The organism is Aeromonas jandaei (genome assembly GCF_037890695.1).
In the GTDB taxonomy this organism is placed as follows: domain Bacteria; phylum Pseudomonadota; class Gammaproteobacteria; order Enterobacterales; family Aeromonadaceae; genus Aeromonas; species Aeromonas jandaei.
In genome coordinates this window covers 65,172-121,187 of sequence record NZ_CP149571.1, presented here as the reverse complement: position 1 = coordinate 121,187, position 56,016 = coordinate 65,172, and the positions used below count along the sequence as shown (strand labels likewise).

Genomic DNA, 56,016 nt, shown 5'->3' with positions numbered 1-56,016 from the left:
GGGCCTTGCCCTGCCGACCGGCCAGCCGGTCAGCAGTGACAGTGACTTTATCCTCGAGCAGCCGATCCGGGTCGATGTCGCCAATGCCCAGTGGTGGCTGATGATCAAGGTGCCCAAGGCGCTGGCGCTGAGCAAGGCGCGCAGCATCAGTAACGATCTGGGCGCCCTGCTGCAGGATGCCCAGCAGCAGCAGGTGATGGCCATGGGAGTCATCACGCTGCTGGTGCTTGGCCTGCTGATCTGGTTCATCCAGACCATTACTGCGCCGCTGGCTCTGATCAGCCGTCACGTTTCTCACCTCTCCAGCAATGAAGGGGACCTGACCCAGAAGATCGAGATTGATACCCACGCAGAACTGATAGAGCTGGGAAGGCATCTCAACGCCTTCCTTGGCAAGCTGCGCGGCATGGTACAGAGCAGCAAGGAGATAGGCCAGCAGGTCAACGATCAGGCCAGAGGCATGAAGCAGACTGCCAACACCATGCGCCAGAGTCTGGATGAACAGCATCTGGAGCTGGAGAGTGTGGTCAGTGCCATGCACGAGATGAGCACTACCGCGGTCAGCGTCGCAGGCTATGCCGAGCAGGCTGCCGAGGAGTCGGAGGCTGCGACCCATCACATCAACAGTGCCCAGCAGACCTTGAGCAATGCGCGGCAGGAGATCCATACCCTGGTTGAGGATATGCACGAGGCTGACAAGGCGGTGGCACTGGTGGCCCAGCGCAGCGCCAATATCAGCCGGATCCTCGATGTGATCCGTGCCATCGCCGAGCAGACCAACCTGCTGGCTCTGAACGCCGCCATCGAGGCTGCCCGGGCTGGCGATATGGGGCGCGGTTTTGCCGTGGTGGCGGACGAGGTGCGGGCACTGGCGACCAAGACAAGGGCGTCAACCGACGAGATAGGTCAGTTGATTGGTAGCTTGCAGGCCGAGGTGAACAGTAGCCAGCGCCTGATGAATACGGGCATCGAGCGCTCCAGCTCTACCGTGCAGGGTACCGAGCAGGCATTCGAGGCGCTCAATCTGGTCGTCTCCCAGATCCAGCAGATCCACGACCATATCAGTCAGGTGGCTACGGCTGCCGAACAGCAGAGTGCCGTCAGCGACGACATCAACCAGAATCTGATGCGTATTGGCGACACCGCCAACGTGATTGGTCAGGAGGCCAATGCCAGCCATCGGCTCAGCGAAACGCTGGAGCAAGCGGCAACGGCGCTCGCCAGCCAGCTGGATCGGCTGCGCACTTGATGGAAATAGAAGGCAAACAAAAGCCCGCGATATCGCGGGCTTTTTTATGGCTTGCAGGCGGTCAGGAGAGCGGTTCAACCAGCAGGATATGGGAGTCGGCTCCCACCACCCTGACTTGGGTGCCTGCCGGCAGTGGCTGGCTGCAGCGCACCGTCCAGACCGTATCGTCCAGATGTACCCGGCTGGTGCCCTGCACGACATCATCGATCAGGGTCAGCTCGCGGCCCAGATAGCTCTGCATCCGCTCGTTGATGGGGGCGGCAGCATCGTTGCCGGAGCGATCCCGGTTGTGTTGCCAGCGCCACCAGACCCAGGTGGTGAGCAGGGATTGCAGGGCGAACAGCAGCAGTTGTGCCTGCCAGCCGAAGGGCCAGACCAGCAGTAGCAGGCCCACCTCCAGCGCGGCGATGCCGGTCCAGAGCAGAAAACCCACCGACCCCAGCACCTCGATGGCCAGCAGCACGAAGCCGAGCCCCAGCCAGTGCCAGTGGGTCAGCCCCTCGAACAGGGCTGTCATGACTTGCCGCCCTTGCCATCCTTGAACAGCTCGGCCATGCCGGCCACGGCGCCAATCAGGCTGCCCGCTTCCAGCGGCATCATCACCACCTTGCTGTTGGCACCTTCACCGATGCGGGCCAGCGCTTCGGTATATTTCTGGGCCACGAAGTAGTTGATGGCCTGCAGATCCCCTTCGGCGATGGCCTTGGAGACCATGTGGGTCGCTTTGGCTTCTGCCTCGGCGGCCCGCTCGCGCGCTTCGGCGGCGAGGAAGGCGGCCTGACGCTCACCCTCGGCCTTGAGGATCTGGGACTGTTTCTCACCTTCCGCTTTCAGGATCTTGGACTGGCGCACCCCTTCGGCTTCCAGTACCTCGGCCCGTTTCTGGCGCTCGGCCTTCATCTGGGCGTTCATCGCTTCGACCAGCGCCAGCGGCGGGCGCACATCTTTAATCTCGATGCGGGTCACTTTGATGCCCCAGGGGGCGGTGGCGGCATCCATGGTGCGCAGCAGCTTCTCGTTGATGGTATCGCGCTGGGAGAGCATCTCGTCCAGCTCCATGGCGCCGAGCACGGTGCGCATATTGGTCATGGTGAGGTTGCGGATGGCGCTGGTGAGATCGTTGACCTCGTAGCCCGCTTTGCGGGCATCCACCACCTGCACAAAGCTGATGGCGTCGATGGTAACGTTGGCGTTATCGCGGGAGATCACCTCTTGTGCCGGGATGTCCAGCACCTGCTCCATCATGATGATCTTGTGGCCGACCCGATCCACATAGGGGATCAGCAGGTTGAGGCCCGGGGTCAGGGTGCGGGTGTAGCGGCCGAAGCGCTCGACAGTCCAGTTGAAGCCCTGTGGCACTATCTTGATGCCGGCACTCAGGGTTGCGATGACCAGAAATACAAAAATCCCTAGCACAATCAATGATTCGTTCATCATTAAGCTCCTTATGAAACACAGTCCATAGCCTAGGGTTTGCCCTTTGGCACTACAAGCGACTTTCGCTCTCTTTAGTCAGTAAATGGCTTTGCTAATTACCAAAGTGTCTTAAAAAGCATTTTTTATTATTTTGAGGGATAAGTGGCCCTGCCTATAGTCGCCCCATATTAGTCGTATTCCGAGGGATGGGTCGAAATGGATTATTTGCCGATGTTTGCCAAGTTGGACGGGCGCCCGGTGCTGCTGGTGGGCGGGGGCGAAGTGGCCCTGCGCAAAGCGCGCCTGCTGCTGGCGGCCGGTGCCAGACTGACCATCGTCTCCCCGGAGCTTGAACCCGAATTCACGGAATTTTCCGGTCGTTTTACCCATCTGGCCGAGCGCTTCACTCCGGCCCATCTGGCAGGCCAGATTTTGGTGGTGGCGGCGACCGACAACCTCGAAGTCAATGCCCTCGTTTATCAGAGTGCCAACCAGCTGGGTCTGTTCGTCAACGTGGTGGATGACCCCAAGCGCTCCAGCTTTATCTTCCCCTCGATCATCGATCGCTCGCCGCTGATGGTGGCGGTCTCCAGTGGCGGCAAGGCGCCGGTGCTGGTGCGCCTGCTGCGCGAACGGCTGGAGAGCCTGCTGCCGCGCCATCTTGGTGGGCTGACCGAGCTCTCCGGCCGGGTCCGTGACAAGGCCAAGCGGGTGCTCTCCTCGATTTCCGATCGTCGCCGCTTCTGGGAGCGCGCCTTTGCCTCCAACACCCTCGCCAGCCTGATTGAAAAAGAGGATTGGCAAGGTGCCGAGCAGTGGCTGAGCGATGGCCTCGACCAGGCGAAAAGCGAAGTGGGCGAGGTGGTGTTGGTCGGCGCGGGGCCCGGTGATCCGGGCCTGTTGACCCTCAAGGCGCTGCAACAGATTCAACAGGCTGAAGTGGTGCTCTACGACCAGCTGGTCTCCGCCGAGATCCTCGATCTGGTGCGCCGCGACGCCACCCTGGTGTCGGTCGGCAAGAAGGCGGGTGCCCACAGCGTGCCGCAGGAGGAGACCAATCGCCTGCTGGTGGACTACGCCAAGGCGGGCAACCGGGTGGTGCGGCTGAAAGGGGGCGATCCCTTCATGTTTGGCCGTGGTGGCGAGGAGCTGGAAGTGCTGGCCGATGAAGGTATCCCCTTCTCGGTGGTGCCCGGTATCACGGCTGCTGCCGGTGCCACCGCCTATGCCGGTATTCCGCTGACTCACCGTGATTACGCCCAGAGCGCCGTCTTTATCACAGGTCACTGCCAAAAAGAGGGTAAGGAGCCCGACTGGCAGCAGCTCGCTGCCACCAGTCAGACCCTTGTCATCTACATGGGGCTGATGCGCTCCGAGCATATCCAGCAGCAGTTGGTGGATCACGGTCGAAGCCAAGCCACTCCCATCGCCATCATCGAGCGAGGAACCACATCCCGCCAGCGGGTGTTGACCGGCACTCTGGCCGATTTGGCCGAGTTGGCCAAACAGGCGGTGAGCCCGTCGCTTATCGTCATCGGCGAAGTTGTCGCCCTGCGCGAGCGGCTCGCCTGGTTTGGGGAGCAGAGTGGCGAGCGGCTTCGCGCTAACCCGGATCTCGATGGCTGCGACCTCAAGCTGGTGCAGCTGGCCTGACCCAGAAAGAGCTATTTGATGCGGCTGCCGGTGCGGCCGCGCACTGAACCACCAAGCGCCCCGATCAGGCGCATAAGCAATGACCCGAGGGACCAACATGGATCGTGAAAGATTGACCCACTTGCAGCAGCTGGAAGCCGAGAGCATCCACATCATCCGCGAGGTGGCTGCCGAATTTGAAAACCCGGTGATGATGTACTCCATCGGCAAGGACTCCTCCGTCATGCTGCATCTGGCCCGCAAGGCCTTCTATCCGGGCAAGATCCCGTTCCCCTTGCTCCATGTCGACACCGACTGGAAGTTCAAGGAGATGATCACCTTCCGCGACGAGACCGCCAAGAAGTACGGGCTGGATCTGATCGTCCACAAGAACCCGGAAGGGCTCGCCATGGGCATCAACCCCTTCGTCCACGGCAGCGGCAAGCACACCGACATCATGAAGACCGAGGGGCTCAAGCAGGCGCTCAACAAATATGGCTTCGACGCCGCCTTCGGAGGAGCCCGTCGCGACGAAGAGAAGTCCCGCGCCAAGGAGCGGGTCTACTCCTTCCGTGACAAGTCTCACCGCTGGGATCCGAAGAACCAGCGCCCCGAGCTGTGGCGCGTCTACAACAGCCAGGTCAACAAGGGGGAGAGCATCCGAGTGTTCCCGCTCTCCAACTGGACCGAACTGGATATCTGGCAATACATCTATCTCGAGAACATCGACATAGTGCCGCTCTACTTCGCGGCCCATCGCCCGGTGGTGGAGCGCAACGGCATCAAGATCATGGTGGATGACGATCGCATGCCGCTCACCGCCGAGGATGAGGTGAAGCAAGAGCTGGTGCGCTTCCGCACCCTCGGTTGCTACCCGCTGACCGGAGCCATCGAATCCGCTGCCACCACCTTGCCGGAAATTATTGAAGAGATGCTGCTCACCACCTCGAGCGAGCGGCAAGGGCGGCTGATTGACCACGATCAGGCCGGCTCCATGGAGCAGAAGAAGCGTCAGGGATATTTCTAAGGAGTCGTCAGCATGAACAGCCATATTCAGACCGCCATCACCGAACAGGGTATCGAAGCCTATCTGCACGCCCAGCAGCACAAGAGTCTGCTGCGTTTTCTCACCTGCGGCAGCGTGGATGACGGCAAGAGCACCCTTATCGGTCGCCTGCTGCACGACTCCCAGCAGATTTATGAAGATCAGCTCAAAGCGCTGGAGTCCGACAGCCAGAAGCTCGGCACCACCGGCGAGAAGCTGGACTTGGCGCTGCTGGTGGATGGCCTGCAAGCGGAGCGCGAGCAGGGCATCACCATCGATGTGGCCTACCGCTATTTCTCCACCGCCAAGCGCAAATTTATCATCTCGGATACCCCGGGCCACGAGCAGTACACCCGCAACATGGCCACCGGCGCCTCCACCTGCGATCTCGCCATCATATTGATCGATGCCCGCAAAGGCGTGCTGGATCAGACCCGCCGCCACAGCTTTATCGCCAGCCTGCTCGGCATCAAGCAGTTCGTGGTGGCGGTCAACAAGATGGACCTGGTGGAGTTCAGTCAGGAGGTGTTCGAGCGCATCAGTGCCGACTACCGCGAGTTCGCCAAGAAGCTCAGCGTCGACACCATCCATATCGTGCCGGTCTCGGCGCTGGACGGCGACAACGTGGTCAACCCAAGCGACAAGCTGGCCTGGTATCAGGGGGAAACCCTGCTTGCGCTGCTGGAGTCTGCGGAAGTGGAGCGCGAGCTGGAGCGCCATCCGGTGCGCCTGCCGGTGCAGTATGTGAACCGCCCCAACCTAGATTTTCGCGGCTTCGCGGGGACGCTCGCCTCCGGCATCCTGCGGGTCGGCGACCGCCTCGCTGTGCTGCCGTCCGGCAAAGAGAGCACGGTAACCCGCATCGTCACCTTCGACGGCGATCTGGAGTACGCCCTGCCGGGTCAGGCCATCACGGTCACCTTCGCCGACGAGATCGACATCAGCCGCGGCGACCTGCTGGTGGATGCAGCCAACCGTCCGCAAGTGACCCAGAACCTGCTGGCCCACATCGTCTGGATGGGGGAGGAGTCCCTGCAACCGGGCCGGGTCTACGACGTCAAGCTCGCCACCAAGAAGAGTCGCGGTCAGGTGGAGGCTATCCGCCACCGCATCGAGATCAACAAGCTCGACGAGCTGCCCGCCAGCGAGCTCAAGCTCAACGAGATCGGCCTGTGCGAGCTGAGCCTGACCGACCCGGTGGCGTTCGACTCGTATCAGGAGATCCGCGACACCGGCAGCTTTATCCTGATCGACCGGCTGAGCAACGTCACCGTCGGCGCCGGCATGATAGTGGAAGGCCTAGCCGCGAAAGCGGTAAAAGGGCACTACAGCGAGTTTGAAATCGAGCTCAATGCGCTGGTGCGCAAGCACTTCCCCCACTGGCAGGCGCTGACCATCGGCAACGACAGCGGCAAGTCATAGCGCCAGGTGCCTCTCCCTTGGGAGAGGCAAATATTCCCTCTCCCTCTGGGAGAGGGTTAGGGTGAGGGGCCTGATCCCGCCGAGGAAAAGAGGGGGCAGGGAGTGTTCCCTCTCCCTTGGGAGAGGATCAGGTGAGGGGCAGGATTGCGCCGAAAAGAAGGAGTCTGGATGAATAACGTTGTGTGGCACCAGCATGCGGTGAACAAGGCCAGCCGGGCCGAGGCCAAGGGGCAGCGACCACTGGTGATCTGGTTTACCGGGCTGTCGGGGGCAGGCAAATCGACTCTGGCGGGGGCGCTGGAGCAGGCGCTGGCCGCCGAGGGCAAGCACACCTATCTGCTGGATGGTGACAATGTGCGCCATGGCCTGTGCGGCGATCTCGGTTTCGATGATGCCGCGCGGCAGGAGAATATCCGCCGGGTCGGCGAGGTGGCAAAACTGATGGTGGATGCGGGCCTGATCGTGCTCACCGCCTTTATCTCGCCATTTCGTGCCGAGCGGGCGCTGGTGCGCAGTCTCCTGGGCGAAGGGGAGTTTGTCGAGGTGTTTGTCGATGCGCCGCTCGCCGTCTGCGAAGAGCGCGACCCCAAGGGGCTCTACAAAAAGGCGCGGGCAGGGGAAATTCGCAACTTTACCGGTATCGACTCCGCCTACGAGGCCCCCGAGCAGCCGGAGATCCATCTGCTGAATGCCGGTAAACCGGTCGCTGCGCTGGTGGATGAGTTGCTGACCGCCCTGCGGCAGGGGAACTACCTGTAGTTGGATCGGAAGAACCTATAACAAGCGCCCGTCAGCCGTTAAGTTGGCCATCACAGGCGCTGCTGGACTGGTGGCTGCCACTATAAGTAAAAGTTGGGTCATTATCGGAAAACCCATAAATCCAGCTTATAGTGGCACCGACGAGTCTTGAGCCACCCCAAGGCGGTTGATAGCAACCCCGCAAAGGGATCTTCCGATCCTTGCTTATATCGCTGCGGGGTTATTCGCGATTGTCCGAATACGCTGCGCTATTCGAACCTATGGTTTGAAACCAATCCCGCTCCAATTTGGGGACTCGTTATTAATATGCAGATTGAATATCTTTTTCTAGCTCTGCGATAATATGTTTAATTCTTAATTTGAACAGCCTATTAATCTCATCATTACTTCTGGCTCCAATTCTTTCTTCGCCCAGATATGTCTCGAGGATTTTCCTTTTTTCTGTCACCGTTAACTTATCAAAGTTTATTATATATTTGTGATCGTCTTTGTTTTTTATTTTTGCTTCAAGGTATGCTTTCGATATTTTTTTAAAGTGGACGTCGGGTATTTTGAATCGTTTACAAAATGAGTGTACGAGTCTGTCTATTTTATATAATATCTCTTGGTCATTTATTTGTGAGAAATAAAATACCCAGCCTCGTCTTGAATCTTCGAATATACACCCGGTTAGACGTAAGTTAACTCTCCATTGGAGAATTTTCTTCAGCCTTTCTCTGTATTCAAGATGTTCACCTTCGATTTTTTCTACCTGATATTTGTAAGTTGTAAATAATTTGACGATCGATGACTCTAATTTTTGACGACTTTCTGATTTCACTGTCACTTTCGAGGGATGAAATTCATAACCTAAAAATGAGAATCTATTGTTTAGATTGTCTAGTTTTGATTTTGAACCTAGAGCTTCTATAGGGTGAGGTTCCAATCCCTCAGTAGTTAGTAATTCAAAGGTTGCTCTTAAAATCTCATGAGCATACTCCTCTTTGCATAGTATGAATATGTCATCTACGTATCTTTCGTAATGGATTCCTTCTATCTTTGATATTCTCTCGTCAATATCAATGAAGTATATGTCAGCCAAGATATTTGATATGGCAATACCCTGTGGTATTCCACATGTATTTTGTTTATTTCTATCTGGTGTAGGTAATGTTGCAGTTTTTAATGCGGATTCAATAAGGTTAAGGATTTGCTTGGAACGTATTCTTTTTGATAATTTAGCTAATAATTTTTCATGATGAATAGATGGATAAAAATTAGCTAGGTCGATTTTAATATAATGTGAATATGTACCTGTTTGTAAAGAACCTTTTATTCGTTCTATTTTTGTTTGAGGTATTTCTTGTTTTATTTTTTCTTTATACAATGCCTGTAAAAGTTCACATAGAACTTTTAGAGTTATTCGATCTCGTATTGTTGGGATTGAAATGCATCTAGGGTATTTGTTCGCTCCCTTAGAAATTAGCTTTTGTTTATAGGTGGTAAAATGATAGGTTTTATTTCTAATTTTTCTATGTATTACATCAATTTCATCATCAAGTCGTTTTGAAAAAGTGTGGTTATTTATTTTATCTAAACCAACAGCTGGTTTGTTTTTTATGTGGTTTTCATAAACTTGCGTAAGGTTTTTTTTGGATGTAAAACTTTTAAATAATTTGTAAGGTGTCATCACCATGCCCACCACAAACTAACTACAGGAATAATATACAGTGCAAGTATTGTTGTTTTTCTTTTGATTATGTAGATATAAATGTTAATAACCTCATGGCAGGATGCCTTTCTAGATGTGTCGTTCTTGCAATAAATAACACGGGCATAGAGGTCATCTAAATCAAGGTGGTTCTCACAATTCTTCAATAATTCAAAATATTCATCGGTTTGGATTGAACTTAACTGTTGTGTATTTGACGCATTAACTTTCTCATATAGGGCATGTAATGAAATGTAGTTATCTTTAAATGCCAAACCTCTACCTTTAAAATTAATACTGGTAATGAATGATGATAAAACTAATACTGCAACTGATAAAGCACATAAAATCACACCAGCCTTGCCATTAAATATGTCATCAACACCCAAATCTAAAATTGAAACGCAAACAACTAAAGATGAATAATAGATTAAAATGCATTGTGCATGAAAATCATTTTCCAGAAGACGCTCAGATGCTCTAATCCTTGCTTTTCGAGTAAACCAAATATTATTTATGTCCATATTTTTCTCTAATTAGATGTGGGGCTGTAAATAATTACAAGTTTAACACACTCAATTGAGTGTCTGAGTTAACAAATAGAGCGAATCTATTGTTTATTAGTAACACGTTTAAAAAACGTTTATTCCGAAGAATAACAGCCCCACGAATTTTGAATGTCTCATTTTCACAAATTCACGTCAAGCGTCTATCTCGTATGTTGGGCTTCGCAGCGCTCTGCGCCAACCTGCAAAAACCACGCTACCGCCCCTGAATTTCAGCCTCCAGTCTGCTGCATTTTACCTGTGTTTTGGCACTGGCTTGGTTCATGGCTGACTCCGACAAGGGGTTGCCAAGCGGCTATGTTACCGAACGGGGCTGGGGTGAAAAGCGCAAGCGAGCCATTTCCTGAGCAAGATCAATAAATTAATCAATAACGGATGGCGATGTGTTCGCACCAGAGCAGCCGCCCATCAGCGCAGGGGGAAATCGGGAGTATCGCCCTTTTGTTGGCAGACATTAAAAAACCACATGGGCCCAAGGGCCCATGTGGTTTTTCTGCGGTGATTGCTTGTTTTTATCTGGCTTAGCGAACCGGCACCACGCGGGCGGCTGGCATCTCGTAGCGGCTCTGGGTTGCCGGAGCGCCTTTCTGGAACTGGCGTACCAGACGGTTGAGGTCGCTCAGCTGGGTCACCAGCTGGGTGATGCCGTGGACGGCGTGTTGGCTGCCGACGCTGGAGTCATCGGCCAGGGTTTTGATGCTGAGCACGTTGCGGTTGATCTCGGCAGTGACGTGGGATTGCTCTTGTACTGCGTGGGCAATCTGGCTGCTGCCGGAGGCGACCTGCTGCAGCATGCTGTTGATTTGCTGCAGGATGGCGCCGGTGGCCGATGCCTTCTGCTGGCAGCTGTCCGCCAGCAGGCAGCCCTTCTCCATCGCCTGCTCTGCTTCGCCGGAGCTGTTCTGCAGCTCGGTGATCATCTTCTGGATTTCGCTGGTAGAGGATTGGGTCTTGATGGCGAGCGAGCGGATCTCGTCGGCGACCACCGAGAAACCACGGCCCGCCTCGCCAGCACGGGCGGCTTCGATGGCGGCATTGAGGGCCAGCAGGTTGGTCTGGTTGGCGATGTTGTTGATGACATCGAGGATGCCGTCGATATCGCGGCAGTGGCCGACCAGCGCGCTGATGACAGTTCTGGAGGTGGTCAGTTCGCTGTTCATGCCAGCGACGGCGGCGACGGTTTCGGTGACGCTGCTGTTGCCGCTCTTGAACAGGTCGGCGGTCTCGTCCAGCAGGCTGGAGGAGTCGGTCGAACTCTGTGAGACCTCGCGAATGGACTCGGACATCTCGGTGATGGCGGTCGCTACCTGATTGGTCTCGGCCTGTTGCTGCTGCAGGTTTTCGGTGATGGATTCGGCGTTGCGCAGATCCCCCTCGGCGGCTTGCAGGATCCGGCTGCAGGTCTGCTGGGTACGGGCCAGCACGGCGTTGAACTCGGCCTGATTCATCACCATCGAGAGCTCGATGGCGGCGATGTTGTCCACCTTGTTGGTGTAGAGCAGCTGCATCAGCGGGTTGTCAAAGCGGCTGCGGGCCATCTTGTTGAGCTTGCCGAGGCGGCGAGAGAGGGCGTTCAGGGTGATGGCGGCCACGGCCAGCGGAATGGCGGCCAGCGACAACTGCCAGCCCAGCGGGTTGGTGAAGGAGAGGCTGAGAATGGTCGCCAGACTCAGCAGCAGGCAGAGGTTGATAGCCAGGGTGTGGGAGAAGGTCGGCAGTTTCAGCGCCAGCGGCAGCTTGTTGTTGCGCAGGTCGGCATAGACCTTCTCGGCACGCTGCTTGATCTCTTCACTCGGCGCGGTGCGCACTGACTGGTACTCGACGACCCGACCATTGGCATCTTTGATCGGGGTGACAAAGGCGCTGACCCAGTAGTGGTCGCCATTTTTGCAGCGGTTCTTCACCGGCCCCATCCAGCTTTTACCTTCTTTGATGTGACCCCACAGGTCGCCAAAGGCCTGTTTCGGCATGTCCGGGTGGCGCACCAGATTGTGGTGTTCGCCCACCAGTTCGTCCAGCTGGAAGCCGGCAATCTCGCAGAACTCGTCATTGGCGTAAGTGATACGACTCTCCAGATCCGTGGTGGAGATGAGGCTCTGGTGTTCCGGATAGAGACGTTCGCGTTGGGTAACCGGTTGATTGACTCTCATGGCGTTGCTCCCGAACTATGGTGGTTGAATTTTGATCTACATCAAAAGTATCTGCAAAGGATGGGCCATGTTCCGTTTTTAATGATTTTTATGTCATTAAAGGGCTAGCGAGCGTGGTGGTGGGGATTTTGTTTTGCAAGTTGCAAAAAATGGGGACGGTGAGGGGGGCTCGATCTGCATTTTGCACATCATTTTGAAGATGAGAGCAATGCAGATCGCCCTATTCGCAATGAGGGAGGGGCTACCTCCCCGGGGTGTTCAGGAACGGGTTCAGGGATGGCTTGCGGGAGTTGGTTCGGTGGTTGAGGGGGGCGGCTCGCTCGGTTGTTGCTGCACCTCTATCTGCATCCCCTGCACCAGCACGGTTTTCAGATCCTGCAGGTACTCATCCAGCGGGGTATCGGTGAGCAGCTGGGCCAGCTCGTTACCCACCGGGGTGAGCCGGTAGTAGAGCAGAGTGATGTTGTTCTGCTTGCGCTGCAGCCGCCAGCGCTGGTTGCCAAACTCCAGCTCCACCCCATCGGCGGGCAGCGGGCCGGACTCCAGCTCGCCCTTGTGCAGCAGACCGAGCTCGAACAGCTGCAGCAGGGCGCTGTAGGGGAGGCGATATTTGCCGAGCCCCAGCCGGGTTGCCTTGGCACGGCTCAGCAGACTGGCGCCCTTGTGCAGCCCCAGCAGCAGGCGCTGCTCGTCACTGCCCGCATAGTGGCAGGTGAGGGAGCAGATGCGCTGGAACAGCTGGGCTTCGCGCTGGGTCATCTCTTTGAGGGTGGAGAGCGCCCGAATGGAGAAGCGACCCGGGGTGGCGACCTCCAGCGCGAAGATCCGCCCCCACAGCTGCTGCATCGGCACCATGCTGATATCTTCCGCCAGTTGCAGGAAGCGGGTCAGCCAGTCGCTGTCCATCTCGCCGCCGGCGGCGGTCTCTTCACAGTGACGGGAGGCCATCACCATGATGGCTTCCAGATTGCGCTGGCGGGCGGCCTGATCCGCCAGATGGCGAAAGGTAGCGCGCTGTTCGAAGGTGCTGTCGGTGTTGCGGGTGAGCATGCCGTCGATGCCGCGGCTGCGTGCCAGACGCAGTGTCTGCTCCTGACTGCTCAGGATCGAACTCTCTTTCTTGGGGGGGGGCAGATCGGCCATGCTGACTCCATTCGCACAGGTGCAGGAGGTGAATGTTACTCCAAGCCAAGTTTGAAGATAACAAAGCGGCCTCCGTGGAGGCCGCTTTTTTTGCAAAGGGAGGATTACTCCTCGTAAACGCTCACCTCCACCGCATCCATGGCGTAGGAGGCGGTGGCCATTTCGTGGCTGGAGCTGACTGTGCGCATCTTGCCCTTGACCCAGATGGCGTCCCACAGGTCATCCACTGGCGCCCCCTTGGGGTAGCTCACATAGACCACCTGATTGGTGGGCGGGGGCGGCACGTGGATGCAGGCGCCAAAGTAGGGCACCAGCAGGAAGGCGGTGATCTTCTTGGCATCCCCCTCCAGCGGTACCACGAAGCCAGGCAGCCGTACATTCTGCTCATTCAGCTTCTTGTTCACGCCACCCACAGGTTGCGGCACCGAGGCGAAGTTGCCGTCATGGTTGATCGGCGGGGGCGGCTGGATCTTCTCTCCCTGCGGGATGAGCACGTCCCAGTCGATGGTCTTGTAATCGTCTGCGGCCATGGCGGGCAGAGCCAGCAGGCTGGCGAGCAGCGCCACTATTTTCCACTTCATCATCTGTCCTTCTGTTTCTATTTTTGGGCGTCTCGCTAGACGCGAATACTCATGCCATCGCTCAGGCTGTAGCGGTAGGCGCGGGCGGCGGGGAGCAGGCCGATCACCATGCCCGCCAGCCACACCAGCCCCAGCAGCTGCCACTCGTAGGCACTCGGCAGCCCCAGACTCAGTTGCAGGCCATAGTGGCTGAGCAGCCAGGGGGTAGCAAGCCCCTGCCCGAGATAGAGCACTGCCACCCCGAACGCGATGCCGACGGTGGTCAGCGCCATTGCCTCCAGCGCCAGCAGCAGGAAGATATGGGTGGGGCCGGCACCGAGGGAGCGCAATATGGCGAGTTCCCGGCGCCGTTCGTTAAGCCCGGCGAGCAAGGTGGTCAGCATGCCGATAAGGCCCGCCACCACCACAAAGCCGGCGATGACCGACAGGGCGGTTTCCGCTACGCTCATCAGGCTCCACAGCTCCTGCAGGGCGGCGCCCGGCAGGATCGCCATCAGCGGCTCTCTGGGATAGGTGTTGATGGTGCGTTGCAGCTGGAACGCCAGAATCCGGTTGCTCAACCCCACCATAAAGGCGGTGATGGTTTTCGGAGTGAGATCCTGCGCCAGCGCCTGCTCCGGGGTGACGTTCTTGCTGTGGCGACCGGTATCCCAACCGAGATGGATCGCCTCGATCCCCGCCAGCGGCACATGGATGGTGCGATCGATGGGCGTACCGGTCGGCGCCAGAATGCCCACCACCTTGAACGGCAGGTTGTCGTGCTGGCTGAAGGAGGTGTTGCCAGCGCCGTGGGCGATGACGATGGACTGGCCAAGGTGATAGCCGAGCTTCTCGGCCACCTGGGAGCCGAGTACCGCTTCAAAAGGCGTGTCGAACGGTCGCCCCTCGCGCAGCTGCAGCGACTGCTGCTGGCCGTACTTCAGGTGGGTGAAGTAGTCGCCGTTGGTGCCGAGCACCCGAAATCCCTTGTGGGAGTCACCGAGGGAGAGCGGGATGGTCCAGGCAATGCCGGGGCGCTGCTTGATGGCCTGATAGGAGTCCCACCCCACGTTGTTGGTCGGATTGCCGATGCGAAACACCGAGTAGAGCAGCAGATTCACCTGACCGGAGCGGGCGCCGACGATGAGATCGGTGCCGGAGACGGTATTGGCAAAGCTGTCGCGCGCCTGATTGCGCACCCGCTCTACCCCGAGTAGCAGGGTGACGCTGATGGCGATGGCCAGCAGGGTGAGCCCGGCGGTGAGGCGGCGGGCCCAGAGACTTTGCAGGGCGAGAGTCAGCATGATGCCCTCCGGTTGAGCTGTTGCAGGTTCTCCACCCGCGGGAACAGGGGTTCGAGATGAGGGTCGTGGCTGACGAAGATGAGGGTCGAACCCTGCTTGTCGCACTCCTCAAACAGCAGCTTGATAAAGGCGGCCCGGTTGTCGGTGTCGAGGGCCGAGGTGGGCTCGTCGGCGATCACCAGCGGTGGTGAGCCAATGAGAGCGCGTGCCGCAGCGACCCGCTGTTGCTGGCCGATGCTGAGGGCGTGCACGGGGCGATGCAGCGCTTCGTCCGGCAGTTGCAGCTCTGCCAGCAGGCGGCGCGCCTCCTGTTGTGGCGTGGCTTGCAGCCGGCTGCGCTTCTCGGGGGAGAAGGTGAGCGCAGCGGTGACGTTATCCAGCACCGAGAGAAACGGCAGCAGGTTGAACTGCTGGAAGATGTAACCGAGATTGGCCGCCCGGAAGTGGTCACGGGCGCGGCCAGAGAGCCGGGCCAGTGGCTGGCCCAGCACCTCCAGGGTGCCGTGGTTGGCGGTCTGGATCCCGGCCAGCAGGCCGAGCAGCGTCGATTTGCCGGAGCCCGACGGCCCCTTGATAAAGACCCGCTCGCCCTTTGCAATGGTCAGGGTGGGCAGGTCGAGTACAACCTCGTGACCCGGCCAGGCAAAGGCCAGATCACGGATCTCAACCACGGCGTTTTTCATGGCGTTACCAGCTCAGCTTGTTGGCGGACGGGGTCAGTTCGGCTGCGGTCTGGCCGGTGGGCAGGATCCCCTGCACGCTCAGCTTCTCAAGGCTCGGATAGACGCTGAACAGGGTCGCTTCAAGACCGGTGAGTTTGGCCGGGGTGGCGCAGGTGTAGGTGTACATGGCGCCCATATCGGCGTGACCCGCTTCGTCATGATCATGGTGGTGCTCATGCTCCCTGCTGGCAGCCTTGTCATGGTCATGGTCATGGTCATGGTCATGGTCATGGTCGTGATCTTCTTTGGCCGTCTGCAGCTCCTGCTGGGTCAGCTTGCAGCCGGCGGCCGGGTCGAAGCGAAACAGGGGGTCAGGCTGCTGGAGACGGGCGATTGCCTTGGCATATTGTGCCTTCTCTTCATCGCTCTTGGCTGCGTGTTCGAAGCCCACCAGATCGGCAGCAGGTGCTTGCAGCTCGATCATCAGCTGGTCGCCATCGACCACCAGATTGAGGTGGCCGTGGCCATGTTCGTGGGCGCCGTGGCTGTGACTTTCGTGTTCATCGTGATTGGCGTGCGCGGCAAAGGTGGCTACCGCCAGCAACAGGGTAACTGCTTTCATCTTGAATCCTTTTAATAACAAAAAGAGAACTTAAACAAAGGGATAGATAAAAGCGGCGAGCGGCGGCGCACGGATTGCGTAGCTGTGGGGCGGGGTGGCATCTGCCGAATGTTGCATGAGCGCAACAACAGGTGTGTCGGCTGTTTTATCAGCGTAACAATATGGGGTAGGGGTGATAGCCTGTTTGCCATCCAGATGGAGGGCGCAGACCAGACAGTGGTGGTTGTCGTGACCGGGCAGGGCGGAGTCAAGCTGATGCCGGGCGAGCAGGGGTTGCAGCAACAACCAGCCCAGCAACACGATCCAGATTTTCAGCTTGATACGACCCATAGACCCTTATGGAAAGGGCGCCATCAGCGCCCTTTCACTCTGATTAGAGATGGGACTTGATGAGCCCCATCACGGTTGCGATGTTGTTGGCATCGAGCTGGCCATCTTTGGCAAACAGCACCTTGCCCTCTTTATCCACCAGGATGATGGCCGAGCTTTCCGGTGCCAGATCCCAAGCGTTGCGGGCCATTCCCTTGGCATCCAGCACGATGGCGAGCCAGGGGAACTCTTTCTTGCTGTCCTCGGCACTGCTCTTCACAAAACCGGAGGTGCCCCAGATGGCGTCATTGCTGTTGATGATGGTGACGGTCTGGTACTTGTCATGGGGCAGATGAGCTGCCTTGATCGCCTCGATCATCGGTGCATTCAGCTCTTTGGCACTGGTGCGACCGGCGATGTGCTGGATCAGGAAGACCTTGCCGGTGAGCGCCTTGCTCTGCCACGGCTGGTAGCTGATCTCTTTGCCGCTGAGTACCAGCTCACCCTTGTCGCTGATATTGACCAGCGGAACCGGGTTCGCTTCCTTGATGTTGCTGGCGAAGGCGAGGCAGGGCAGCAGCGCCAAAGTAAGTACGAGATGTTTCATCCTGATGACACTCCATTTGTTATGTTATAACGAGTTTCAGATTGAGGGAATGGGCGAGCTTCATCCTAAACTGATCGGATCTGTTTAAAAAGTGTTAAATAGAATCGCAATTCGGAAGTGCCACCACCCCGTCGGTTTGACGAGGTGGGCTAGGATGGCATGACATCGATAAAAATCAATGAATTGGCTGCTGGTCTGAGCTCTCGGGTTCAGTAGAGCGGCTGGCTGACGAGGGGAATCCTGGCCAGTGCCATCTGCTGCACCATCAGTGGAGAGCCGGTCAGCAATATCTGACGCTGGTTGTTGATCATCAGGGTATCGCCCTTTAGGCCACTGTCGGCGGTGATGGCGAGCCAGGCTGGTGAGACGCTGCCGATGCTGATATCGGGATAGATGATGCTGAGCACATATTGCGGCGCCAGCTCTGCCAGCAGGCTGGCCATCAGTAGCGCCTTCTCGTCGCTGTCGGCCTTGTTCTCCTGCAACGCCTGCAGCGGAGGAGCGAAGTGATCCATCTGCTCTGGCTGGGTCGGGATGGCGTTCAGCCACTCTTGCAGCAGGCTGACGCTGGTGGCGAGATCCTTGGCGGCAAACTGGCGGGCCAGCGGCTTGAGGGAGTCCTTGAAGTGGTAGAAGAGCCGCGAGTAGTCGGGCCGCACGCAGGGCAGCTTGCGATTGGAGGGATGCACGCAGGGTACCACCATCATCTGGTAGAAGGCGTCATCCTGATACTGCTGGTAGGCTTGCCAGAAGAGTTGCGACTCCATGCTGTCATCGTGCAGGGTGAAGGCCTGCTCCAGCGAGCGAAACTTGGTGGCGGTCTCGGGACTGTACTGATTGATGAGATTGATGCTGTTGTAGAGCCTGGGCCCTATGTAGGCGTACAGGGTCTCCAGCGGCTTGGTGAGGGAGGCATCGAGCAGCTGCATCTCGTGCTGACTCGCAGCCAGGGTCTGATCATCCGTAGTCAGCTGAAAGTGCTGGTGCTGACCACCCGGCGATTGCCACTGCCAGCTCATCTGGATCTCGCTGGCATGGGCTGTGGTAGAGAGGGTCAAAGCGAGTAACAGCGCGGCGATTGGCTTCATGGCGGTGTTTCCTGCCGGGGATGATAATTAACAACTAGGTTAGGCAGGGCCAGTTTGGTGATGTTTCGTTTTGTGAACCGGATAACAGACTGATGTGGCTTTAAATTTAATTGTGAAAAAAAGTCACGAGGAGGGGTTATGAAGCTGTGGCTCTTGGGATGGCTGGTGGCGATGAGCCTGCCTGCAGTGGCGGGGCCTGTCATCGTCAGCAAGGGAGATGACGGTATCGATGCCTTTGCCCTGCGCGACAAGCTGGCGCGTGAACATGAGTGGCAGGAGTGGTTGCGCTTCCAGCAGGCTATCAAGTGGCTGGAGGTGCTGCCGGTCAATTGCGAGCTGGTGAGTCAGAAGGAGGGAGGGTATCGCTGCGGGAGCGATTATTACCGTCCCTACCAGCAACAAGATGGTCGTGAAATATATATTCAGGGGGATCCTGCTGGCGAAACGCCCCCAAATTTGCCGCAACAACCCACTAAAAAGGCGCCATAAGGCGCCTTTTTTATCTGCAGGTTGCGCTTATTTTGCAGCGTAACGCTCGGCAGAGGTTTTGATCTCGGCTTCGGCAGCGGCCTTGTCGCCCCAACCTTCAACCTTGACCCATTTGCCTGCTTCCAGCTCTTTGTAACGCTCGAAGAAGTGCTGGATCTGTGCTTTCAGCAGTTCCGGCAGATCGTTCACATCCTGAATGTGGTCGTACTGCTTGGTCAGCTTGGAGTGCGGTACGGCAACAATCTTGGCATCTTCGCCAGATTCGTCGGTCATCTTCAGCACGCCAACCGGACGGCAGCGGATGACGGAGCCAGCCAGCAGCGGGTAGGGGGTCGGAACCAGTACGTCGACGGGGTCACCATCCAGAGAGAGGGTCGCGTTCACATAGCCGTAGTTGCACGGATAGAACATGGGGGTGGACATGAAGCGATCCACGAAAATCGCGCCGCTATCCTTGTCGACTTCGTATTTGATCGGGTCGGCATTCTGCGGGATTTCGATGATGACGTAGATATCGTCGGGCAGGCTCTTGCCGGCCGGTACCAGGTTCAGGCTCATGATATTTCCTTGGTTTTAATATCGGGTTTGCAGGCCGACATTATAGCGATGTGATGTTAAATGACCATATTTCAGCGGATATCGCCGCCAAAGAGAGGGGATGTTTATCGCGGGGGGATAGTAGGTGTGCGCAAAATGCAACAAATTGGCTGTTTTCATGCCATACCGGTGGGTTGCGTCACCGGTATGGCATGAGATTCAGAGCGAGTAGGGAAGCCGCGATTCGTTGACCAGTCGGGCGAGGGCAGCCACGACATGGGGGTCAAACTGGGTGCCGGAGCGGGACTGGATGTACTCCATGGTCTGCTCCAGCGTCCAGGGCTCCTTGTAGGGGCGTTTGCTGAGCAGGGCATCGAACACATCGACTACCGCCACAATCCGCGCCGAGAGAGGGATCTGCTGGCCAGCCAGCCGTTCGGGGTAACCCTTGCCGTCAAAATGCTCGTGGTGGCCACGGGCAATCTCGGCTCCGAGCGACAGGTAGCTGGTGCCCTCCACCATTTCGCCCGCCTTGTGCAGTATGTTGGCGCCGATGCCGGCATGCTGTTCCATGATGGCCCGCTCGTCGGGATCGAAACGCCCCGGCTTGTGCAGGATATGGTCCGGTGTGCCCACCTTGCCCACATCGTGCAGGATGGAAGCCATGCCGATCATCTCGACAAACTCTGGGGTGAGCTGTTCAGGGTAGGCGGCCATCTGCTGCAACTCTTCCACCAGAGCATCGGAGAGCTTCTGGACCCGCAAGACGTGTTCGCCGGTGTCCGAGTCGCGGAACTCTGCCAGCGCAGCCAGCGCCACTACGGTCGCCTCCTGGGCACGCAGCAACTGGTTGTAGAGATAGAGGTTGTCGTAGGCGGCGGAGATGCGCTGGCAGAACACATCCAGCAGGTCGCACTCGAGAGGATCGAGGGGCTGGGTGGGGGTAAAGCTCAGTACGAACTCGCGGCCATTCTGGGCGGCGATATAGAGCGAGTCCTGCGGATGTTCAAAGCGGTTGCAACGGGCAGCCAGCGCCTTGGTCACCGACTCGTTGAGGGTCGGGAAGTCGGTGAGACTACCCTGACTCAGCAGGGTTTCATAGTCACCGGTGGCAGCCAGGATCTCCAGTTTTTGCTCGCCCGGGCGGCGTTCAGCACAGATGGCGCCCTCGGTACCGACGTCCAGAATCGCGCTGATCTGTTTGAGCACGCCGGAGGCAAACTCCTTGAGCGAATGGAGATGATAGAGGTCTCCCGCCCCTTCCAGGATCTTGCCAAGACCTTGCCGGCTCTTGTCGATGGCACTCAGCGTTTCATACGAGCGCAGGGAGGCGATGACGGTGGTGTAGAGCTTTTGTACCGTCAGCTCGGTCTTGGTTTTGTAGTCGTTGATATCGTAATCGAGGATCACCCGCTGCTCCGGTGCCTGCCCGGGCTGGCCGGTTCGCAGCACGATACGCACCAGCGAGTTATGCATTTCGTTGCGGATCCTGTGCACCAGCCGCAGGCCGGCGTCTTCTGTCTCCATCACCACATCCAGCAGGATCAGGGCAATTTTGGGATTGGCCTCCAGCATGGTGGCAGCTTCGGTACCACTGTAGGCATTGAGCAGTTCGAGCGGGCGGGATTTGTACTGAATATTGGAGAGGGCAAGCCGGGTGGCATGATGAATGTCGGGCTCATCATCCACGATCAGCACCTGCCAGGGGTTGAGTGCCTTGGGGGTTACGACCTCTTCGTCATCGAGTTCGATGATGTCGTCATCCAGCCAAATGTCGTCCTTGTCTTGGGCACTGCTCATATCGGTTACGCCTCCGGCGTTCAATGAGTATGTAAACAGTATGCACGATCATGCTCGGTAGACGCATCAGCTTAAATGCAGATCGTGAGCTTGCTATGCCATTGCAATTACTCGAAAGGTTCCAGATACGTCTGGATCGACTTCTTCAGCCAGGCCAGCGCCTTGCCGTGATAGGCGTTCTGCGCCAGATAGACCCCGTAATCCCGCCACTGCAGGCTGAACTTGTGTTTCAGCGTCAGTAGCGAACCCTGCCTCAGCTGGCTCTGTATGAGGGGTGAGGGGAGCACCGCCCAGCCAAGGCCATCCAGCACAGAGTTGCGCATCAACTCGAAGCTGGAGAGACCGATATGCTTGCCGCCCACTGGCAGCAGACTTTTTAGCGAGAATTCATCTACATAGGAGAGGGTTATCTGGGTGTGGTCAGTCAGATCCTGCTGTACTACCCGTTTCAGTGCCGCCAGCGGGTGGTTGGGGGCGACCACCATCAGGGTGCGGATCGGGTTGAGCAGATCGATGTGGAGGCCGCAGCGCTCCTGATCTTCGGTAATAAGGCCGAAAGCGGCATCGACAAATCCCTCCTCAACCAGCGCGGGTAGCTCGGGGGGCGAGGTGAGCACCAGCGAGATGCTGGTGCCGGGAAACTGGCTGTGCAGTCCAGCCAGCATCTCGCGCCATACCTGTTCGGGGATGGCGTCATCGCGGGCGATCCGCAGCGCCACTTCGGCCCCCGAAGCGTAGTGCTCGCATTTCTGTTGCAGGCTGTTGGCGGCCTGCAGCAGGCGGGTGCAGTCATCCAGCACCAGCTCGCCGATTTCGGTCAGCCGACTCTGATTGGCACCGCGTTCAAAAAGTTCGACGCCAAGCTCGACTTCAAGAGCCGTTATGGCGGTACTGACTGCGCTGCGGCTCTTGCCTAGACGGCGGGCAGTGCTGGCGATGGAGCCACTATTGGCGGACTCGACAAAGAGTTCTATCTGATAAAGCTTCATGGTTTACGGCATATGACACAGTGATCCCATCTTCACCTTACCCTGCCCCCGACTGACAAGGCAAACGAGTAGCGTCGATATTGTCGACGCTCAGCGACTCCCGCCGGAGAGAAGACCCGAGCTACCATCTCTCCCGTCGCAGCAACAAAAGGAAAATTTATGTTATTCAGTCGCATGCTTTTAGCTCGAATATTTTTGACGGGCGCCATAGTGACCGAGGTGGCAGGCACCTCGAGTATGGCGATGATCCCCGAGAACGATGCCGGATGGCTCAACTATTTGCCGATGTGGGTGCTGATTTCGCTCTCGTATCTGCTACTGGCCAAAGCCGCCAAAACAATCTCCATTGGTATTGCCTTTGCGTTGTGGGAGGGGCTGGGGATTGCGCTGATCACCGTCGTCTCCGTGATGTTCCTCGACTACAACCTGAGTGCTCAGGAGTTGATTGGTCTGGGGCTGGCGATAGTGGGTATTGTTATGGTGACCATGGGGGAGTGCCACGATGAGCCGACAAGTGCTCACGATGACACCCGCAATGGCGAGGAGGTTGTATGCACCCGTTAATAATCGTTTTTGGCGCAGCGCTGCTGGATATCGGCGCCAACATGGCGATCAACCGCTCGGCCGGCTTTCGCTACAAGAGGTGGGGTTTCCTCGGCATCCTGCTGGTGCTGATGGCCTTTACCCTGCTCTCCGAGGCGGTCAGCGGTGGCAAGATCGACCTGGCCGTGGCCTACGCGACCTGGGGTGCAATCGGTATTCTCGGTACTGCGCTGGGTGGCTTGCTCATCTTCCGCGAGCGCCTCAAGCCCATCGGCTGGGCCGGCATGATGGTGATGGCACTGGCTGTCGCCATGCTGACCACCGCCTGATAAAACGCCAGCAATAAATAAAAAAGCCGCCCGGTTCGCCGGGCGGCTTTTTGTTTGGCCGATGCAGACTCAGCGCGGTGCTTCGTAGAGCTCCAGCGGCAGGCCGTCGGGGTCAGCGAAAAAGGTGAAGCGCTTGCCGGTCAGCTCATCCACCCGCACCGGCTCCACAGCGACTTGGTGGGCGTGCAGATGGGCGATGACGCGGTCAAGGTCGCGCACCCGAAAGGCCAAATGACGCAGGCCGCATGCCTCTGGCGTAGAGGGGCGCTTGGGCGTAATGGGGAAGCTGAACAGCTCCAGCTGGCTGCCATCCGGCAGGGCCAGATCCAGTTTCCACGACTGGCGCGCCTCGCGCAGGGTCTCTGCAATGATGGGCAGGCCCAGCACCTCGTGATAGAAGTGGCGCGAGCGAGCGTAATCGCTGGCGATGATGGCAACGTGGTGGATGGCCTCAAACAGCGGCTGGTTCATGGTGACTCCTTGTAAGCGGGATGGCGAGACGGGCAGCCCTGGCTACCCGTCTCCCTCGGTCAGTTGAAGAATCCGCCGAACCAGTCGTCCAGCGCGCTGCGTGGCGTACCCGGGCTGCTGCAGCTGGTCGGTGAGCCCATGGTCGAGACCTTGGCAGGCACCTGCAGGCTGCCCGGGCAGTCGCTGGTAACCCGGGTGCCACTGGTGCGAGAGAAGTTGGCCCAGGTAACCCCTTCCGGGATCTGCAGGCTCAGGCTGTTGACGCCGCGCTGGCTCATGTAGCCGGTGAAGAGCTGCAGGGCGCCGCTGGCACCGGTCAGGCCTGCCGGGGTGTTGTCATCGCGGCCGACCCAGATGCTGACCAGCTCGTTGTTGTCGAGCCCGGTAAACCAGGAGTCGCGCAGCTCGTTGGTGGTGCCGGTCTTGGCTGCCATGGTGGCGCCCGGGAACTTGGCACCCAGCGAGCGCGCCGTCCCCTGGCTCACCGTCTTGGTCATGGCGAACAGGGTGAGCCAGCTCGCCTGACTGTCGGTAACCCGTTTGGCGGTTTGATCATGCTGATAGAGCAGGCTGCCATCCCCCTTGACCACGGCGCGGATCGCCGACAGCGGCTGGGTCAGACCCTGATTGGCGATGGGCAGGTACATCTGGTTCACCTCCATCGGCGAGAGCGCCACGGCCCCCAGCACCAACGACGGATAGGGCTGGATCTCCTGCTGCACCCCCAGCTTGTGCAGGGTATCGACCACCTTCTCCAGCCCCACCTGCAGACCGAGATTGACGGTCGGCACGTTGAGGGAGCTGGCCAGCGCATCCATCAGCGGCACGCTCTGGCGGAACTTGCGATCGTAGTTCTGCGGCGTCCAGACCTGACCATCCTGACCGCGAATGCGGATCGGCTGATCTTTGAGGGGGGTCGCCAGGGTCAGGCCGTTGGAGAGGCCGGTCAGGTAGACCGCAGGTTTCACCAGCGAACCGATCTGGCGGCGGGCATCGAGCGCCCGGTTGAAACCGGCGTAGCGAGGATCGCGACCACCGACCAGCGCCACCACTTCGCCCTTGTGCCAGTCGGAGACCACCATGGCGGCCTCCAGCTTCTTCTTGCCGCGCAGTTTTTCGATGTCGGCGAGGCCAGAAGCGACCGCCTGCTCGGCGGCATGCTGGGCGATGGGGTCGAGGCTGGTGAAGATCTTGAGGCCGGACTGCTTGAGCAGATCCGGGCCGAAGCGGCTCTGGATCTCGCGCTTGAGCAGCCCCATGAAGGCCGGAGTGCGGCCGTAGCTCATCTGGCCGCGGGCGATGATGCCGAGCGGCTGCTTGCTGGCCAGATCATATTCGGCCTGGGTCAGGCTGCCGTGATCCATCAGCAGTTTCAGTACCAGATCGCGGCGTACTTTGGCCCGATCGGGGAAGCGCCAGGGATCGTAATAGGAGGGGCCTTTTACCAGACCGACCAGCAGGGCGACCTGATCGATGTCCAGCTCGTTGACCGGAATGCCGAAGTAAAAGTAGGAGGCGAGACCGAAGCCATAGACCCCTTGCGAGAAGTTCTGTCCCAGATAGACCTCGTTGAGGTAGGACTCCAGGATCTCGTCCTTGCTGTAGCGGTAGTCGATCAGCACCGCCATGTAGGCTTCCTGCAGTTTTCGCCACAGGCTGCGCTCACGGGTCAGGAAGAAGTTCTTGGCCAGCTGCTGGGTGAGGGTACTCCCGCCCTGCACTGTGCGGCCGGCGATCAGGTTGGCAAACATGGCGCGCATGATGGCGATAGGGGAGACGCCGCCATGCTGATAGAAGTCGCGATCCTCGGTGGTGAGCAGGGTCACCAGCAGGCTGTCCGGCACCTCGGCGAGGCGCACCAGCAGGCGATCTTCCCGATCTTCGGTGTTGAGGCGGTCGAGCAGCACCGGGTCCATCTGGGCGTAACCGAGCTGGCGCTGGTTCTCCAGCGACTGGATCCCCTCGAGACGCGGGCCGTTGAAGGTGAGGCGCAGGCCGCGGGCACCATCGGTGCCATCGTAGAAGGCAAATGGTCGGCGAATAAGCTCGATGCGGTTGCCGATGATGGTGTATTCACCCGGGGTATGGGGCTGGCGCACCTGCTTGTAGCTCAGCATGTTGAGCTCTCGCAGCATCTGATCGCGCGACAGGCGTTGGCCCGGATAGAGCTCCAGCGGACGGCTGTAGACCATCACCGGCAGCTGCCACTTCTCGCCGTCAAATCGCTCGCGCACCTGGGTATCGAGGTAGATGCCAAACACCACCATGAAGGCCGCGACCACCAGCGAGAGCTTGAAGCCAAGCCAGAACAGCTTGCGCCAGATGGTACGCTTGGGTGGCGCTTTCTTGGGGGCGCGCTTGCGTCGTTGGGTTGCCATAAATCCTCTTTGCTTTCCTTTCTACTTGTTATGTCGCATTCGCTAATGTCCGATTGGGCTTAACCAATTGGATCTGGATTCCGGGTTTCGCTCCGCCAGACAGATGGATGTCCCACCCCTCATCCCCGGCCCTTCTCCCACAAGGGGAGAAGGGAGCAAACACCAACCTCGATCGATTCCCTCTCCCTCTGGGAGAGGGCCAGGGTGAGGGTCATCTGCTGGAGTAGGGCTACGTTATTCCCTGCACCAACCTACATTCCCATCTTCTTCTTGGTGACCCTGGTCGGCATCGCCTCCAGCGGATTGTCCGGCCAGTAGTGGCGGGGATAGCGCCCCTTCATCTCTTTTTTCACCTGCTCGTAGGAGCCAGCCCAGAAAGCGGCCAGATCGGCGGTGATCTGCAGCGGTCGCTGGGCGGGGGAGAGCAGCTCTACCACCAGCGCCACCCGGCCATCGGCCACGCAGGGGGTTGCCGCCTGACCGAACATCTCCTGAATTCGTACCGGGATCACCGGTGCCTGACCCGGCTGATAGCGGATCCGCACCCGGCTGCCGGTCGGTGCCGTGAAGTGGCCGGGCAGTGCCTCGTCCAGCCGTTTGGGCAGTGGCCAGGGCAGAGATTGGCGCAGGATGTCGCTCATATCGAGCTTTTTCAACTGCTCCAGCCGGGTCATGCCGCTCACCGCCGGCAGCAGCCACTGTTCGAGGGTGGCCAGCAGGCTGTCGTCATCCATGGCTGGCCACTCCTCATCAGGCAGCCACTCACGGGCGCAGCGCAGACGGGCCAGCAGCCCTTCGCTGCTCTCGTCCCACGGCAGCACATGCAGCCCCTTGCGGCGGATGCCCTGCAGCAGGCAGCGCCCCTTCTGCTCATCCGAAAGGTCTGTCAGCGGTCGCTGGCTCAGCACCAGCTCACCGATCACCTGTTGGCGTTCGGCCCGCACCCGCTCCTCGCGCTCGTCCCAGTCGAACCACTGGCGCTCGCTCACCAGCTCCGGCAGCAGACGCGCCAGCTCATCCAGCTCTATCGGTTCGGCGATAAAGATGCGGCTGCCGCGCTCGTTCTGGCCCATCTCCACCGCAATCAACGCACTTTGACCCTGACAGGGGTGACCCTCGCTCAGATCGCAGCTCACCCCGCCACTGAGCTGGTAACGGCTGCCGCTGCGCAGCTTGCCGATGCGATCCGGCCAGGCGAGGGCGCAGAGCAGCCCGAGCCACTGACCCTGTGGATTGGCCGGGCGAGCGCCGAGCCGTTCAAACCAGCGGGCCGCACTCTGGCGCAGGGCTCCCTGACGGCGGTGGAACAGCACCGAGAGGCGCTCCGATCCTCGCAGATCTTCTTCCAGCAACGCCACCAGATATGCGGCATCGGCGACAATCCCTGTCAGACCTTCAGCTTCCAGCTCGCGGGCGCGCAGCAGCATGCGGGCGAGCCGGGGATGGGTACCGAAGGCCGCCATGGCGCGGCCAGCCGGGGTAAGTTGTTGCTCACCCTCCGGCTTCATGGCGCCGAGGGCGACCAGCAGCCGCTGGGCGCTGGCGACGGCGGCAGCCGGCGGCATGTCGAGCAGCGGCAGATCTTCCACCTTTGCCCCCCACTGGGCAGCATCCAGCAGCAGACCGGTCAGCTCCTGAGTGAGGATGTCGGGCGGACTCTGCTCGGCGAGCCGCTCCTGCACCTCGCTGCTCCAGAGCCGGTAGCAGACGCCGGGGCCGAGGCGGCCGGCACGGCCCGCCCTCTGGGTGGCGGAGGCTTTGGCGATGGGGCGGGTCTCCAGTCGGGTGACGCCGCTTTTCAGATCGAACGAGGCACGCCGCTCCAGCCCGCTGTCGATCACGACAGAGACGCCTTCGATGGTGAGAGAGGTCTCCGCCACATTGGTGGTGAGCACCAGCTTACGGCGGCCCGCAGGTGGCGGCTCGATGGCCGCTTGCTGGGCTGCCATGTCGAGGCGGCCGTAGAGGGGGGCGAGGGTCACATCATCCGGCAGCCGTCCTTCCAGCCACTGTGCCAGCCGCTCGATCTCTCCCTGTCCCGGCAGGAAGACCAGCAGGCTGCCAGCTTGCTCGGCCAGCGCTTCGAGCACCACGGCGCCGACTTGCGGCTCCAGCCACTGCTGGCGATTGGCGGGGCGGTAGTGGTAGTCGATGGGAAAGCCGCGCCCTTCCGAGCGGATCACCGGCGCATCCGGCAGCAACTTTTCCAGTGCCATGCCATCCAGAGTGGCGGACATCACCAGGAGCTTGAGGTCATCGCGCAATCCCTGCTGGCTCTCGATGGCGAAGGCCAGCGCGGTATCGGCGTGCAGGCTGCGTTCGTGGAACTCATCGAAGATGACCAGCGAGACGCCGCCGAGCTCGGGATCCTGCTGCAACATCCGGGTCAGCACCCCTTCGGTGACAATCTCGAGCCGGGTCGCGGAGCTGGTGCGGCTCTCGCCGCGCACCCGCAGGCCGATGCGCTCGCCCACCTTCTCCCCGAGCTGGCGCGCCAGAAAGCTGGCGATATTGCGCGCCGCCAGCCGTCTTGGTTCCAGCATGATGATGCGGCCGGGCAGCCGGTTCTGGCGTACCAGCTCCAGCGGCAGCAGGGTCGATTTGCCCGCGCCGGGGGGCGCCTGCAGGATCACGCTGTTGTGGCGGTCGAGGGCGGCAAAGAGTTCGGGCAGCACCGAAACGATGGGGAGTGGGGACAAAACGATCAACACCTTCTGTTGCAACCGGTAAAACGGCGCCTATTCTGCCACAGCCAGCATGGCCACCGTGAGCAGATGTGGGGGAGCAGATGGCCCTCGGCCCGGATGGCGAGACAGGAGGAGATGGCTGCCATAGAATGGGCCACCCTCTCTGTCTGGATAAAGGCATCTTCACCCGAATGGCCAAACTCTTCTTTGCCCTGCCCGTCGGGGAGCTCGCTCCCGAACTCATCAGCTGGCGTGATCAACGCCCCTGGCCCGGTCAGCCGGTGCCGCAAGCCAATCTTCACCTGACCCTCGCCTTCCTCGGTGAAGCGGACGAGGTGACCACCCGCCGCCTGATCGCCGCCGTTGAGCGCCAGCACTGTCCGCCGCTCACCATCCGGCTGGACGAGACCGGTTGGTTCAGCCGCGCCAAGGCTGGCTGGATTGGCCCGAAGGAGTGGCCCAACGAGCTGACCGTGTTGGCGAAGGCGCTGCGTCGTCACGGCGAGAAGCTGGGGCTTGGCAATGGCGAACAGGGTTATCGCCCTCACGTCACCCTGTCGCGCAAGGCGGGCGAGGCGCCAGCCACCCTGCCGGCCCCCGATTTTCTGCTCAAGGCCGATCAATTTTGTCTCTATGAGTCGATCTCGACTCCGGACGGGGTGCGCTACCAGCCGCTCGCCTGCTGGCCGCTGCGGGCCAGAGCCAGGGATGAGGGGGCTCGGGATGAGTGGGAAAACGAACAGGCGCGGAGGACGAACCCGTGATATTTGATCCGCCGCTGCAATCCGGGCAACTAATCGCCCGCTACAAGCGCTTTCTGACCGATGTCGAACTGGCTAATGGCGAGGTGATCACCATCCACTGCGCCAACACCGGCGCCATGACCGGCTGCGCTGACCCGGGAACCGGGTCTGGTATTCGACCTCCGACAACCCCAAGCGCAAGCTACCCCATAGCTGGGAGATCGCCGAGAGCCCGGCCGGCCACTTTATCTGCGTCAACACGGCGCGCGCCAACCAGATTGCCCGCGAGCTTATCGAGCAGGATGCCATCACACCGCTGTGCGGCTATGCCAGATTGCGCACCGAGGTGAAATATGGCGAAGAGAACAGTCGCATCGACCTCTTGCTGGAAGATGAGAAGAAGGGCAACTGTTACATCGAGGTAAAATCGGTCACCCTGCTCGACGAGCGGGAAGAGGCCGGTATGGGCTACTTCCCCGATGCGGTAACTGCCCGTGGCGCCAAGCATTTACGTGAATTGATGGCCATGAAAGCGGCCGGTCACAGAGCCGTGCTGCTATTTATGGTGTTGCACTCCGGAATAAGCCGGATGCGCCCTGCAGCACACATAGATCCGCACTATAGTCTGCTAATTGAACAGGCAATTGCGGCGGGGGTTGAAATTTTATGCTATCGGCCCCATGTTGGGGTGCAAGGCATGGTGGCACAAGGATTTATCCCGTTTGAATCCAGCCACCTGTTACCCGAGGGGAGTTCATAAATATTGGAGTGGGTAACATTATTGGTACGGCTCGTTTGCTTACCCGTTACCCTTCTGCTATAGATGTCGCCCTCAATTTATGGATGGCACGGGTAGCGTGCTGAATTAGGAGACAGGGCATGCCAACAGGCGAAAACAGGAAATCTCTGGGCCCCCTGGCCATTGCGGGTGTCGCGCCTTACCAGGAAAAGCCGGGTGAGGAGTACATGAATGACCAACAGAAGGCGCATTTTCGCAAGATCCTGGGTGCCTGGCGCAACCAACTGATGCAGGAAGTTGACCGCACCGTTGATCACATGAAGGACGAGGCTGCCAACTTCCCGGATCCCGTGGATCGTGCCGCGCAGGAAGAGGAGTTCGCTCTCGAACTGCGTACCCGCGATCGTGAACGCAAGCTGATCAAGAAGATCGAGAAGACCTTGCAGCTGCTGGAAGATGACGACTTCGGTTACTGCGAGCACTGCGGTATCGAAATCGGTATCCGCCGTCTGGAAGCCCGTCCGACTGCCGACCTCTGTGTCGACTGCAAGACGCTGGCCGAGATCAAGGAAAAGCAGATGGCCGGTTGATACCGACCCGCTGCAATATGAAAAAGGGAGCTTGCGGGCTCCCTTTTTTATTGCGCATTTTTATTGAGCTTTTGGGCGGGGCGTCCCAAAATGCGCCTCACTGAACTGCTTACCCGAACCGTCATGGCTGTGAATACCCCTTCCTCCCCCCAAATTCGCCCCTATGTGGGCCGTTTTGCGCCGTCCCCTTCCGGCCCGCTCCACTTCGGTTCGCTGATTGCGGCTCTCGGCAGCTTTTTGCAGGCCAGAGCGCAACAGGGGCGCTGGCTGGTGCGCATCGAGGATATCGATCCGCCGCGGGAGATGGCGGGGGCGGCCGACCTTATTCTCAAGACCCTTGAGGCATACGGTCTTGAGTGGGATGGCGAGGTGATGTTCCAGAGCGCGCGCCACGGCCGCTATGACGAGATCATCGACCAGCTCTACCGGGCCGGCGATCTCTACTGGTGCCGCTGTACCCGGCGCGAAATCATGGCAAGCGGCGGCTTTTACAATGGCCACTGCCGCACCCTGGGGCTGACGGCAGAGGGCTCTGCCGCCCGCTTGCGCCAGCACCATCCGGTCTACCACTTCGATGACCGCTTGCAGGGCCATATCGCGGTACCGGCGGCGCTCGCCGAGGAGGATTTCATTATCCGTCGCCGCGACGGGCTCTACGCCTACAACCTGGCGGTGGTGGTGGATGATATGGACAGCGGCATCACCGAGATAGTGCGCGGTGCCGACCTGCTGGAGCCGACGGTGCGCCAGATTGCCCTCTACCAGACCCTGGGGGCTGCGGTGCCGGACTGGGTGCATCTGCCGCTGGCGGTGCAGGCCGACGGCAACAAGCTCTCCAAGCAGAACCATGCGCCGGCGCTGGCGCTGGATGAGGTGCGCCCGGCCCTGTGGCAGGCGCTGCACTTCCTCGGTCAGTGTCCGCCGCCGGAGCTGATGGCAAGCCGGATCGACGAGATCATCAGCTGGGGCATCGCCAACTGGCAGCTGGCCCGGGTGCCCGCCAGCGAGAAGATCCCGTTGGTTGCCGGCTAAATCTGGCAGCCAAAGCCAAAAGCAAGGTGACAAGGCGAAGTGCTGCTCGAGTCGGCTTGAGCGGATCGGGCGCAGGCTTTCGAGAGCAGGCAAGAGAGAACAACGGACCCTGCGCCGGGGATCCGGTTCGGTATAAGGTTGAATTGGGTCATTTCCCGAAAAGCCATAAATTAAATTTATAGTGGCGGGGTTGGCACCATAGCCGCCTTGTTGCCGTGCCGACAGGCGCTAAAAGGGCAATGGCCGGTTTGTAAGAGCGAATTCCTTCGAACAGGGCGCTTTTTTAGCGGCAACGCCGATTCAAACGGGATCAATTGCCGTCACGGTTTTTCATTTGGTCAGGTGTGAGCTATCGGAATAGACCGCTATTTTTTCCGGCAACGCCGATTCAAACGGGATCAATTGCCGTCACGGTTTTTCATTTGGTCAGGTGTGAGCTATCGGAATAGACCGCTATTTTTTCCGGCAACGCCGATTCAAACGGGATCAATTGCCGTCACGGTTTTTCATTTGGTCAGGCGTGAGCTATCGGAATAGACCGCTATTTTTTCCGGCAACACCGATTCAAACGGGATCAATTGCCGTCACGGTTTTTCATTTGGTTAGGCGTGAGCTATGATAGGCCGCTATTTTTTTGGCCTCCCGTCAATTTGAAGTCATAACGAGGTGTACCATTTTTTCCCAGATCGCAAACTTTTGCCGCAAAGTGCTCGGCAAGGATGAGGGCGAGCAGTCGGCGGAGTCCCCCATTCCGGCCCGTGTTGCCGGACAACGTCGAACCCTGAGTCGTGACCAGCACCCGATTTCGCGCAAAGAGATCAGCGAGAATGCACTCAAGGTGCTCTATCGCCTGAACAAGGGCGGCTACGAAGCCTACCTGGTCGGCGGCGGAGTCCGGGATCTGCTGCTCGGGAAGACGCCCAAGGATTTCGACATCGCCACCGATGCGACGCCGGAGCAGATCAAGGCGCTGTTCAGCAACTGCCGCCTGATTGGCCGCCGCTTCCGCCTGGCCCACATTGTGTTTGGTCGTGACGTGATCGAAGTGGCCACCTTCCGCGGTCACCACCATCAGGTCAATACCAGCAAACATGTGTCGGCCCAGTCCGATGAAGGCATGCTGCTGCGCGACAACGTCTACGGCACCATCGAAGAGGATGCCGAGCGCCGTGACTTTACCGTTAACGCCCTCTACTACAGCGCCAAGGATTTCACCCTGCACGATTTCGAGGGCGGGCTGGAAGATTTGGCCGAGCGCAAGCTGGAGCTGATTGGCGATCCCGAAACCCGCTACCGCGAAGATCCGGTGCGGATGCTGCGCGCCGTGCGTTTCGCCGCCAAGCTCGACATGACCATCAGCCCGCGCACCGCAGCCCCCATCAGGGAGCTGGCGCCGCTGCTGCAGGATATTCCGGCTGCCCGCCTGTTTGAGGAGACCCTCAAGCTGTTCCTGGCTGGCGATGCCCTGACTACCTACAAGCTGCTGCGCGAGTACGGCCTGTTCCAGCAGCTCTTCCCGCAAGTGGCTGCACTGTTTACCCCGCACGGCAATTCGCCTTGCGAGCAGTTTATCGAGCAGGCGCTGATCGATACCGATACTCGCGTTCGTGAAGATAAACGCGTCACCCCCGCCTTCCTCTACGCCACCCTGCTGTGGGGCTGCGTCGAGGCCCGTGGTCGGGTGCTGGAGAACGAGAGCGGCCTGCCCTGGTATGACGCCTTCATGCTGGCGATCAACGAGGTGCTCGACAATCAGGTGCGGATCATCGCCGTTCCCCGCCGTTTCACGACAGATGTCCGCGATATCTGGGCACTGCAACAGCGGTTGACCCGTCGTCAGGGCAAGCACCCCGAGCGCGCCATGGAGCACCCCAAGTTCCGCGCGGCGTTCGACTTCCTGTTGCTGCGCAACCGGGTCGAGCGCGGTCTCGGCGAGCTGGCCAGCTGGTGGGAGCGCTATGTTGCTTCCAATCCGGATGTGCGCCCGCAGCTGCAACGGGAAGCGACCCGTCGCCCGGCCAGCGGTGAGCGCGGTGAGAGCCGTAGCCACGATGGCGAGAAGCGCAGCAGCAACAGCCGCAATCGCCGCCGCCCGCGCCGTCGCAAGCCGAAAGCGGCCGAGTGATCACAGACGTGATGACCGAGGTCTTCATCGCCATTGGTTCCAACCTGTCTGACCCGCTCGGTCAGGCGCGCCGCGCGGTCGCCGCGCTGGCGACCTTGCCGGAATCTGTGCTGGTGCAGGCCTCGTCGTTTTACAGCAGCCGCCCCATGGGGCCTGCTGATCAGCCGGACTACGTCAATGCCGTGGCCCGGCTCAACACCCGGCTGACGCCGCTGGCGCTGCTGGATCAACTACAAAAAATCGAGCTGGAACAGGGACGTGTGCGCAAAGAGGAGCGGTGGGGGCCGAGAACCCTGGATCTCGATCTGCTGCTCTTTGGCGATCAGGTGATCAACCACGAGCGCCTGATCGTTCCCCATTACGGCATGAAGGAGCGGGAGTTCGTGCTGCTGCCCCTGGCCGAAATCGCGCCCGCTCTGGTGCTGCCCTGCGGCACCCCGCTCGCACAACTGGTTGCCCGCTGCCCGGGCAATGATCTCGCCATCATTGCGCCGAGTGCAGACGTACAGGAGCCTTTATGAGCAAGATCACCACCGCCAGCCTGCTGAAGATGAAGCAGGATGGTCAAAAGTTCACCGCCATCACCGCCTATGATGCCACTTTTGCCAAGTTGTTCGATGACGAGGGGGCCCATGTGCTGCTCATCGGCGATTCGCTGGGCATGGTGCTGCAAGGGGGTCAGGATACCCTGGCGGTCAACATGGATGAGATGGTCTATCACACCCGCTGTGTGGCTCGCGGTGCCAGCAATGCGCTGATCATCGCCGACATGCCCTTCATGAGTTACGCCACCCCCGAGCAGACTTACCAGAACGCCGCCCGCCTGATGGCAGCCGGTGCCCGCATGGTCAAGATGGAAGGGGGCGACTGGCTCTGCGACTCCATCCGCCATCTCACCCGCAACGGGGTGCCGGTGTGCGGTCACCTCGGCCTCACCCCGCAATCCGTCCACGTCTTTGGCGGCTTCAAGGTGCAGGGGCGCGACGAGTTTCAGGCCCAGGAGATCTACCGTCAGGCCCTCGAGCTGCAGGCGGCCGGTATCCAGCTGTTGGTGCTCGAGTGCGTACCCAGTGCGCTGGCCGAGCGGATCAGCAAGGCGCTGCGCATCCCGGTGATCGGCATCGGTGCCGGCCCCGCGACCGATGGTCAGATTCTGGTGATGCACGACGCCTTTGGCGTCACCTCCGGCTATGTGCCCAAGTTCACCAAGAACTTTCTGGCCGAGACCGGCGACGTGCGTGCCGCCGTGCGCCTCTATGTGCAGCAGGTGAGCGAGGGGAGCTTCCCCGGCCCGGAACACTGCTTCAACTGATGTGATGCCCTATCGATGAGAGCGGGGGCCAGTGCCCCCGTTTCGTCATCCTGTCAGGCTGATGTAACCCGTATCTTTTTGATTCATCTGAAGGTGAACTGCCGATGTTGGTTGTTAACAATCCTGCCGCTCTGCGTGAGCAGATCTCTCAATGGCGCCGTGAAGGGCGTGCCATCGCATTCGTGCCCACCATGGGCAATCTGCATCAGGGCCACCTGACGCTGGTGAAGGAGGCGCACAGCCACGCCGAAAAGGTGGTGGTCAGCATCTTCGTCAACCCTATGCAGTTCGACAAGGCCGAGGATCTTGCCAACTACCCGCGCACTCTGGAGCAGGATTGCGCTGCGCTGGAAGCTGCCGGGGTCGATATGGTGTTCACCCCGACCCCGGAGATCATGTATCCGCAGGGGCTGGCCAGCCAGACCTTCGTCGAGGTGCCGGGTCTCTCCAATCTGCTGGAGGGGGCGCTGCGTCCGGGTCACTTCCGCGGGGTCAGCACTGTCGTCACCAAGCTGTTCAATCTGGTTCAGCCGGATGTGGCCTGCTTTGGCCAGAAGGATTACCAGCAGCTGGCGCTCATTCGCAAGATGGTGGCCGACATGGCGATGCCCATCGAGATCGTCGGCGTGCCCACCGTGCGGGCCGAAGACGGGCTGGCGCTCTCTTCGCGCAACGGTTACCTGACCGCCACCGAGCGGGCCATTGCCCCCGAGCTGGCGCGCACCATGAACTGGATCGCCGAGCAGATCGAAGCGGGTGATCACCACTTGCCGTCGCTGGTGGCGCAGGCCAGCCAGCGCCTCGACAACGCCGGTTTTCGCACCGATGCCATCGACATCGTCGATGCTGCCAACCTCGAAGCGGCTACCGACGAGAGCGAGCAGCTGGTGATCCTGATGGCTGCTTATCTCGGCAAGGCCCGTCTTATCGACAACCGGGTGGTCACGCTACAGCAAGCCTGAGCGAGTCGCCCACAGGAGGATCTCATGTCCAAGAAGGTTTATTGCATCGCCCAATTCCTGCCGAAAGCCGGTCAGGAGCAGGCCCTGTTTCAGGTGTTGCAGGCACTCGAGCCCAACACCCTGCGTGAGGATGGCTGCCTGCAATATCGGGTAACCCGCCACATCGCCAGCCCGTTTGCCGAGGGGGAGAGCTTCCCCATCGTGTTCAACGAGATTTGGCAAGATATGGCCTCTTTCGAGGCGCACTGCCAGCGCGCCGAGATCAAGGCTTTCTTCGAGCGTTACTGTCTGGCCGACGATGGCCTGGCTGCCAAGTGGAACGTCTGCGTCTATAGCGACGAACCTGAACAGTACGACGCCCCCGTAAAGAAGTAATTCCCCCGATTGTCAGCGGACGCCTTCCCGGGCGTCCGCTGCTTTTTCACGCCTGCACTCTCCTGCATCCCGGCGTTTTGTTCTGCGGCCCTGCCCGCATCCTCCTTTGTTTCAATCCACTCTCGGCCTGATGGCCGCTACAGGTATTCATGATGTTTGTCCTGATTGCATCGCTTGTTTTCTGTCTGCTCTGTTTTGCTCTCACCCGGTTACCCTCCGGGTTGCCGCTCTCGCGCAAGGTGCTTGCGGGTCTGCTGTTTGGCGCCCTGTTCGGGCTGGCTCTGCAACTGGGCTGGGGTGCCGATGATGCCGGCGTCCAGCAGACCCTGGAGTGGGTCAATATCATCGGCGGCGGCTATGTCAGCCTGCTCAAGGTGGTGATGATGCCGCTGGTGTTCACCTCGATCCTTTCTGCAATCAACAAGCTGGAGCAGGCCCAGTCCCTCGGCAAGATCAGCGCCGTGCTGATCGGCTCCATGCTGACGCTGGTGATGATCGCCGGTGTGGTGGGGATGACGGTGACCCATCTGAGTGGTCTCACTGCCGAGGGGCTGCTGAGCCACGGCAGCGACACGGCTGCGCTGCAACAGAGCATGAGTACCATCGACAGTGCCCAGACCCTGCCGGCCCTGCTGCTCTCGCTGGTGCCCACCAACTTTGCCGCCGATATGGCGGGTAGCCGCGGTCTCTCGGTGATCGGGGTGGTGATCTTCACCGTGCTGGCCGGGGTTGCCCTGCTGCAGTTGAAGGCGGAGCATCCAGAGGCTGGTGCTCGCGCCGCCGTGGCCATCGACACCCTGCAACTGTGGGTGATGAAAATGGTGCGGGTGGTGATTGCGCTCACCCCCTATGGCGTGATGGCGCTGATCGCCCGGGTGGTGGCCCACTATCCGCTGAGCGAGATCCTCAGCCTGCTCGGCTTTATTCTGGTCTGCTACGTCGCCATTCTGGCGATGTTTGCCGTGCACATGGTGATCCTGCTGCTGATCGGCCAGAACCCGCTGCACTATCTGCGGGAAGTGTGGGGCGTGCTCACCTTCGCCTTTATCTCCCGCAGCAGCGCGGCGTCCATTCCGCTCAGCATCGAGACCCAGCAGCGTCTTGGGGTGCCCTCCAGCATCGCCAACTTTGCCGCCTCGTTCGGTGCCAACCTCGGCCAGAACGGCTGCGCCGGTATCTATCCGGCCATGATGGTGGCGATGATTGCCCCCATGCTCGGTATCAACCCGTTTGATCCCCTGTTCTTGCTGACTTTGCTGCCGGTGATTGCGCTGGGCTCCATCGGGGTGGCTGGCGTCGGCGGTGGCGGCACCTTCGCCGCGCTGATCGTGCTCTCCACCCTCAACTTCCCCATCGCGCTGGTGGGGGTGATGATCGCCATCGAGCCGCTGGTGGACATGGGCCGTACCGCTCTCAACGTCAACGGCTCCATCATGGCGGCGATGATCACCAAGCGCCTGCTTGGCGAACAGGCGCAGAGCGATGTCGCACAAGGCGAAGCGTCCCGAGTCGCCAGCTGACTGCCAGCATCGAAATGAGAGAAGCCCGCAGTTGCGGGCTTCTTTTTTGGGGCGAAAGGTCGGGTTACTCGGCCGTGACGGGGTAGCCGGCGCCTTTCCAGGCGAAGATGCCACCCGGCACCCGATAGACCTGTTGATAGCCCTGATTGACAGCCCAGGCGGCGGCGTTGTGGCTGCGGCCGCACTTGACGAAGCCGCAGTAGATCACCACGGGGCGAGCTTTGTCTTCACCCAGCAGCGCCTGGAACTGCTCCGGTGTACCGCTTCCCTCGACAATCTCGCTCCAGTTGTCGCCCGCTTTCGCCTCTTTCACGAAGGCAAAGTTCTTGGCGCCCGGGATGTGCTCCTTCTTGTAGGAGTCCTCATAGGGCATGGTGTCGATGATCACCAGCTCCTCGCCCTTGTCCATCCGGGTTTTCAGCTCGGCCACGGTCAGCAGCTGATAGCCCCCTGCTGCGCCTCCTGTGCCAGCTGCACAGCCGATTGCTCAAGCTTCACCTCCTGCTCGAACTGGTTGTCGCCACAGCCCGCGAGGGCAAAGCTGGCGGCGATCAGCGAGGCCAGCAGAGTGCGGGATCGCAATGTCATCATGTCACTACTCCTTTAGTACGGGAAAAACGGGGCGGGAAGTTCGCAGCAGGGCGCCCGCAAGCGTCAGTAGCAGCAGATCCCGCACAATGGCCTCCGGCAACGAGCTGAGATCAGCCCTGCCCAGACAGCCGCAAGAGATGTCGAGCCCGATGGCAACGCCATAGCCCAACACCGGAATAAACAGGGCGAGCAGCCCGATCACCAGCCACAATCCCCAGCGCCGGTTGGCGATGACTGCAAGCCCGGCGCATAGCTCAAGGGCAATCAGCCCCCAGGCGGCGAGTGGAAGCAACGGTGGCCAGATCAGGCCAAAGGCGCCGATCTGATCGATGAACAGGGCGGGGGAGGCCAGCTTGAACCCGGCGGAGGCGAGGAAGAATCCCCCCAGCGCCAGATTGGCCAGCATGCGCAGATAAACGGCCATGGGATAGCTCTTTATCATCCATGACTCCGACTGCCAGCCACAGGCGTTTGCTTCGCCATGTCCTGACTATCGGCCGGATAGCGGGCCAGCTCCTGATAGTCGCCGTCCGCTTCGCAGCGAAAGACGGCGGCGGTTTCGCCGTGCTGGCACCACTGTTGCCACTCGTCTGGCAGACAGTGGAGGCGAATGGCGAGGCCACAGCCGGCGCTAAGCAGGCGCGGCACGTCGCAGACCCGAAACGACTGACCGTGCTGCTCCAGCCGCTTGCGCAGTCTGACTGTGCCGAGGGTGGAGTGGAACAGGTAGAGAAACTCCTGATTCATGATTTGCCTCCCGTGCTGGCTCGGGCACCGAACAGGGCGGCCCCCAACGCACCGGCAAACTGGGCGTCCGGATGGGTGGCCACGTCGCAGCCCAACCCTTCGGCCAGATAGTGGCGGAAGGTGGCGCAGTGGCTGACGCCGCCGGTAAAGAGCACGCTCGGTCTGGCGCCGAGGCGGCCGATAAAGTTGGCACTGCGCCGGGCCATAGAGCGGACGATGCCGGCCAGGATCGACTCGGCGGGAATGCCCGCCGAGCGCAGGCTGATCGCCTCCGATTCGGCAAACACGGTGCACATGCTGCTGATATCGTGGGGCTCTGCGCCCTCCAACAGCTCGTCGATTTGCTCGACCCGAGCTCCCAGAGTACGGGTGATCACCTCGAGAAAGCGACCGGTACCGGCGGCGCACTTGTCGTTCATCAAAAAGTCGGTGAGGTTGCCGTCGCTATCGAGCTGGATCACCTTGCTGTCCTGCCCGCCGATGTCGATGACGGTGTGTACCGACGGGCAGAGCAGGCGAGCCCCCAGCCCATGGCAGGAGATCTCGGTAACCCGGCGATCGGCGAACGACGCCAGATCCCGGCCATAGCCGGTCAGGGTCAGGTGGGGGCGCTCTGGCAAATCGGCCGAGAGCTCCTCCCAGCCTTGCTCGATGGCAGCCAGCGGACGAAAGGGGGTCGGCACCAGAAAACGGCGGACGATGCGCCCGCCATCCCGGCTGTCGAACAGGATCCCCTTGGTCGCGGTGGAGCCCGAGTCAATCCCGATGGAGAGTGACACGGCGCCTCCTCACAGCATTTCGATAAAGGCGGCCAGCCGGGTGGCCAGTTGTCCCTTGTCGGCGCTGGAGTAGTCGGTCTCGACCGCCATGTAGGGGATGCCGTGGCGATCGCGCACGTGACGCTTGATGGCGAGCGACTCTACCGCATAGGTGTGGCAGGCCTGCAGGATCACATCGATCACCCCGTCTGCCTGATACTCCTCCACCATCTGGCTCAGCAGATTCATGCGCTGGTGGTTGGGGGAGATGCAGGAGCAGCCGATGGCCAGATACTTGTCGGTCAGCGCATCGAACGGGTCACCCTCTTCGCTGACGCACTGCTCGGTTGCCTTGGCGCCAGTGCAGTTCTCGTAGCCCACCACCCAGCCACCGTGCTCCTCGATGAGGCGCACCACCTTGTCGGCGGCGCCGCCGATGGGACAGCCGGTGATGAGGATGCGCGGACGGGCATCGAGCCGTTTGCCGTCGGCGTACTCGGCCTTGATGCGGCGGGTCATCTCCTGCAGCTCGCTGATGAGCTGCTCCTTGTCGAAGCGGAAGGTGGCGCCATAGACCACCTTGAGCAGGTCGGTGCCGCTCAGCGCCGGCGGGTTGAGCTGACCCAGCCGGTAGAAATCGGCCAGCGCGCGGCGCTCGCGGTTCTTCAGCACGATGGCGTCGCGCAGCGCCTGCTCGTTGATGGGCTTGCCGAACTGCTGCTCCAGCAACTCCTTGAAGCGGACAATCTCGCTGCGCCACAGGGTGCGGGAGGCCTCGTCATCGGCGCGGTTGGGCAACTGCATCACATGCACCGGTTTGAACTCGGCCATGTACTCGTACATCTTCTTCTTGCCGTCGCAGGTGGTTTCACCTACCACCAGATCGGAGAAGTAGAAGTAGGGGCACTTGTCGGTCTTGCCGAACCCGTAGCTGCTCTTGATCAGCGGGCAGAGGTTGCGGGGCAGGTCTTTCTCGGCCTCCTCGATGGTCTCGTCGCTGGTGGAGCAGAGCGAGACCACCACGGCGCCGGCGGCCATCGCCACCTCCTGCGGCATAAAGGTGCAGTAGGTGCCGACTAGGGGGATCTGTCGCTCCTTGAGTGCCATCACAGCCAGAAAGCCCTGACGACGGGCATCTGAAAAACTATCGAAAATGGCTGGCAACTCGGTGATAAGTGACATAGGCGATCCTGCCCTGATGAGAGAAATGAAGAGACAGATGCTCCATCAATGACGGCACATCCAACCGCGAGAATTATACCTTTGGGGGTAATTCGAAAATTGCGGTGGATCACAAGGTGTCAGGTAAAGCCTTAATAACAGGCAGGTTATTGCGAAGGGGGCTGGCAGGTTTAAGGGGCTACAGGGGGAATAAAAAAAGGGCACCGCGAGGTGCCCGTTCTGGTCATCAGTGGCGCAGACCGGTGCCGCGCGAGATAAGCCACCAGGCCAGAGCGTAGAGAGCCACGATGAAGCCGATGATGATGAGGTAGGCGGTGCCGAGCGGCACGTCGGAGATACCGAGGAAGCCGTAACGGAACGCGTTCACCATGTAGATGATGGGGTTCACCTGGGAGACCCCCTGCCAGAAGGGGGGCAGCAGGCTGATGGAGTAGAACACTCCGCCCAGATAGGTGAGCGGCGTCAGCACGAAGGTGGGGATGATGCTGATGTCGTCGAAAGTTTTGGCAAACACCGCGTTGATGAGGCCACCCAGCGAGAAGAGGATGGCGGTCAGCAGCACGGTGACGCAGACGCTGAACAGGTGGTGGATCTGCAGCGGCACGAAGAAGAGCGACACCAGGGTGACAATGAGGCCGACGCAGAGGCCGCGGGCTACGCCACCGCCCACGTAGCCCGCGATGATGACGTAGTTGGGCACCGGCGCCACCAGCAGCTCCTCGACGTTGCGCTGGAACTTGGCGCTGAAGAAGGAGGAAGCGACGTTGGAGTAGGAGTTGGTGATCACCGACATCATGATGAGGCCGGGCACGATGAACTCCATGTAGGTGAAGCCGCCCATGTCACCGATGCGCGAACCGATCAGGTTGCCGAAGATGACGAAGTAGAGGCTCATGGTGATGGCGGGCGGCACCAGGGTCTGGATCCAGATCCGGGTAAAGCGGCTCACCTCTTTGGCCAGAATGCTCTTGAAGGCGATGTAGTAAGTGGTCAGGTTCATGCTTTTCTCCCCTCTTCGACCAGGGTGACAAACAGCTCTTCCAGCCGGTTGGCCTTGTTGCGCATGCTCAGTACCTGCACCTGCTGGTGTGACAGCTGCTCGAACAGGCTGTTGAGGGACTGGCTCTTGTCGAGATCCACTTCCAGGGTGCGCTCATCTTGCATGCGGCCGTTGAATTCGGGCACGTTTGGTACGGCAGAACCTGGCGCCAGATCGAGCAGGAAGGTCTCGCGGCCCAGCTTGCCCAGCAGGTTTTTCATGCTGGTGTTCTCGATCAGACGGCCCTTGTCGATGATGCCGATGTTGCGGCAGAGCATCTCCGCCTCTTCCAGATAGTGGGTGGTGAGGATGATGGTGACCCCCTGCTCGTTGAGATCCTTGAGGAAACTCCACATGGAGCGGCGGATCTCGATATCGACCCCGGCGGTCGGCTCATCGAGGATCAGCAGCTTGGGTTCGTGCATCAGGGCGCGGGCGATCATCAACCGGCGCTTCATGCCGCCGGAGAGGGTGCGGGCCGGCATGTCGCGCTTCTCCCACAAATCGAGCTGGCGCAGGTACTTCTCGGCGCGGATCTTCGCTTCTGCCTTGGGCACGCCGTAGAAGCCGGCCTGATGGGTGACAATCTGGATCACCTTCTCGAACTGGCTGAAGTTGAACTCCTGCGGCACCAGCCCGAGCTGGGCCTTGGCCTCTTCCAGATGGGTATCGATGTCATAACCGAATACCTTCACCTTGCCGCCACTCTTGTTCACCAGCGAGCTGATGACGCCGATGGTGGTGGACTTGCCCGCTCCGTTGGGGCCGAGCAGGGCGAAGAAATCCCCCTGCTTGACGGTGAGATCGATGCCTTTCAGGGCTTCGACGCCCCCCTGATAGGTCTTTTTCAGGCCGCTGATTTCCAGTGCGTTCATTGCAACCTCTAACTGGCTGAACCCGTCTTGATACAGAAAAGGCGGCCGAGGCCGCCTGAGACAGAAAATGGCGCAGCGCCACCTTGTTCGGTATGTTTTTTAACCTTGTTACTCTTGCGGTACCACTTTGCCGATGAAGGGCAGGTTGCGGTACTTCTGCGCGTAGTCGATGCCGCAGCCGACCACGAATTCATCCGGAATGGCAAAGCCGACCCAGTCAACCGGCACCTGCACTTCGCGGCGGGAGGGTTTGTCCAGCAGGGTGCAGATGGCGAGGGATTTCGGCTCGCGCAGGGAGAGGATCTCGCGCACCTTGTTGAGGGTGTAGCCGGTATCGATGATGTCTTCGACGATCACCACATCCTTGCCCTTGATGTCGTCATCCAGGTCTTTGAGGATACGCACGTCACGGGTGCTGTGCATGCCGGAGCCATAGCTGGAGGCGGTCATAAAATCCAGGGTGATGGGCAGCTGGCACTGACGGCAGAGGTCAGCCAGGAAGACGCAGGAGCCGCGCAGCAGACCGATCATTACGACTTCGTCGGAACCCTGGTAGCGGGCGGTGATCTCTTCACCCAATTTGGCGATCCGGGCGGCTACTTCAGCCTCGGAGATCATCACCTCGACAGTGTGTTTCATCACTTACTCCCATATGGCCAAAGGGAAACTGGCCGTTCATGAACATCAAAACCGATGATTCTACCACCCGTGTCGAGAGGCGCCATATATACGTGGTGCTTTTATCGGCTTATTTTAATTGATAGAGTTAGCAGGCACTCAGGCATGATTAGTTACAATACTATAAACACCATAATCAATAACTATTAGATGATAAAAACTATGGAACCACGCGCAGAAATAAGACGTCGTACCCGGCTGTCGCCGGAGGCTCGTCGCAATCAACTGATGGAATGTGCCATCGAAGTGTTCTCCCGCCGCGGTATCGGTCGTGCCGGTCACGCCGAAATTGCCGAGCAGGCCAAGGTCTCTGTTGCCACCGTCTTCAACTATTTCAACACCCGCGAGGAGTTGGTAGATGAGGTATTGGCCGAGATCGAACGCTTCGTGAACCTGACGTTGTCGCAGGCATACAGCGGCAATGGTTCAATCTTCGACAAGATCAAGCGCCATGTGAGCTTGTCTGTCGACGCGGCCTACGACCAGCCCGATTACGCAGGTATCTGGCTGGAGTGGAGTTCCTCGGTTCGGGAAGAGGTATGGCCTCGCTATACCCGGCTGCTCGATCAGTGCCTTGAGCTGATCGCCAGCGAGCTGCAAACCGCCATGGATGCAGGGGAGATCACCAGCGTGCTGTCGGCACAGGATCTGGCCCGCTCTCTGACCGGTTTTGGCTATGTGATGATGCAGATGATCAATCAACCTCAGCGCCCGGCGCGCGAAGAGGTGACTGATTTCCTGTTCAAGTACGTGACGGCACCTATTCAGGCTTGCTGATACGGCTTAACGAAAAAAGGCGCCCCTCATCGAGGGGCGCCTTTTTTTATCCGGTTTGTCTGGTCAGCTCAGCCGTGGCCATAGCCCCAGCGGCTGGTCAGCTCATGCTCGACACCCAGATGATCGAGGATGCGGGCGACCATAAAGTCCACCAGATCCGCGATGCTTTTCGGCTCATGATAGAAACCCGGCGCGGCGGGCATGATGGTCACCCCGAGCCGCGCCAGTTTCAGCATGTTCTCCAGATGGATCGCCGAGAAGGGGCTCTCGCGGGGCACCAGAATGAGCTGGCCGCGCTCCTTGATCACTACATCCGCCGCCCGCTCCAGCAGGTTGTCGGAGGTACCGTTGGCAATGGCCGAGACGGTGCCCATGGAGCAGGGGCAGACCACCATCTGCTTGGGGGCCGCCGAGCCGGAGGCCACCGGCGAGAACCACTCCTCCTTGCCGCAGGCGACTATCTGACCCTCTTTGGCGCCATATTGGCGACAGAGATAAGCCGATAGCTCCTTCGGTGAGCCCGGCCACTCCTGCTGCTGCTCGGTCTTGAGTACCACTCGTGCCGCCGATGAGGCGAGCAGGTAGACCCGATAGTCCGCCTGTACCAGACACTCCAGCAGGCGCAGGGCGTAGGGGGCGCCGGAGGCACCGGTCAGCGCCAGGGTGATCGCTTTGTTCATAGTTCGCCGTGGTAATCCTTGAGGCGGGCGATCAGCTTGTCATGAATACCGCCGAAGCCGCCGTTGCTCATGATCAAAATATGGTCGCCATCGCGGCTCTCGGCCACCAGCCGGTTGATCAAGGTCTCCAGATCGTTGAACACCTTGGCGGGTCGGGTCATATGGGCCGTTACCTCGCCGAGATCCCAGCCAATGTTGGGGGGCTGGAAGAAGAACACCTCGTCGGCGCCATCGAAGCAGCCGGCCAGCTCCTCCTTGTGGACACCCAGCTTCATGGTGTTGGAGCGTGGCTCCAGCACTGCCAGAATGCGGGCTTCACCCACCTTGGCGCGCAGACCGCCAAGGGTGGTTTCGATGGCTGTGGGGTGGTGGGCAAAGTCGTCATAGACGCTGATGCCCGCTACCTCGCCTTTGAGCTCCATCCGCCGCTTGGGTGATTTGAACTGGCAGAGCGCCGCAATACCATGCTCCACCATCACGCCGGCATGACGGGCGGCAGCGATGGCCATCAGGCCATTGTTGACGTTGTGCTCGCCGATGCACTCCCAGTGCACTTCGCCCTGTTTTTCGCCATCCAGCCACACCTCGAAGGCGGAGCCGTCATCGGCCAGCTTGACCGCTTTCCACTTGGCGTCGTCCTGACCCACCAGCTCTACCTCGCTCCAGCAGCCCATCTTGCGCACGGCGGTGAGGTTGTCATCCGCCTGCGGGAACAGCACCCGGCCGTTGCTTGGCACGGTGCGCATCAGGTGGTGGAACTGACGTTGGATAGCGGCGAGATCCGGGAAGATATCTGCGTGGTCGAACTCCAGGTTGTTCATCACCAGAGTGCGCGGATGGTAGTGGACGAACTTGGAGCGCTTGTCGAAGAAGGCGCAGTCATACTCGTCCGCTTCGATGACGAAGAAGGGGGCAGAGCCGAGGCGGGCCGAGACCGGGAAGTTGCCCGGCACGCCGCCAATAAGGAAACCGGGCTCCAGCTTGGCGTACTCCAGCACCCAGGCCAGCATGCTGGCGGTGGTGGTTTTGCCGTGGGTGCCTGCAACGGCCAGCACCCAGCGATCTTGCAGCACGTGCTCCAGCAGCCACTGGGGGCCGGAGATGTAGGGCAGATTGCGGTCCAGTACATATTCAACACAGGGGTTACCGCGGCTCATGGCGTTGCCAATCACCACCAGATCCGGCGCCGGATCGAGTTGGGAAGGGTCATAGCCTTCGGTCAGTTCGATGCCCTGTTGCTCGAGCTGGGTGCTCATGGGGGGATAGACGTTGGCGTCCGAGCCGGTCACCCGGTAACCAAGCTGTTTTGCCAACACCGCCAGACCACCCATAAAGGTGCCGCAGATCCCGAGAATGTGAATATGCATACCGCTTCCTTTCGCAGTAAAGGGAAGTGCGCATTCTAGGGTGTGTTGCGGTAGTGGCACAAGCCGCACTCATGGTGAGAGGCCCACAGACCGGGGGGCTGGGAGTAAAACTCAGTAGCCCGAACAGCAATGAAAGAGGAGGGCAAACCATTCGGTTTTATTTGAGGCTTGATTTTGTGTCGCACTTTCTTACAATTCTTCGTTTTTGTGACGCACTCAACAGTTTTACGATATCGCCCTTTTCCAAAGGAGAGTCCTCATGGGCAAGTTCCTGCTTTGCTATCTGGTCGGTGGTCTGGTGGCCATCAGTTGGGCTGCGCTGCCCGCCCATGGTCCCTGGGATCAGTGGGACCTCGCAATTTTTCACACCGTTAACGGCTGGCTCGGGCAGTCGCCTTTGTGGGCCGATCTGGTAGCCATCACCAACAACCGGCTGTTCGATCTGGTGGTGCTTGGCTGCATGGGATTGATCCTGGCTCGCTGTTTCTTTGCCCGTGATATTGCTGGTCGTCGCCAGCTGGTGGCGATGGGCATAGTGATGCTGCTAAGTGCACTGGTGATCAATCAGCTTGGTCACAGATTGCCGGTGGAGCGACCCAGCCCGACCCTGATGGTGGCCGATGCGCTGCGGGTGACCCAGATCAGCGGTATTCCGACCAAGGACTCTTCCGGTGACAGCTTCCCCGGGGATCACGCTCTGTTCCTGATGATCTTCGCCGGCTTTGCTCTGCGCTACCTGCCGCGCTGGGCGGGGATTACTGCGCTGCTGATGGTACCGCTTTTCTCCGCCCCCCGGATTTTCTCCGGTGCCCACTGGTTCACCGATGTCTATGTCGGTGCGCTGGGATTGGCCACCCTCTGCCTGCCCTGGGTGCTGCTGACGCCGCTATCGGATCGCCTGATCGCACGGATCGAACCTTATCTGGCACCTTTGCCGCTGCTGCGTAGTCAGAGTAACTGAATTCCCTGTGGCAAAAACAACAACGCCCCGGCATGCCGGGGCGTTTTGCTATCTGACCATGGGTCAGTCGGCCTGGTAGCCGTTGGGGTTCTGGCTTTGCCAGCGCCAGGTATCGATCATCATCTGCTCCAGACCACGCTCTGCCTGCCAGCCCAGCTCGGCACGGGCTAACGTCGGCTCTGCCCAGCACTCGGCGATGTCGCCCGGGCGACGGGGTTTGATCTGGTAGGGAATGGGTCGGCCGCTGGCCGCTTCAAACGCCCTGATCATCTCCAGCACCGAGTAACCCTGACCGGTACCCAGGTTGTAGGTAAAGACACCGGTATCTGATTCGATGCGCGCCAGCGCTTTGAGGTGGCCGATGGCCAGATCCACCACGTGGATATAGTCGCGCACCCCGGTACCGTCAGGCGTCGGGTAGTCGTTGCCAAATACCCCCAGCTCCTTGAGCTTGCCCACGCCGACCTGACTGATATAGGGCAGCAGGTTGTTGGGGATGCCGTTGGGATCTTCCCCGATGAGGCCGCTCTCGTGGGCACCGACCGGGTTGAAGTAGCGCAGCAGCACGATGGCCCAGCGGGGATCGGATTTGGCGAGGTCGCGCAGGATCTCTTCGACCATCAGCTTGGAGCGGCCATAAGGGTTGGTGGCGCTGGTGGGGAAATCTTCCCGCAACGGTACCGAAGCCGGATCGCCATAAACGGTGGCCGAGGAGCTGAATACCAGCCGGAACACGCCGGCCTTGGCCATCTCTTCGCACAGCACCAGGGTGCCGCTGATGTTGTTCTGGTAGTAGGTGAGCGGGATCTGGCTCGACTCCCCGACTGCCTTGAGCCCGGCAAAATGGATCACTGACTCGATCTGGTGGGTAGCAAACAGTTGCTGCAGGCAGGCTCTGTCCAGCACATCCCCTTCGACGAAGATGACCGGCTTGCCGGTGATCCGTTCGACCCGCTTGAGTGACTCCGGTGAGGAGTTGGAGAGGTTGTCCAGCACCACCACCTGTTGCCCGACGTTCAAGAGTTCAACCAGGGTATGGGAGCCGATATAGCCGGCGCCCCCTGTAACCAGAATTGTCATTTTTTATCCCGTCTTCGACTGAAACTGGGGCTGAGTCTACCTGCCCGGCCCACGCGGGAAAAGCGCGAGATGCCAATAACGCGCCTCAATAGTCGAGGCTGATATCCCCGCTGGCGGTGCAGGAGCAGGCCAGAGCCACCCCGTGTTCGAGATCCTGCGCACTCAGGGTCATCACGCTCTGGCGCTCGATATCGCCTTCCGTGATGCAGCGGCAGGCGCCGCATACCCCGGCGCGGCAGGCGGCCATCATGGTCTCGCCCGCAGCTTCCAGCGCTGCCAGCAGGGTCTGGCCCGGCAGGATCTTCACCTTCTTGCCGCTCTTTTTCAGGGTTAGCCAGAAGTGGTCGCTGCTGGTTGCAACTGGCGCCGTACTCGATGTAACCGCAGGCAGACCGAACGACTCCTGGTGCAACTGCGCTGCCGGTAGCCCCAGCTCCGCCAGCATGGTGCAGACTGCAGCCATGTAAGGCGTGGGCCCGCACAGATAGACGTGGCGCGCGAGCAGGTCTGGTGCCAATTCCTTCAACATGTCCGCTGTGAGTCGGCCCACCCAGGGGTGATCAGAAGGGGCCTCTTCCAGAATCAGGGCGTGCCGTACACCGGGATGAGCCTCAGCCAGTGCAGCCAAGTCATCTGCGAAGATCACATCTGCTGGCGAGCGGGCGCTGTGAATAAAGCGGATATCGGCGTCCGGCCGTTTGGCCAGCTCGTCCCGCAACATGGCCCACATTGGGGTGATGCCGGAGCCGGCGCTGAGCAGCAGCGGCCGCTCGCAGGGCAAGGCGGTCAGATTGAAATCGCCGAACGGGCCATCCACCCGGATCTCGTCCCCCACTTGCAGAGTCTGGTGCAGGTGGCGGGAGACCAACCCCACATCCTTGATAGTGATTTGCCAGCAGGCATCCTGCGGACTGGAGGAGAGGGTATAGGCACGGCAGTGGGGCTTGCCGTCGATCTCGGTATGCAGGGTGATGCACTGGCCAGCCAGCACGGCTGGCAAGGTTCCCGCCACTGGGGAAAATTGCCAACTTGCCACGTCGTGGGTATCTGCCCGGCGACCGATGCAGCGCAGGGTCAAAGAGGTGGAGGTCATCGTAAGGCTCCTCTTGCTCGGAAATGGCTTTGAAAAAAGGCGAGCCGGGTGGCTCGCCAAACGCTTACAACATGCTGGAAGGTCAGGCCGCCAGGATCTCGGCCAAGTCAGCCTCGGCCGTGGTGGTCCCTTTCAGGCCAAATTGCTCTTCCAGCACCTTGAGCAGGGCCGGGGTGAGGAAGGCGGGGGCGGTCGGGCCGGTACGGATGTCCTTCACACCCAGCGCCAGCAGGGTGAGCAGGATGACGATGGCTTTCTGCTCGAACCAGGAGAGCACCAGCGTCAGCGGCAGATCGTTGACCCCGCACTCGAACGCCTCGGAGAGCGCCAGCGCCAGCTGGATGGCTGAGTAGGCATCGTTGCACTGCCCCACGTCGAGCAGACGGGGAATGCCACCGATCTCGCCAAAGTCGAGCTTGTTGAACTTGTACTTGCCGCAACCCAGCGTGAGCAGCAGGCTGTCGCGCGGCGCAGCCTTGGCAAACTCGGTAAAGTAGGCGCGCTCGGCCTTGTCGCCGTCACAGCCACCCACCAGGAAGAAGTGGCTGATTTCGCCGGCCTTGACCTTCTCGATCACTGCAGGAGCTGCCTGCATCAGGGCGTTGCGGGCAAAACCGATGGTGATGAAGTGCTCGAGCTCGGTGTGTTTGAAGCCATCGAGTGCCAGTGCCTTGGCGATCACAGCGGAGAAATCATCCCCTTCCAGATGGGTCACACCCGGCCAGCCGACGATGGAACGGGTGAAGATGCAATCCGAGTAGTTGCCCACGTTCGGGTCGATGATGCAGTTGGAGGTCATCACCACAGCGCCCGGGAAGTTGGCAAACTCCTTCTGCTGGTTCTGCCAGGCGGAGCCGTAGTTGCCCACCAGATGGGGGTACTGCTTGAAGAAGGGGTAAGCCAGCGCGGGCAGCATCTCACCGTGGGTGTAGACGTTGATGCCAGTGCCCTTGGTCTGCTCCAGAATGAGCTTGAGATCCATCATGTCATGGCCGGAGACCAGAATGCATTTGCCGGGGATCGGGGTGACCCTGACCCGGGTCGGTTCCGGGTGACCGAAGGCGCTGGTTTCACCCAGATCCAGCATCTCCATGATTTTGAAGTTGAGTTGACCGATCTCCATGGCGCAGTTGAACAGACGACCCATTTCGCTCGGGTCTGTGCTGAGCCAGCTCATGATGCGGTGGAATTCGGCAGCGACCTCGTCACTTTGCTGATCCAGCACCCGGGCGTGCTCCATGTAGGCGGCGGCGCCCTTGAGGCCGTAGAGGCAGAGCAGGCGCAGCCCCATGATGTCTTCGTTGACCTCGTTCTTGCCGCGGTTGACTGCGGTCTGCGGCGCCTGAGCCAGCTGGGCCAGCAGATCGGCACCCGGCTCGAAGCGGGCGGCAGCGGGCAGTGTGTCGGCCTGCACCGCCAGCGGTGCCAGCTTGGCGGCCAGTTGCTGACGATAGCTCAGCGCCTGGTTGACATAAGCCACGATGCGGGCGGAGTCAAAGTTGACGTTGGTGAGGGTGGCGAAGAAGGCCTTGGGCACGAAGGCATCGATCTCGCGATCTATGATGCCCTGCTCACGGGCGGCCAGCGCCCAGGCGCTGAGCCCCTGCAAGGTGTAGATCAGCACATCCTGCAGATCCGAGGTTTCCGCCGTCTTGCCGCACATACCTTGTGCGTAGGCACAGCCGTTGCCAGCCGGGGTACGAATTGTCTGTTCACATTGCACACAAAACATCATGCCTCTCCTAATTGGACATTTCAGTTGTTTGTTTTGTGGCGATTCTATTCCTGCGGCTCAGAACTTAATAGGCATTCATTTTGCCAATTAAGATTCCCTTGATGCAGATCAAAAACAAAAAAGCCGCCCAAACAGGGCGGCAAGCGGGTGGATAAAAGGAGAGACAACTCGGGTTTGCAACAAAGCTCACTTCAACAATGGGTCAGGCCAGGTAGGCGCGCAGCATCCAGACCAGTTTCTCCTGCTGCTGCACATAGTCGGAGAGGATGGACGCAGTCCCTTCATCACCGGCATCGGCGGCCTGAGCCAGAATGCGGCGCTGAGCCACCAGCAGTTCACGGAAGCTCCCCAGCAGGGATTCGACACAGGCACGACCGTCGTGCAGCCCTTTCTGTTCGGGAATAGCGGAGACCTTGATGTAGTCGCTGAAGCTGTGCAGCGGCACGCTATCCAGAGTCAGAATGCGCTCTGCCAGGGCATCGACTTTCAGCAGCAGGTCGTTGTAGATCTCTTCGAACTTCAGGTGCAGCTCGAAGAACTGGTTGCCACGGATATTCCAGTGGAAGCCGCGGACGTTCATGTAGAGGATCTGGTAGCTGGCCAGCAACTTGTTCAGCTCGGCAGCCAGAGCTTGTGATTGAGCGGTATCAAGACCAATCGGGCTTTTCATCATTCACCTCCAGATAAGGAAATCGGGTTAGACAGTTTGTCTTGGAACGAACTCAGATTAACCCCTTGTTATTTGAAGGGATAATCGCTCGTACCTAACAGTTTGATAGCGAGTGGCTATCAAAGCGGGGAGGGAAGTGGTGAAAGGGTGGGCTAGTTTGGGTACTTCTCGAGCAGGGCCATCAGGATGGCCTGACACTCGCTGTCCGGCTCACTATCGACGTTGCCGGCGCGAAAGTGGAGCTGGAAGGCACGCATGACGGAGCGGCTCTGCTCGTCCCACTGGCCGCTTTGTGACAGGCCGTAGCCGTAGCGAGCCAGCTGCTGCTGCCACATGGCCGCATCCCAGTGGGGCAAGGGGCTGGCCAGCAACTCAGCCACCCGGCTTTCATCTGGCCAGGCGCCGACGCCGTACTCAAGATAGAGCTGACGCCAGGGGAAGTGGGGGCCGGGATCCTGCTTGCGCTCGGGGGCGACGTCGCTGTGAGCCAGCACCTGGGTCGGCGGGATCCGGTAACGGTCGACCAGCTTGCGGCTGAGGGCACCGACGGCGGCAATCTGCTGCGGGGTATAGGGTTGCCAGCGGCGGGCATCGGGGGCCAGCTGCTCATCTTCCGGCGGATAACCGAGGTTGACGATCTCGATGCCAAGCGAGCTGGCATTGAGCCCGGCATATTGGTGCCAGCGGCTGCGCCCGGCATGCCAGGCACGCTGGCTATCCGGCACCAGCTGATAGACGGGGAGCGGTCTGTCACTGCTGTCTCGGGGGATCAGGTAGTGGGCGCTCACCTTGTGCTCCGGCTCTGTCAACAGGCGCAGGGAGTGGGCGTCATCCTCGTCGGTGTAGTGGAGGATAAGAAAGGCGATCCGCTCGTTCTGGTTGGCGCTCTGATAGCGAGTGGAGAGCTGGTAGCTCTGCTGGTTGCAGCCTTGCAGCAAAGAGCCAAGCAGCGTGCCGAGAAGCAGCGATGCGACGATGCGCCATCCCCTGACTGCTCGACGTTTGGGCAGTGTGATGGAGAGGCGCTTCGTCATGGCTGCTGGCCTGCCGGTTGAGCGGTGCAGTTAGCTGCGGTATTTGGCGGTGAGGCCGAGCAGGAAGTTGCGCAGGATCTGATCCCCGCAATCCTGATAGTGCTTGTGATCTTTGGAGCGGAACAGGGCGCTCAGCTCGGATTTGGAGAGGTTGAAGTTCGCCAGCTTGAGGGTCGCGAGCATATCCTCTTCCTTGAAGTTGAGGGCGATGCGCAGCTTGCGCAGGATCAGGTTGTTATTGATCCGGTTTGGCACCACCTGGGGCGGCGCATCTTCCCGCACTCCGCGGCGGGTGACGATGAGACCGTCGAGGAACTGGCTCAGGGCGGAGTCGGGGCAGGCGGCATAGCCCGCTTCCTGCACTTCTCCCTCTTCGGCCTCTTTCATCAGCCAGCCGTGCAGTTGGGCATGGTCGATGGCCAGATTGCCCTTGGCAAACATCTCGACCATCTCGTCGTTGCTGATGGCGAGGGCGTAGCGCAGGCGGCGCAGAATATCGTTGTTGGTCATGCTGACTCCTGTTTAAACGGCGCAACTTTACCATCTGTCGGCCCCCGCGTCAGAAAAAGCGGGGGAACGATATCTCCGGGCGTGAACCAGTCTGGCTTAGCTCAGGTAACGTGGTGCCTCCTGGCGCACCAGCTCAAGGGCATCCTGCAACTCCAGCAGCTCGGGCTCCAGCTCGCTGACTGGCACGCCGTCACGCAGCTGTTGCTCCAGTTGTGACAGCAGTCGCTGCAGGCCGGGCACGCCCGAGTAGGCGCAGCCGCCGTTGAGACGGTGGAGCTGGGCCAGCACTTCACTGTCGTCGATGGCACCGGCAAGGGCGGCATCCAGCACAGGCTCCACCTCGTCGAAACTGGCCAGCAGCATGGTCAGCATCTCTCTGGCCAGGTCCTCCTTGCCGGCCGCCTGACGCACCGCCAGCGCCCAGTCGATCTGCTGATCGCCGACGATCTGGTGACGGCGATGGGCAAAGTCGGTGATGAGTCTGGCCAGCATGCTCTCGTCGATGGGCTTGGCCAGATAGTCATCCATCCCCTGGCGGATCAGGCGCTCCCGCTCGCCGGGAATGGCGTGGGCGGTCACCGCGACGATCGGCGTCTCGGTATTGAGCGATTGGCTGCGGATCGCCTGGGTGGCGCTGATGCCATCCATGATCGGCATCTGGATATCCATGAAGATGATGTCGAACGGCTGGCTCTGGGCCTGTTTGACCGCCTCCTTGCCGTTCTTGCAGAGCACGACCTGAGTCACCATCTCCCGGAGCATGGCGGCGATGAGCTTGAGGTTGGCGGCGTTGTCATCCACCGCCAGCACCTTGATCGGTTGCAGCTGGCGAGCAGATGGCTGGGCCGGCAGCTGCTGGCGGCTCGCCTCCGGGGTGAGCAGAGCGTGCAGCAGTTTGCGATGGTTGAGCGGCTTGGAGAGACAGTGTTGGGCACCGTGAGTCAGCATCGCCTCGTAGAGCGCGGGTTCATGGCTGCTGAGCAGCACTATGGTGTTCTGCTGCTGGCCGCTCAGGCTGTCGAGTCGGCTGAGCACCTGTTGCGGAGTATGCAGGGTGCTGCTGCCAATGAGCACAATGTCCTGTTCACTCATCTCTGGCCAGGGGGCGTCGTTTGTCAGCAGTTGCACATCGAGCTGCCACTCGGCCAGCAGCGCCAGCAGTGCGGCGCGAGCAAAGGGTCCGGCTCCAGCAGCCAGAGCCGTTTGTTGTGGATGCGATCCAGCGGCAGCTGATCGGTCTGGGGCAGGGGAGAGACCTCCAGATCCAGGCTGAAAGAGAAGACTGAGCCCTTGTCCAGCTCCGACTCGAAGCGGATCTGGCCACCCATCTGCTGCACCAGCTTCTGGGTGATGACCAGACCCAGGCCGGTGCCGCCATAACGGCGCGAGATGGAGGAGTCGGCCTGATTGAAAGCCTGGAACAGCTGGCGCTGCTGCTCTTCCGAGATGCCGATACCGGTATCCCGAATCCGCACGTTGAGCTTCACCTTGTGGTTGCTGCTGCCGAGCTGTTCGATATGAACATCCACGTTGCCGCGCTCGGTGAATTTGATGGCGTTGCCGGTGAGGTTGGTCAGCACCTGCTGCAGACGCATGGGGTCACCGGTGAGGGTATCGGGGACATCCGCATCGACCCGCAAAGAGAGCTCCAGCTGCTTGTCGTGGGCGCTGGGGCCGAGCAGGTGCATGGTCTCGTTGAGGGTGTCGCGCAGGCTGAAGGGGATATGCTCCAGCTGCAGCTTGCCCGCCTCCAGCTTGGAGAAGTCGAGGATGTCGTTGATGATGCCAAGCAGGTTGCGCGCCGACTTCTCGATGGTCTGCATGTAGTCGGTCTGGCTCGGTGTGAGGCTGGTCTTGAGCAGCTGGCGGGTAAAACCGATGACGCCGTTGAGTGGAGTGCGCAGCTCGTGGGACATGTTGGCGAGGAACTCCGATTTGACCCTTGCCGCCTCCTGCGCCCGCTTCTTGGCCATGTCGAGCTCGACGTTCTGGATCTCGATCTGCTCCAGCGTCTCGCGCAAATCCGAGGTGGCCTGATCGATATTCTGCTGCATCTCCTCGTGATATTCGGAGAGCGCCTTGGCCATGGCGTTGATGCCGTTTTTCAGCATGTCCAGCTCGCCGGTCAGCTCGCCGCTGACCCGGGTGTCGAGCCGCCCTTCCCGGATCTTGTGCACCGCCTGCACCATGTTGGTGATGGGCTGGGTCACGCTCTTGACCAGCCGGAAACCAAACAGGGTACTGACGGCGACCCCGAGCAGCACCATGATGATGGCGAAGAAGGTATCGCGGTAGTGGAGCAGCATGGCGCGATCCGTGGTCATCTGCATCGAGATGTAACCGATCATCGGCGGCTCTACATCGCTGGGCAGGGGGAAGCCATCCATGGTGGTT

53 protein-coding genes and 3 pseudogenes (2 of these 56 running past the window's edge) are annotated in these 56,016 nt (G+C 60.0%); 20 read left to right on the top strand and 36 right to left on the bottom strand.

Going from position 1 to position 56,016, the window contains the following annotated elements:
- Nucleotides 1-1,249 carry the 3' portion of a methyl-accepting chemotaxis protein gene (locus WE862_RS00580; RefSeq protein WP_042030429.1) on the top strand. Its footprint begins 857 nt before the window's first position, so only the last 1,249 of its 2,106 coding nucleotides appear in the window; the start codon falls outside the window, past its left edge; its stop codon occupies nucleotides 1,247-1,249.
- A 61-nt stretch (nucleotides 1,250-1,310) separates the two neighbouring features.
- Here the strand turns inward: WE862_RS00580 and WE862_RS00575 are convergent, their stop codons facing one another.
- On the bottom strand, nucleotides 1,311-1,766 hold the full coding sequence (locus WE862_RS00575; RefSeq protein ID WP_042030430.1) for an NfeD family protein: 456 nt from the start codon (nucleotides 1,764-1,766) through the stop codon (nucleotides 1,311-1,313).
- Complete coding sequence (locus WE862_RS00570; protein ID WP_339058745.1) at nucleotides 1,763-2,683, bottom strand: SPFH domain-containing protein; 921 nt, start codon at nucleotides 2,681-2,683, stop codon at nucleotides 1,763-1,765. The genes WE862_RS00575 and WE862_RS00570 overlap by 4 nt, the downstream gene beginning before the upstream one ends.
- A 198-nt stretch (nucleotides 2,684-2,881) precedes the next feature.
- On the opposite strand from WE862_RS00570, the gene cysG reads away from it, so the two are divergent.
- From cysG to cysC, 4 genes are all read left to right on the top strand, one after another.
- Nucleotides 2,882-4,318: a siroheme synthase CysG gene (gene cysG, locus WE862_RS00565; protein ID WP_042030431.1), complete on the top strand. Its 1,437-nt coding sequence runs from the start codon at nucleotides 2,882-2,884 to the stop codon at nucleotides 4,316-4,318.
- A 97-nt stretch (nucleotides 4,319-4,415) separates the two neighbouring features.
- Nucleotides 4,416-5,324, top strand: coding sequence for a sulfate adenylyltransferase subunit CysD (gene cysD / locus WE862_RS00560; RefSeq protein ID WP_042030433.1), 909 nt, complete (start codon nucleotides 4,416-4,418; stop codon nucleotides 5,322-5,324).
- Between the two features lie 12 nt (nucleotides 5,325-5,336).
- Nucleotides 5,337-6,764, top strand: a complete 1,428-nt coding sequence (cysN, locus tag WE862_RS00555; protein ID WP_042030434.1) for a sulfate adenylyltransferase subunit CysN — start codon at nucleotides 5,337-5,339, stop codon at nucleotides 6,762-6,764.
- Between the two features lie 168 nt (nucleotides 6,765-6,932).
- Nucleotides 6,933-7,523 (top strand): adenylyl-sulfate kinase, encoded by a 591-nt coding sequence (cysC, locus tag WE862_RS00550; protein ID WP_042030435.1) that lies wholly within the window; start codon nucleotides 6,933-6,935, stop codon nucleotides 7,521-7,523.
- Between the two features lie 301 nt (nucleotides 7,524-7,824).
- Here cysC and WE862_RS00545 read toward each other — a convergent pair whose 3' ends face one another.
- The 11 genes from WE862_RS00545 to WE862_RS00495 all read right to left on the bottom strand — a co-directional run bounded on the left by WE862_RS00545 (nucleotide 7,825) and on the right by WE862_RS00495 (nucleotide 18,224).
- Nucleotides 7,825-9,192 carry a reverse transcriptase domain-containing protein gene (locus WE862_RS00545; RefSeq protein WP_042030523.1) on the bottom strand — a complete coding sequence of 456 codons (1,368 nt, stop codon included), beginning with the start codon at nucleotides 9,190-9,192 and terminating at the stop codon, nucleotides 7,825-7,827.
- Nucleotides 9,192-9,737: an SLATT domain-containing protein gene (locus WE862_RS00540; protein ID WP_156128684.1), complete on the bottom strand. Its 546-nt coding sequence runs from the start codon at nucleotides 9,735-9,737 to the stop codon at nucleotides 9,192-9,194. Before WE862_RS00540 ends, WE862_RS00545 begins: the two co-directional genes overlap by 1 nt.
- A gap of 563 nt (nucleotides 9,738-10,300) precedes the next feature.
- On the bottom strand, nucleotides 10,301-11,929 hold the full coding sequence (locus WE862_RS00535) for a methyl-accepting chemotaxis protein (RefSeq protein WP_042030436.1): 1,629 nt from the start codon (nucleotides 11,927-11,929) through the stop codon (nucleotides 10,301-10,303).
- Nucleotides 11,930-12,199: 270 nt separating this feature from the next.
- Nucleotides 12,200-13,072 (bottom strand): TIGR03899 family protein, encoded by an 873-nt coding sequence (locus WE862_RS00530; protein ID WP_042030437.1) that lies wholly within the window; start codon nucleotides 13,070-13,072, stop codon nucleotides 12,200-12,202.
- A gap of 104 nt (nucleotides 13,073-13,176) precedes the next feature.
- Entirely contained in the window at nucleotides 13,177-13,656 is a 480-nt protein-coding gene (locus WE862_RS00525; RefSeq protein ID WP_041210241.1) for a DUF3299 domain-containing protein, read from the bottom strand.
- Nucleotides 13,657-13,688: 32 nt separating this feature from the next.
- Nucleotides 13,689-14,936, bottom strand: coding sequence for an ABC transporter permease (locus tag WE862_RS00520; RefSeq protein WP_042030438.1), 1,248 nt, complete (start codon nucleotides 14,934-14,936; stop codon nucleotides 13,689-13,691).
- Entirely contained in the window at nucleotides 14,930-15,619 is a 690-nt protein-coding gene (locus tag WE862_RS00515) for an ABC transporter ATP-binding protein (RefSeq protein WP_042030440.1), read from the bottom strand. Before WE862_RS00515 ends, WE862_RS00520 begins: the two co-directional genes overlap by 7 nt.
- A 4-nt stretch (nucleotides 15,620-15,623) precedes the next feature.
- Nucleotides 15,624-16,220, bottom strand: coding sequence for a DUF2796 domain-containing protein (locus WE862_RS00510; RefSeq protein ID WP_042030442.1), 597 nt, complete (start codon nucleotides 16,218-16,220; stop codon nucleotides 15,624-15,626).
- A 30-nt stretch (nucleotides 16,221-16,250) separates the two neighbouring features.
- Complete coding sequence (locus WE862_RS00505; protein ID WP_042030443.1) at nucleotides 16,251-16,550, bottom strand: DUF2607 family protein; 300 nt, start codon at nucleotides 16,548-16,550, stop codon at nucleotides 16,251-16,253.
- Between the two features lie 43 nt (nucleotides 16,551-16,593).
- A complete protein-coding gene (locus WE862_RS00500) occupies nucleotides 16,594-17,136 on the bottom strand; it encodes a YtfJ family protein (RefSeq protein ID WP_339058683.1) in 543 nt (180 codons plus the stop codon).
- Between the two features lie 209 nt (nucleotides 17,137-17,345).
- Nucleotides 17,346-18,224 carry a hypothetical protein gene (locus WE862_RS00495; RefSeq protein WP_033113055.1) on the bottom strand — a complete coding sequence of 293 codons (879 nt, stop codon included), beginning with the start codon at nucleotides 18,222-18,224 and terminating at the stop codon, nucleotides 17,346-17,348.
- Nucleotides 18,225-18,362: 138 nt separating this feature from the next.
- On the opposite strand from WE862_RS00495, the gene WE862_RS00490 reads away from it, so the two are divergent.
- On the top strand, nucleotides 18,363-18,713 hold the full coding sequence (locus tag WE862_RS00490) for a hypothetical protein (protein WP_033113056.1): 351 nt from the start codon (nucleotides 18,363-18,365) through the stop codon (nucleotides 18,711-18,713).
- 27 nt (nucleotides 18,714-18,740) lie between these two features.
- Here the strand turns inward: WE862_RS00490 and ppa are convergent, their stop codons facing one another.
- The 3 genes from ppa to WE862_RS00475 form a co-directional block, all read right to left on the bottom strand.
- Nucleotides 18,741-19,271 (bottom strand): inorganic diphosphatase, encoded by a 531-nt coding sequence (gene ppa / locus WE862_RS00485; protein ID WP_005335667.1) that lies wholly within the window; start codon nucleotides 19,269-19,271, stop codon nucleotides 18,741-18,743.
- A gap of 198 nt (nucleotides 19,272-19,469) precedes the next feature.
- Nucleotides 19,470-21,050 carry a DUF3369 domain-containing protein gene (locus WE862_RS00480; protein ID WP_042030445.1) on the bottom strand — a complete coding sequence of 527 codons (1,581 nt, stop codon included), beginning with the start codon at nucleotides 21,048-21,050 and terminating at the stop codon, nucleotides 19,470-19,472.
- Nucleotides 21,051-21,157: 107 nt separating this feature from the next.
- Nucleotides 21,158-22,039 (bottom strand): LysR family transcriptional regulator, encoded by an 882-nt coding sequence (locus WE862_RS00475; protein ID WP_042030446.1) that lies wholly within the window; start codon nucleotides 22,037-22,039, stop codon nucleotides 21,158-21,160.
- A gap of 159 nt (nucleotides 22,040-22,198) precedes the next feature.
- Here WE862_RS00475 and WE862_RS00470 point away from each other — a divergent pair, with 159 nt between their 5' ends.
- Together WE862_RS00470 and WE862_RS00465 are read left to right on the top strand one after the other, a co-directional pair.
- Nucleotides 22,199-22,603: an SMR family transporter gene (locus WE862_RS00470; RefSeq protein WP_082035428.1), complete on the top strand. Its 405-nt coding sequence runs from the start codon at nucleotides 22,199-22,201 to the stop codon at nucleotides 22,601-22,603.
- A complete protein-coding gene (locus WE862_RS00465) occupies nucleotides 22,591-22,911 on the top strand; it encodes an SMR family transporter (RefSeq protein WP_041210231.1) in 321 nt (106 codons plus the stop codon). The genes WE862_RS00470 and WE862_RS00465 overlap by 13 nt, the downstream gene beginning before the upstream one ends.
- Nucleotides 22,912-22,980: 69 nt before the next feature.
- Here WE862_RS00465 and WE862_RS00460 read toward each other — a convergent pair whose 3' ends face one another.
- From WE862_RS00460 to hrpB, 3 genes are all read right to left on the bottom strand, one after another.
- The gene (locus tag WE862_RS00460) at nucleotides 22,981-23,382 is read right to left on the bottom strand and encodes a VOC family protein (protein WP_042030448.1); all 402 of its coding nucleotides are present in this window, start codon (nucleotides 23,380-23,382) and stop codon (nucleotides 22,981-22,983) included.
- Between the two features lie 59 nt (nucleotides 23,383-23,441).
- Complete coding sequence (gene mrcB, locus WE862_RS00455; protein WP_041210229.1) at nucleotides 23,442-25,760, bottom strand: penicillin-binding protein 1B; 2,319 nt, start codon at nucleotides 25,758-25,760, stop codon at nucleotides 23,442-23,444.
- 251 nt (nucleotides 25,761-26,011) lie between these two features.
- Nucleotides 26,012-28,459 (bottom strand): ATP-dependent helicase HrpB, encoded by a 2,448-nt coding sequence (gene hrpB, locus WE862_RS00450; protein ID WP_042030450.1) that lies wholly within the window; start codon nucleotides 28,457-28,459, stop codon nucleotides 26,012-26,014.
- 179 nt (nucleotides 28,460-28,638) lie between these two features.
- Here hrpB and thpR point away from each other — a divergent pair, with 179 nt between their 5' ends.
- From thpR to WE862_RS00400, 10 genes and pseudogenes are all read left to right on the top strand, one after another.
- Entirely contained in the window at nucleotides 28,639-29,211 is a 573-nt protein-coding gene (thpR, locus tag WE862_RS00445; protein WP_042030527.1) for an RNA 2',3'-cyclic phosphodiesterase, read from the top strand.
- Nucleotides 29,208-29,950, top strand: a pseudogene (gene sfsA / locus WE862_RS00440) (DNA/RNA nuclease SfsA). Before thpR ends, sfsA begins: the two are co-directional and overlap by 4 nt.
- 119 nt (nucleotides 29,951-30,069) lie before the next feature.
- Nucleotides 30,070-30,519 (top strand): RNA polymerase-binding protein DksA, encoded by a 450-nt coding sequence (dksA, locus tag WE862_RS00435; protein WP_005335644.1) that lies wholly within the window; start codon nucleotides 30,070-30,072, stop codon nucleotides 30,517-30,519.
- 123 nt (nucleotides 30,520-30,642) lie between these two features.
- Entirely contained in the window at nucleotides 30,643-31,551 is a 909-nt protein-coding gene (gluQRS, locus tag WE862_RS00430) for a tRNA glutamyl-Q(34) synthetase GluQRS (RefSeq protein ID WP_042030528.1), read from the top strand.
- A 634-nt stretch (nucleotides 31,552-32,185) separates the two neighbouring features.
- Complete coding sequence (pcnB, locus tag WE862_RS00425) at nucleotides 32,186-33,676, top strand: polynucleotide adenylyltransferase PcnB (protein ID WP_042030453.1); 1,491 nt, start codon at nucleotides 32,186-32,188, stop codon at nucleotides 33,674-33,676.
- An 11-nt stretch (nucleotides 33,677-33,687) separates the two neighbouring features.
- Nucleotides 33,688-34,197: a 2-amino-4-hydroxy-6-hydroxymethyldihydropteridine diphosphokinase gene (gene folK / locus WE862_RS00420; RefSeq protein WP_042030454.1), complete on the top strand. Its 510-nt coding sequence runs from the start codon at nucleotides 33,688-33,690 to the stop codon at nucleotides 34,195-34,197.
- Nucleotides 34,194-34,988, top strand: coding sequence for a 3-methyl-2-oxobutanoate hydroxymethyltransferase (gene panB / locus WE862_RS00415; RefSeq protein WP_042030455.1), 795 nt, complete (start codon nucleotides 34,194-34,196; stop codon nucleotides 34,986-34,988). Before folK ends, panB begins: the two co-directional genes overlap by 4 nt.
- A 104-nt stretch (nucleotides 34,989-35,092) precedes the next feature.
- Nucleotides 35,093-35,950, top strand: coding sequence for a pantoate--beta-alanine ligase (panC, locus tag WE862_RS00410; protein WP_042030457.1), 858 nt, complete (start codon nucleotides 35,093-35,095; stop codon nucleotides 35,948-35,950).
- A 24-nt stretch (nucleotides 35,951-35,974) separates the two neighbouring features.
- Entirely contained in the window at nucleotides 35,975-36,325 is a 351-nt protein-coding gene (locus WE862_RS00405) for a putative quinol monooxygenase (protein ID WP_041210222.1), read from the top strand.
- A gap of 152 nt (nucleotides 36,326-36,477) precedes the next feature.
- Nucleotides 36,478-37,845: a cation:dicarboxylate symporter family transporter gene (locus WE862_RS00400; protein ID WP_042030459.1), complete on the top strand. Its 1,368-nt coding sequence runs from the start codon at nucleotides 36,478-36,480 to the stop codon at nucleotides 37,843-37,845.
- 64 nt (nucleotides 37,846-37,909) lie between these two features.
- On the opposite strand, the pseudogene WE862_RS00395 reads toward WE862_RS00400, so the two are convergent.
- The 8 genes and pseudogenes from WE862_RS00395 to hpt all read right to left on the bottom strand — a co-directional run bounded on the left by WE862_RS00395 (nucleotide 37,910) and on the right by hpt (nucleotide 43,676).
- Nucleotides 37,910-38,436, bottom strand: a pseudogene (locus tag WE862_RS00395) (rhodanese-like domain-containing protein).
- 4 nt (nucleotides 38,437-38,440) lie between these two features.
- Nucleotides 38,441-38,860 (bottom strand): MauE/DoxX family redox-associated membrane protein, encoded by a 420-nt coding sequence (locus tag WE862_RS00390; RefSeq protein ID WP_042030460.1) that lies wholly within the window; start codon nucleotides 38,858-38,860, stop codon nucleotides 38,441-38,443.
- Between the two features lie 14 nt (nucleotides 38,861-38,874).
- Nucleotides 38,875-39,183, bottom strand: a complete 309-nt coding sequence (locus WE862_RS00385) for a DUF3343 domain-containing protein (RefSeq protein WP_042030461.1) — start codon at nucleotides 39,181-39,183, stop codon at nucleotides 38,875-38,877.
- Entirely contained in the window at nucleotides 39,180-39,962 is a 783-nt protein-coding gene (locus tag WE862_RS00380) for an acyl-CoA dehydratase activase (RefSeq protein ID WP_042030462.1), read from the bottom strand. The genes WE862_RS00385 and WE862_RS00380 overlap by 4 nt, the downstream gene beginning before the upstream one ends.
- A 9-nt stretch (nucleotides 39,963-39,971) precedes the next feature.
- A complete protein-coding gene (locus WE862_RS00375; protein WP_042030464.1) occupies nucleotides 39,972-41,123 on the bottom strand; it encodes a double-cubane-cluster-containing anaerobic reductase in 1,152 nt (383 codons plus the stop codon).
- Between the two features lie 226 nt (nucleotides 41,124-41,349).
- Nucleotides 41,350-42,123, bottom strand: coding sequence for an ABC transporter permease (locus WE862_RS00370; protein WP_042030465.1), 774 nt, complete (start codon nucleotides 42,121-42,123; stop codon nucleotides 41,350-41,352).
- Nucleotides 42,120-43,037 carry an ABC transporter ATP-binding protein gene (locus tag WE862_RS00365; protein ID WP_042030466.1) on the bottom strand — a complete coding sequence of 306 codons (918 nt, stop codon included), beginning with the start codon at nucleotides 43,035-43,037 and terminating at the stop codon, nucleotides 42,120-42,122. Before WE862_RS00365 ends, WE862_RS00370 begins: the two co-directional genes overlap by 4 nt.
- 108 nt (nucleotides 43,038-43,145) lie before the next feature.
- Nucleotides 43,146-43,676: a hypoxanthine phosphoribosyltransferase gene (gene hpt / locus WE862_RS00360; RefSeq protein WP_005343302.1), complete on the bottom strand. Its 531-nt coding sequence runs from the start codon at nucleotides 43,674-43,676 to the stop codon at nucleotides 43,146-43,148.
- 201 nt (nucleotides 43,677-43,877) lie between these two features.
- Here hpt and WE862_RS00355 point away from each other — a divergent pair, with 201 nt between their 5' ends.
- Entirely contained in the window at nucleotides 43,878-44,492 is a 615-nt protein-coding gene (locus WE862_RS00355; protein WP_041210213.1) for a TetR/AcrR family transcriptional regulator, read from the top strand.
- 68 nt (nucleotides 44,493-44,560) lie between these two features.
- On the opposite strand, the gene WE862_RS00350 is transcribed toward WE862_RS00355, so the two are convergent.
- Together WE862_RS00350 and mpl are read right to left on the bottom strand one after the other, a co-directional pair.
- Nucleotides 44,561-45,172, bottom strand: coding sequence for a flavin prenyltransferase UbiX (locus tag WE862_RS00350; protein WP_042030468.1), 612 nt, complete (start codon nucleotides 45,170-45,172; stop codon nucleotides 44,561-44,563).
- A complete protein-coding gene (mpl, locus tag WE862_RS00345; protein WP_042030470.1) occupies nucleotides 45,169-46,539 on the bottom strand; it encodes a UDP-N-acetylmuramate:L-alanyl-gamma-D-glutamyl-meso-diaminopimelate ligase in 1,371 nt (456 codons plus the stop codon). Before mpl ends, WE862_RS00350 begins: the two co-directional genes overlap by 4 nt.
- A gap of 259 nt (nucleotides 46,540-46,798) precedes the next feature.
- Here mpl and WE862_RS00340 point away from each other — a divergent pair, with 259 nt between their 5' ends.
- On the top strand, nucleotides 46,799-47,500 hold the full coding sequence (locus tag WE862_RS00340; protein ID WP_042030471.1) for a phosphatase PAP2 family protein: 702 nt from the start codon (nucleotides 46,799-46,801) through the stop codon (nucleotides 47,498-47,500).
- A 63-nt stretch (nucleotides 47,501-47,563) separates the two neighbouring features.
- Here WE862_RS00340 and galE read toward each other — a convergent pair whose 3' ends face one another.
- The 7 genes and pseudogenes from galE to barA form a co-directional block, all read right to left on the bottom strand.
- Nucleotides 47,564-48,580: a UDP-glucose 4-epimerase GalE gene (gene galE / locus WE862_RS00335; protein ID WP_042030472.1), complete on the bottom strand. Its 1,017-nt coding sequence runs from the start codon at nucleotides 48,578-48,580 to the stop codon at nucleotides 47,564-47,566.
- 85 nt (nucleotides 48,581-48,665) lie between these two features.
- A complete protein-coding gene (locus WE862_RS00330; protein WP_042030473.1) occupies nucleotides 48,666-49,673 on the bottom strand; it encodes a hybrid-cluster NAD(P)-dependent oxidoreductase in 1,008 nt (335 codons plus the stop codon).
- Between the two features lie 82 nt (nucleotides 49,674-49,755).
- A complete protein-coding gene (hcp, locus tag WE862_RS00325) occupies nucleotides 49,756-51,405 on the bottom strand; it encodes a hydroxylamine reductase (RefSeq protein ID WP_042030474.1) in 1,650 nt (549 codons plus the stop codon).
- Between the two features lie 205 nt (nucleotides 51,406-51,610).
- The gene (locus tag WE862_RS00320; protein WP_033113084.1) at nucleotides 51,611-52,078 is read right to left on the bottom strand and encodes a Dps family protein; all 468 of its coding nucleotides are present in this window, start codon (nucleotides 52,076-52,078) and stop codon (nucleotides 51,611-51,613) included.
- A 152-nt stretch (nucleotides 52,079-52,230) separates the two neighbouring features.
- Entirely contained in the window at nucleotides 52,231-53,112 is an 882-nt protein-coding gene (locus tag WE862_RS00315) for an N-acetylmuramoyl-L-alanine amidase (RefSeq protein WP_082035429.1), read from the bottom strand.
- 30 nt (nucleotides 53,113-53,142) lie between these two features.
- Nucleotides 53,143-53,622: a DUF1456 family protein gene (locus tag WE862_RS00310; RefSeq protein WP_042030476.1), complete on the bottom strand. Its 480-nt coding sequence runs from the start codon at nucleotides 53,620-53,622 to the stop codon at nucleotides 53,143-53,145.
- 96 nt (nucleotides 53,623-53,718) lie between these two features.
- Nucleotides 53,719-56,016: pseudogene (gene barA / locus WE862_RS00305) on the bottom strand (two-component sensor histidine kinase BarA); it runs 413 nt beyond the window's last position.

Bases quoted from the DNA above. Each gene is read 5' to 3' on its own strand.
- thpR (WP_042030527.1), top strand. From the start codon at position 28,639: ATGGCCAAACTCTTCTTTGCCCTGCCCGTCGGGGAGCTCGCTCCCGAA.
- WE862_RS00545 (WP_042030523.1), bottom strand. From the start codon at position 9,192: ATGACACCTTACAAATTATTTAAAAGTTTTACATCCAAAAAAAACCTT.
- gluQRS (WP_042030528.1), top strand. From the start codon at position 30,643: ATGGCTGTGAATACCCCTTCCTCCCCCCAAATTCGCCCCTATGTGGGC.
- WE862_RS00475 (WP_042030446.1), bottom strand. From the start codon at position 22,039: ATGAAGCTTTATCAGATAGAACTCTTTGTCGAGTCCGCCAATAGTGGC.
- WE862_RS00405 (WP_041210222.1), top strand. From the start codon at position 35,975: ATGTCCAAGAAGGTTTATTGCATCGCCCAATTCCTGCCGAAAGCCGGT.
- WE862_RS00370 (WP_042030465.1), bottom strand. From the start codon at position 42,123: ATGAACCTGACCACTTACTACATCGCCTTCAAGAGCATTCTGGCCAAA.
- WE862_RS00470 (WP_082035428.1), top strand. From the start codon at position 22,199: ATGTTATTCAGTCGCATGCTTTTAGCTCGAATATTTTTGACGGGCGCC.
- WE862_RS00480 (WP_042030445.1), bottom strand. From the start codon at position 21,050: ATGAGCAGTGCCCAAGACAAGGACGACATTTGGCTGGATGACGACATC.
- WE862_RS00350 (WP_042030468.1), bottom strand. From the start codon at position 45,172: ATGAACAAAGCGATCACCCTGGCGCTGACCGGTGCCTCCGGCGCCCCC.
- cysG (WP_042030431.1), top strand. From the start codon at position 2,882: ATGGATTATTTGCCGATGTTTGCCAAGTTGGACGGGCGCCCGGTGCTG.
- WE862_RS00505 (WP_042030443.1), bottom strand. From the start codon at position 16,550: ATGGGTCGTATCAAGCTGAAAATCTGGATCGTGTTGCTGGGCTGGTTG.
- hcp (WP_042030474.1), bottom strand. From the start codon at position 51,405: ATGTTTTGTGTGCAATGTGAACAGACAATTCGTACCCCGGCTGGCAAC.
- folK (WP_042030454.1), top strand. From the start codon at position 33,688: ATGACCGAGGTCTTCATCGCCATTGGTTCCAACCTGTCTGACCCGCTC.
- WE862_RS00375 (WP_042030464.1), bottom strand. From the start codon at position 41,123: ATGTCACTTATCACCGAGTTGCCAGCCATTTTCGATAGTTTTTCAGAT.
- WE862_RS00570 (WP_339058745.1), bottom strand. From the start codon at position 2,683: ATGAACGAATCATTGATTGTGCTAGGGATTTTTGTATTTCTGGTCATC.
- WE862_RS00330 (WP_042030473.1), bottom strand. From the start codon at position 49,673: ATGACCTCCACCTCTTTGACCCTGCGCTGCATCGGTCGCCGGGCAGAT.
- WE862_RS00365 (WP_042030466.1), bottom strand. From the start codon at position 43,037: ATGAACGCACTGGAAATCAGCGGCCTGAAAAAGACCTATCAGGGGGGC.
- WE862_RS00525 (WP_041210241.1), bottom strand. From the start codon at position 13,656: ATGATGAAGTGGAAAATAGTGGCGCTGCTCGCCAGCCTGCTGGCTCTG.
- WE862_RS00500 (WP_339058683.1), bottom strand. From the start codon at position 17,136: ATGAAACATCTCGTACTTACTTTGGCGCTGCTGCCCTGCCTCGCCTTC.
- WE862_RS00315 (WP_082035429.1), bottom strand. From the start codon at position 53,112: ATGACGAAGCGCCTCTCCATCACACTGCCCAAACGTCGAGCAGTCAGG.
- WE862_RS00340 (WP_042030471.1), top strand. From the start codon at position 46,799: ATGGGCAAGTTCCTGCTTTGCTATCTGGTCGGTGGTCTGGTGGCCATC.
- cysC (WP_042030435.1), top strand. From the start codon at position 6,933: ATGAATAACGTTGTGTGGCACCAGCATGCGGTGAACAAGGCCAGCCGG.
- mpl (WP_042030470.1), bottom strand. From the start codon at position 46,539: ATGCATATTCACATTCTCGGGATCTGCGGCACCTTTATGGGTGGTCTG.
- panB (WP_042030455.1), top strand. From the start codon at position 34,194: ATGAGCAAGATCACCACCGCCAGCCTGCTGAAGATGAAGCAGGATGGT.
- dksA (WP_005335644.1), top strand. From the start codon at position 30,070: ATGCCAACAGGCGAAAACAGGAAATCTCTGGGCCCCCTGGCCATTGCG.
- cysD (WP_042030433.1), top strand. From the start codon at position 4,416: ATGGATCGTGAAAGATTGACCCACTTGCAGCAGCTGGAAGCCGAGAGC.
- WE862_RS00520 (WP_042030438.1), bottom strand. From the start codon at position 14,936: ATGCTGACTCTCGCCCTGCAAAGTCTCTGGGCCCGCCGCCTCACCGCC.
- WE862_RS00310 (WP_042030476.1), bottom strand. From the start codon at position 53,622: ATGACCAACAACGATATTCTGCGCCGCCTGCGCTACGCCCTCGCCATC.
- WE862_RS00355 (WP_041210213.1), top strand. From the start codon at position 43,878: ATGGAACCACGCGCAGAAATAAGACGTCGTACCCGGCTGTCGCCGGAG.
- WE862_RS00510 (WP_042030442.1), bottom strand. From the start codon at position 16,220: ATGAAAGCAGTTACCCTGTTGCTGGCGGTAGCCACCTTTGCCGCGCAC.
- WE862_RS00460 (WP_042030448.1), bottom strand. From the start codon at position 23,382: ATGAACCAGCCGCTGTTTGAGGCCATCCACCACGTTGCCATCATCGCC.
- mrcB (WP_041210229.1), bottom strand. From the start codon at position 25,760: ATGGCAACCCAACGACGCAAGCGCGCCCCCAAGAAAGCGCCACCCAAG.
- WE862_RS00535 (WP_042030436.1), bottom strand. From the start codon at position 11,929: ATGAGAGTCAATCAACCGGTTACCCAACGCGAACGTCTCTATCCGGAA.
- WE862_RS00530 (WP_042030437.1), bottom strand. From the start codon at position 13,072: ATGGCCGATCTGCCCCCCCCCAAGAAAGAGAGTTCGATCCTGAGCAGT.
- WE862_RS00515 (WP_042030440.1), bottom strand. From the start codon at position 15,619: ATGAAAAACGCCGTGGTTGAGATCCGTGATCTGGCCTTTGCCTGGCCG.
- WE862_RS00575 (WP_042030430.1), bottom strand. From the start codon at position 1,766: ATGACAGCCCTGTTCGAGGGGCTGACCCACTGGCACTGGCTGGGGCTC.
- panC (WP_042030457.1), top strand. From the start codon at position 35,093: ATGTTGGTTGTTAACAATCCTGCCGCTCTGCGTGAGCAGATCTCTCAA.
- WE862_RS00400 (WP_042030459.1), top strand. From the start codon at position 36,478: ATGTTTGTCCTGATTGCATCGCTTGTTTTCTGTCTGCTCTGTTTTGCT.
- galE (WP_042030472.1), bottom strand. From the start codon at position 48,580: ATGACAATTCTGGTTACAGGGGGCGCCGGCTATATCGGCTCCCATACC.
- WE862_RS00390 (WP_042030460.1), bottom strand. From the start codon at position 38,860: ATGGCCGTTTATCTGCGCATGCTGGCCAATCTGGCGCTGGGGGGATTC.
- WE862_RS00495 (WP_033113055.1), bottom strand. From the start codon at position 18,224: ATGAAGCCAATCGCCGCGCTGTTACTCGCTTTGACCCTCTCTACCACA.
- WE862_RS00385 (WP_042030461.1), bottom strand. From the start codon at position 39,183: ATGAATCAGGAGTTTCTCTACCTGTTCCACTCCACCCTCGGCACAGTC.
- hpt (WP_005343302.1), bottom strand. From the start codon at position 43,676: ATGAAACACACTGTCGAGGTGATGATCTCCGAGGCTGAAGTAGCCGCC.
- cysN (WP_042030434.1), top strand. From the start codon at position 5,337: ATGAACAGCCATATTCAGACCGCCATCACCGAACAGGGTATCGAAGCC.
- WE862_RS00465 (WP_041210231.1), top strand. From the start codon at position 22,591: ATGCACCCGTTAATAATCGTTTTTGGCGCAGCGCTGCTGGATATCGGC.
- WE862_RS00320 (WP_033113084.1), bottom strand. From the start codon at position 52,078: ATGAAAAGCCCGATTGGTCTTGATACCGCTCAATCACAAGCTCTGGCT.
- WE862_RS00490 (WP_033113056.1), top strand. From the start codon at position 18,363: ATGAAGCTGTGGCTCTTGGGATGGCTGGTGGCGATGAGCCTGCCTGCA.
- ppa (WP_005335667.1), bottom strand. From the start codon at position 19,271: ATGAGCCTGAACCTGGTACCGGCCGGCAAGAGCCTGCCCGACGATATC.
- WE862_RS00540 (WP_156128684.1), bottom strand. From the start codon at position 9,737: ATGGACATAAATAATATTTGGTTTACTCGAAAAGCAAGGATTAGAGCA.